At 70.1% G+C, this 44,229-nt stretch carries 46 protein-coding genes; 32 read left to right on the top strand and 14 right to left on the bottom strand.

Annotated features, from left to right (window positions below; translation table 11 throughout):
- Nucleotides 1-172: 172 nt before the first annotated feature.
- Nucleotides 173-3,391, bottom strand: a complete 3,219-nt coding sequence (locus tag KUM03_RS38155; protein ID WP_254398940.1) for a LuxR family transcriptional regulator — start codon at nucleotides 3,389-3,391, stop codon at nucleotides 173-175.
- Between the two features lie 167 nt (nucleotides 3,392-3,558).
- On the opposite strand from KUM03_RS38155, the gene KUM03_RS06665 reads away from it, so the two are divergent.
- From KUM03_RS06665 to KUM03_RS06655, 3 genes are all read left to right on the top strand, one after another.
- Nucleotides 3,559-4,278, top strand: coding sequence for an indole-3-glycerol-phosphate synthase (locus KUM03_RS06665; RefSeq protein ID WP_217246072.1), 720 nt, complete (start codon nucleotides 3,559-3,561; stop codon nucleotides 4,276-4,278).
- 39 nt (nucleotides 4,279-4,317) lie between these two features.
- Nucleotides 4,318-4,743 carry a nuclear transport factor 2 family protein gene (locus KUM03_RS06660; protein WP_308406268.1) on the top strand — a complete coding sequence of 142 codons (426 nt, stop codon included), beginning with the start codon at nucleotides 4,318-4,320 and terminating at the stop codon, nucleotides 4,741-4,743.
- Nucleotides 4,744-5,127: 384 nt separating this feature from the next.
- On the top strand, nucleotides 5,128-6,102 hold the full coding sequence (locus KUM03_RS06655) for a hypothetical protein (protein WP_217246070.1): 975 nt from the start codon (nucleotides 5,128-5,130) through the stop codon (nucleotides 6,100-6,102).
- Between the two features lie 45 nt (nucleotides 6,103-6,147).
- Here the strand turns inward: KUM03_RS06655 and KUM03_RS06650 are convergent, their stop codons facing one another.
- Complete coding sequence (locus KUM03_RS06650) at nucleotides 6,148-6,702, bottom strand: TetR/AcrR family transcriptional regulator (RefSeq protein ID WP_374225269.1); 555 nt, start codon at nucleotides 6,700-6,702, stop codon at nucleotides 6,148-6,150.
- Between the two features lie 253 nt (nucleotides 6,703-6,955).
- On the opposite strand from KUM03_RS06650, the gene abc-f reads away from it, so the two are divergent.
- Both abc-f and KUM03_RS06640 read left to right on the top strand, forming a co-directional pair.
- Nucleotides 6,956-8,584: a ribosomal protection-like ABC-F family protein gene (gene abc-f, locus KUM03_RS06645; protein ID WP_217246068.1), complete on the top strand. Its 1,629-nt coding sequence runs from the start codon at nucleotides 6,956-6,958 to the stop codon at nucleotides 8,582-8,584.
- 14 nt (nucleotides 8,585-8,598) lie between these two features.
- Nucleotides 8,599-8,883 carry a DUF5302 domain-containing protein gene (locus KUM03_RS06640; RefSeq protein ID WP_217246067.1) on the top strand — a complete coding sequence of 95 codons (285 nt, stop codon included), beginning with the start codon at nucleotides 8,599-8,601 and terminating at the stop codon, nucleotides 8,881-8,883.
- Nucleotides 8,884-8,946: 63 nt separating this feature from the next.
- Here the strand turns inward: KUM03_RS06640 and KUM03_RS06635 are convergent, their stop codons facing one another.
- Together KUM03_RS06635 and KUM03_RS06630 are read right to left on the bottom strand one after the other, a co-directional pair.
- The gene (locus tag KUM03_RS06635) at nucleotides 8,947-9,333 is read right to left on the bottom strand and encodes a fic family toxin-antitoxin system, toxin component (RefSeq protein ID WP_217246066.1); all 387 of its coding nucleotides are present in this window, start codon (nucleotides 9,331-9,333) and stop codon (nucleotides 8,947-8,949) included.
- Complete coding sequence (locus KUM03_RS06630; RefSeq protein ID WP_254398939.1) at nucleotides 9,330-9,629, bottom strand: DUF1778 domain-containing protein; 300 nt, start codon at nucleotides 9,627-9,629, stop codon at nucleotides 9,330-9,332. The genes KUM03_RS06635 and KUM03_RS06630 overlap by 4 nt, the downstream gene beginning before the upstream one ends.
- Nucleotides 9,630-9,754: 125 nt before the next feature.
- Here KUM03_RS06630 and KUM03_RS06625 point away from each other — a divergent pair, with 125 nt between their 5' ends.
- Nucleotides 9,755-10,525 carry an NAD(P)H-dependent oxidoreductase gene (locus KUM03_RS06625; protein WP_217246065.1) on the top strand — a complete coding sequence of 257 codons (771 nt, stop codon included), beginning with the start codon at nucleotides 9,755-9,757 and terminating at the stop codon, nucleotides 10,523-10,525.
- 83 nt (nucleotides 10,526-10,608) lie between these two features.
- On the opposite strand, the gene KUM03_RS06620 is transcribed toward KUM03_RS06625, so the two are convergent.
- Together KUM03_RS06620 and thpD are read right to left on the bottom strand one after the other, a co-directional pair.
- Nucleotides 10,609-11,919 carry an MFS transporter gene (locus KUM03_RS06620; protein WP_217246064.1) on the bottom strand — a complete coding sequence of 437 codons (1,311 nt, stop codon included), beginning with the start codon at nucleotides 11,917-11,919 and terminating at the stop codon, nucleotides 10,609-10,611.
- 189 nt (nucleotides 11,920-12,108) lie between these two features.
- Nucleotides 12,109-13,011: an ectoine hydroxylase gene (thpD, locus tag KUM03_RS06615; RefSeq protein ID WP_217246063.1), complete on the bottom strand. Its 903-nt coding sequence runs from the start codon at nucleotides 13,009-13,011 to the stop codon at nucleotides 12,109-12,111.
- 168 nt (nucleotides 13,012-13,179) lie between these two features.
- Between thpD and KUM03_RS06610 the strand changes: the two genes are divergently transcribed.
- Nucleotides 13,180-13,755: an ABATE domain-containing protein gene (locus KUM03_RS06610; protein ID WP_217246062.1), complete on the top strand. Its 576-nt coding sequence runs from the start codon at nucleotides 13,180-13,182 to the stop codon at nucleotides 13,753-13,755.
- Nucleotides 13,756-13,892: 137 nt separating this feature from the next.
- Here the strand turns inward: KUM03_RS06610 and KUM03_RS06605 are convergent, their stop codons facing one another.
- Nucleotides 13,893-14,828, bottom strand: coding sequence for a ScbA/BarX family gamma-butyrolactone biosynthesis protein (locus tag KUM03_RS06605; RefSeq protein WP_217246061.1), 936 nt, complete (start codon nucleotides 14,826-14,828; stop codon nucleotides 13,893-13,895).
- 291 nt (nucleotides 14,829-15,119) lie between these two features.
- Here KUM03_RS06605 and KUM03_RS06600 point away from each other — a divergent pair, with 291 nt between their 5' ends.
- The 3 genes from KUM03_RS06600 to KUM03_RS06590 all read left to right on the top strand — a co-directional run bounded on the left by KUM03_RS06600 (nucleotide 15,120) and on the right by KUM03_RS06590 (nucleotide 17,424).
- The gene (locus KUM03_RS06600; RefSeq protein WP_217246060.1) at nucleotides 15,120-15,722 is read left to right on the top strand and encodes a ScbR family autoregulator-binding transcription factor; all 603 of its coding nucleotides are present in this window, start codon (nucleotides 15,120-15,122) and stop codon (nucleotides 15,720-15,722) included.
- Nucleotides 15,723-15,965: 243 nt separating this feature from the next.
- Complete coding sequence (locus KUM03_RS06595) at nucleotides 15,966-16,667, top strand: HAD family phosphatase (RefSeq protein ID WP_217246059.1); 702 nt, start codon at nucleotides 15,966-15,968, stop codon at nucleotides 16,665-16,667.
- Nucleotide 16,668: 1 nt separating this feature from the next.
- Nucleotides 16,669-17,424, top strand: a complete 756-nt coding sequence (locus tag KUM03_RS06590) for an SDR family NAD(P)-dependent oxidoreductase (protein ID WP_217246058.1) — start codon at nucleotides 16,669-16,671, stop codon at nucleotides 17,422-17,424.
- 100 nt (nucleotides 17,425-17,524) lie between these two features.
- Here the strand turns inward: KUM03_RS06590 and KUM03_RS06585 are convergent, their stop codons facing one another.
- From KUM03_RS06585 to KUM03_RS06570, 4 genes are all read right to left on the bottom strand, one after another.
- Nucleotides 17,525-18,685 (bottom strand): LLM class flavin-dependent oxidoreductase, encoded by a 1,161-nt coding sequence (locus tag KUM03_RS06585; protein ID WP_217246057.1) that lies wholly within the window; start codon nucleotides 18,683-18,685, stop codon nucleotides 17,525-17,527.
- A gap of 114 nt (nucleotides 18,686-18,799) precedes the next feature.
- Nucleotides 18,800-19,408, bottom strand: a complete 609-nt coding sequence (locus KUM03_RS06580; RefSeq protein WP_217246056.1) for an ATP-binding protein — start codon at nucleotides 19,406-19,408, stop codon at nucleotides 18,800-18,802.
- A gap of 105 nt (nucleotides 19,409-19,513) precedes the next feature.
- Entirely contained in the window at nucleotides 19,514-20,218 is a 705-nt protein-coding gene (locus KUM03_RS06575) for an AAA family ATPase (protein ID WP_217246055.1), read from the bottom strand.
- Between the two features lie 208 nt (nucleotides 20,219-20,426).
- Entirely contained in the window at nucleotides 20,427-21,047 is a 621-nt protein-coding gene (locus tag KUM03_RS06570; RefSeq protein ID WP_254398938.1) for a TetR/AcrR family transcriptional regulator, read from the bottom strand.
- 484 nt (nucleotides 21,048-21,531) lie between these two features.
- Here KUM03_RS06570 and KUM03_RS06565 point away from each other — a divergent pair, with 484 nt between their 5' ends.
- The 11 genes from KUM03_RS06565 to KUM03_RS06515 all read left to right on the top strand — a co-directional run bounded on the left by KUM03_RS06565 (nucleotide 21,532) and on the right by KUM03_RS06515 (nucleotide 31,478).
- Nucleotides 21,532-22,371, top strand: a complete 840-nt coding sequence (locus KUM03_RS06565; protein WP_254398937.1) for a helix-turn-helix transcriptional regulator — start codon at nucleotides 21,532-21,534, stop codon at nucleotides 22,369-22,371.
- A gap of 175 nt (nucleotides 22,372-22,546) precedes the next feature.
- Nucleotides 22,547-24,013, top strand: a complete 1,467-nt coding sequence (locus KUM03_RS06560) for an MFS transporter (protein WP_217246054.1) — start codon at nucleotides 22,547-22,549, stop codon at nucleotides 24,011-24,013.
- A 115-nt stretch (nucleotides 24,014-24,128) separates the two neighbouring features.
- Complete coding sequence (locus KUM03_RS06555; RefSeq protein ID WP_217246053.1) at nucleotides 24,129-24,977, top strand: MBL fold metallo-hydrolase; 849 nt, start codon at nucleotides 24,129-24,131, stop codon at nucleotides 24,975-24,977.
- Nucleotides 24,978-25,276: 299 nt separating this feature from the next.
- Complete coding sequence (locus tag KUM03_RS06550; protein WP_217246052.1) at nucleotides 25,277-26,068, top strand: HAD family phosphatase; 792 nt, start codon at nucleotides 25,277-25,279, stop codon at nucleotides 26,066-26,068.
- The gene (locus tag KUM03_RS06545; RefSeq protein ID WP_217246051.1) at nucleotides 26,065-27,411 is read left to right on the top strand and encodes a class I adenylate-forming enzyme family protein; all 1,347 of its coding nucleotides are present in this window, start codon (nucleotides 26,065-26,067) and stop codon (nucleotides 27,409-27,411) included. The genes KUM03_RS06550 and KUM03_RS06545 overlap by 4 nt, the downstream gene beginning before the upstream one ends.
- A complete protein-coding gene (locus tag KUM03_RS06540) occupies nucleotides 27,408-28,154 on the top strand; it encodes an SDR family oxidoreductase (RefSeq protein ID WP_308406266.1) in 747 nt (248 codons plus the stop codon). Before KUM03_RS06545 ends, KUM03_RS06540 begins: the two co-directional genes overlap by 4 nt.
- Entirely contained in the window at nucleotides 28,148-28,435 is a 288-nt protein-coding gene (locus KUM03_RS06535) for a phosphopantetheine-binding protein (protein ID WP_217246050.1), read from the top strand. Before KUM03_RS06540 ends, KUM03_RS06535 begins: the two co-directional genes overlap by 7 nt.
- A 1-nt stretch (nucleotide 28,436) precedes the next feature.
- A complete protein-coding gene (locus KUM03_RS06530) occupies nucleotides 28,437-29,468 on the top strand; it encodes an AvrD family protein (RefSeq protein ID WP_217246049.1) in 1,032 nt (343 codons plus the stop codon).
- Nucleotides 29,469-29,564: 96 nt separating this feature from the next.
- A complete protein-coding gene (locus KUM03_RS06525; protein WP_217246048.1) occupies nucleotides 29,565-29,993 on the top strand; it encodes an acyl carrier protein in 429 nt (142 codons plus the stop codon).
- Complete coding sequence (locus KUM03_RS06520; RefSeq protein ID WP_217246047.1) at nucleotides 29,965-30,723, top strand: 4'-phosphopantetheinyl transferase superfamily protein; 759 nt, start codon at nucleotides 29,965-29,967, stop codon at nucleotides 30,721-30,723. The genes KUM03_RS06525 and KUM03_RS06520 overlap by 29 nt, the downstream gene beginning before the upstream one ends.
- Nucleotides 30,723-31,478, top strand: coding sequence for a thioesterase II family protein (locus KUM03_RS06515; RefSeq protein WP_217246046.1), 756 nt, complete (start codon nucleotides 30,723-30,725; stop codon nucleotides 31,476-31,478). Before KUM03_RS06520 ends, KUM03_RS06515 begins: the two co-directional genes overlap by 1 nt.
- A 77-nt stretch (nucleotides 31,479-31,555) precedes the next feature.
- On the opposite strand, the gene KUM03_RS06510 is transcribed toward KUM03_RS06515, so the two are convergent.
- Nucleotides 31,556-32,662: a Gfo/Idh/MocA family protein gene (locus KUM03_RS06510; protein ID WP_217246045.1), complete on the bottom strand. Its 1,107-nt coding sequence runs from the start codon at nucleotides 32,660-32,662 to the stop codon at nucleotides 31,556-31,558.
- Between the two features lie 61 nt (nucleotides 32,663-32,723).
- Nucleotides 32,724-33,239, bottom strand: a complete 516-nt coding sequence (locus KUM03_RS06505; RefSeq protein ID WP_217246044.1) for a flavin reductase family protein — start codon at nucleotides 33,237-33,239, stop codon at nucleotides 32,724-32,726.
- Between the two features lie 249 nt (nucleotides 33,240-33,488).
- Here KUM03_RS06505 and KUM03_RS06500 point away from each other — a divergent pair, with 249 nt between their 5' ends.
- Entirely contained in the window at nucleotides 33,489-34,454 is a 966-nt protein-coding gene (locus KUM03_RS06500) for a LuxR C-terminal-related transcriptional regulator (protein WP_308406265.1), read from the top strand.
- Here KUM03_RS06500 and KUM03_RS06495 read toward each other — a convergent pair.
- Nucleotides 34,441-34,767, bottom strand: a complete 327-nt coding sequence (locus tag KUM03_RS06495) for a hypothetical protein (protein WP_217246042.1) — start codon at nucleotides 34,765-34,767, stop codon at nucleotides 34,441-34,443. The two genes, KUM03_RS06500 and KUM03_RS06495, sit on opposite strands and share 14 nt — an antisense overlap.
- 344 nt (nucleotides 34,768-35,111) lie before the next feature.
- Between KUM03_RS06495 and KUM03_RS06490 the strand changes: the two genes are divergently transcribed.
- From KUM03_RS06490 to KUM03_RS06445, 10 genes are read left to right on the top strand one after another with little or no spacing between them, the layout of a single operon-like run.
- A complete protein-coding gene (locus KUM03_RS06490) occupies nucleotides 35,112-36,362 on the top strand; it encodes a diaminopimelate decarboxylase (RefSeq protein ID WP_254398936.1) in 1,251 nt (416 codons plus the stop codon).
- A complete protein-coding gene (locus tag KUM03_RS06485) occupies nucleotides 36,359-37,279 on the top strand; it encodes a holo-ACP synthase (RefSeq protein ID WP_217246040.1) in 921 nt (306 codons plus the stop codon). The genes KUM03_RS06490 and KUM03_RS06485 overlap by 4 nt, the downstream gene beginning before the upstream one ends.
- Nucleotides 37,276-38,826: a class I adenylate-forming enzyme family protein gene (locus KUM03_RS06480; RefSeq protein ID WP_217246039.1), complete on the top strand. Its 1,551-nt coding sequence runs from the start codon at nucleotides 37,276-37,278 to the stop codon at nucleotides 38,824-38,826. Before KUM03_RS06485 ends, KUM03_RS06480 begins: the two co-directional genes overlap by 4 nt.
- Before the next feature lie 53 nt (nucleotides 38,827-38,879).
- Nucleotides 38,880-39,143 (top strand): phosphopantetheine-binding protein, encoded by a 264-nt coding sequence (locus KUM03_RS06475; RefSeq protein ID WP_217246038.1) that lies wholly within the window; start codon nucleotides 38,880-38,882, stop codon nucleotides 39,141-39,143.
- The gene (gene ectB / locus KUM03_RS06470) at nucleotides 39,140-40,402 is read left to right on the top strand and encodes a diaminobutyrate--2-oxoglutarate transaminase (RefSeq protein WP_217246037.1); all 1,263 of its coding nucleotides are present in this window, start codon (nucleotides 39,140-39,142) and stop codon (nucleotides 40,400-40,402) included. Before KUM03_RS06475 ends, ectB begins: the two co-directional genes overlap by 4 nt.
- 38 nt (nucleotides 40,403-40,440) lie before the next feature.
- Nucleotides 40,441-40,986 carry a diaminobutyrate acetyltransferase gene (gene ectA, locus KUM03_RS06465; protein ID WP_217246036.1) on the top strand — a complete coding sequence of 182 codons (546 nt, stop codon included), beginning with the start codon at nucleotides 40,441-40,443 and terminating at the stop codon, nucleotides 40,984-40,986.
- A 16-nt stretch (nucleotides 40,987-41,002) separates the two neighbouring features.
- On the top strand, nucleotides 41,003-42,217 hold the full coding sequence (locus KUM03_RS06460; protein WP_254398935.1) for a cytochrome P450: 1,215 nt from the start codon (nucleotides 41,003-41,005) through the stop codon (nucleotides 42,215-42,217).
- Nucleotides 42,218-42,244: 27 nt separating this feature from the next.
- Nucleotides 42,245-42,442, top strand: coding sequence for a ferredoxin (locus KUM03_RS06455; RefSeq protein ID WP_217246035.1), 198 nt, complete (start codon nucleotides 42,245-42,247; stop codon nucleotides 42,440-42,442).
- Nucleotides 42,439-43,653 carry an NAD(P)/FAD-dependent oxidoreductase gene (locus KUM03_RS06450; RefSeq protein WP_217246034.1) on the top strand — a complete coding sequence of 405 codons (1,215 nt, stop codon included), beginning with the start codon at nucleotides 42,439-42,441 and terminating at the stop codon, nucleotides 43,651-43,653. Before KUM03_RS06455 ends, KUM03_RS06450 begins: the two co-directional genes overlap by 4 nt.
- Nucleotides 43,640-44,035, top strand: coding sequence for an ectoine synthase (locus tag KUM03_RS06445; protein WP_217246033.1), 396 nt, complete (start codon nucleotides 43,640-43,642; stop codon nucleotides 44,033-44,035). Before KUM03_RS06450 ends, KUM03_RS06445 begins: the two co-directional genes overlap by 14 nt.
- The last annotated feature ends 194 nt before the right edge of the window (nucleotides 44,036-44,229 follow it).

Here is a 44,229-nt window from a genome sequence, read left to right as displayed (position 1 = left end):
TCTCGCAGCTCTCGCAGCTCTCGCAGCTCTCGCAGCTCTCGCAGCTCTCGCAGCTCTCGCAGCTCTCGCAGCTCTCGCAGCTCTCGCAGCTCTCGCAGTGTCCGCAGTGTCCGCAGTGTCCGCAGTGTCCGCAGCGCCCGCAGCCCCCCGCAGCCCCCCGCCGTCCCCGCCGTCACACCGCGGCGTCCAACGGCCGCGCGCACATCGCGCACCGCCCCCGTTCCTCGGCGCCCGACACGCCCGCCGCCCGAGGACGCGCCGGCCGCCGGGTCTCCACCGACCGCCCGGCCTCCCACGGAGCCCCGCCCCCGCCCTCCGCCACCGGCCGCGTCACCAGCAGCTCGGCCAGATCCGTACGCTGGACGACCCCCAACTTGTGGTAGACGCGGTGCAGATGGTTCTCCACCGTCCGCACCGACACCACCAGCCGGTCGGCGATGTCCCGGTTGGACAGCCCGCCCGCCGCCAGCGCGGCCACCTCCCGCTCCCGCGTGGTCAGCGCCGCCGCGGCGTCGGACCGCCGTTCCCCGGGCACCGCCCACGGGGGCAGCGCACCCCCGTACCGAGCGCACAACTCCTGTGCCGCCGCGCTCGCCAGCCGCCCCTTGCGCCGCCGCCCCGCCGCCCGGTGCACCCGGCCCGCCTGCTCAGCGGCCTCGGCCGCGGCCGGCAACGCCGCCAGCGACCGGAACCCCGCGGCCACCGCCACCAGCGCCTCGGCGTCGCCCCGGGCCAGCGCCCGCACCTGCTCCGCCTGCAACCGCGCCGCCTCGGCCCGGCAGCGCGACGCCAGCCGCTGCGCCCGGGCCGCCATCGGCGCCGCGTCGGCCACCCGGGCCGCCAGATGCAGCGCGGCGACCGCGGTCGGCAGCCGCCCGCCCGCCTCCGCCCGGTCGGCGACCTCCAGCGCCTGCGCCGCCGCCCCCGAACGGTCCCCGGCGTGCGCGAGCACCACCGCACGCTCGAATCCGATCCCGTCGTCCAGCAGGGGACGCCGCACACCCGCCCGCTGCGCGGACCGTGCCTCGGCCAGTGTCCGCAGCGCCTCACCATGCCGCCCGGCCTCCGCCAGGGCCCCGGCCAACTGCGCCAGGACCCACGGCGGCGAGGTCAGCCAGTCGTGCCCCGCCCGTACCGCGCCGGCCTGCCACAACAGCGCCGCCGCGTCCTCCGGACGCCCTCGCCGGCGCAGCAGCCGCGCCTGGTACACCCAGGCCCGCAACTGCCCCAGCCGGCCGGCGTGCGCGGCCCCGCGGACCAGCCGGGCGACCGCCGTCCCCGCCGCCCGCAGGTCGCCCTGCGCCAGCGCGCAGTGCGCCGCCACGGAACGGAAGTCCAGCAGCGCCTCCTCCGGCCACTCCTCGGCGTCCCGGGCCCAGGAGGCCAGCAGGGCCGAGGCACCGCCCGGATCACCGAGTTCCGCATGGGCGAACGCCACCACGGGCAGCAGCCCGGGCACCCCGACCCCCACCGGGCCCGCCCCGCTGACCCCCACATCCCCCGACCCTCCGGACTCCACATCCCCCGACCCTCCGGACTCCACGCCCCCCGGCTTTCCGGGCTCCGTGCCGCCCGGCCCGTCGCCCGCCGGGCCTCCTCCGAACCTCGCGCCCCCCTGCCTTCCGGACCCCACGCCCTCCGGCCCGTCGGCCACCGGGCCCCCACCGGACCCCGCGCTCCCTAGCCCGCTCAACATCGGGCCGCTCCCGGCCTCCGGACCGCCCGCGGCCGAGGGGTCCCCGCCGACCGAGGGGTACCCGCCGGCCACTGAACTCTCCTCAACGCCCGAACTCCCCGTGGCCGGCGCGTTCCCGGCGACCGGCGAACCCCCCTCGACCACGGGGCTCCCGCCGACCCCCAGTACTCCGCCGACCCCCAGCCTCCCGCCTCCCGCCGCCCCCCGGTTCAGCACCGCCCCCCGGTTCAGCACCGTGTCCCCGGTCGTCACCGCCTCCGGGAGCCGGTCGGCCAGCACGGCGAGCACCGCCCGGGTGGCGTGCAGGGACTCGGCGTCCGCACCCCCGAGCCGGCCCTGTTCCCCCTCCAGCACCGCGGCGGCCGCCTCGACGCGCCCGAGTCCGAAGGCGATGTTCGCCACCCTCGCCCCGACGGCCGCGGCGGCCCCCTCGCCGGCCCCGCCCGGGCGCCGCTGTACGGAGGCGAACACCTCCTCCGCCTCCTCGTGGCGGCCCTGCCCGGCCAGCACCTGCCCCAGCAGCAGGGTCACCTCCCCGGCCCCGCCGCCGCCCTCCTCGCCCTCCTCGTCCAGCACCAGCCGGCACAACTGCTCGGCGCGGGCGAATTCCTGTCGCCGTACCGCTGTGCGCGCCGCCTCCAGCAGCAGACGCCGCTCCGGCACGAGCCCCGCCGCGACCCGCAGGGTGACCGTCCGCAGCACCTCGTCCGGGCCGGGCCGGCCACCGTCCTGGATCGCCTCGGCCGCCTGCAGCCGCAGCCGGCGCGCGGTCAGCGCCGGCATCCGCGACACCACCGTCCGGCCCGCCAGCGGCAGCGCCAGCCGCAGCCGTACCCGCCGGCCCGTCTGCTCCACGCGGACGACACCGCGCCGGCTCAGCGCCTCGGCGGCCGACGCCAGACCGCACCGCGCGACTGCGTCGGCCTGCAGCGGCTCGGCGACCGCCAGCATGCCGACCAGTTCCTCCTCCTGCGCGGACAGATCCCGCAGCCACAGCAGCAGTACGTCGGCCAGGCGCCGGGGCGGATCACCCACCAGCCCCGACCAGCTCCACACCTCCCGCTCACGCCGCAACGAGCCGTCGTCCAGGGCGTGTTCGACCAGCTCGCGCAGGAGCAGCGCGTTGCCCCGCGTCGCCGACCACAGCCGCTCCAGCGAGCCGGTGTCCAGCCGTCCGCCGAGCCGGGCCCGCAGCACGGCCGCCGTCGCGGCCCGGTCGAAGGGGACCACCTCGATCCGTTCCACCAGCTGCTCCACCCACAGCCGGTCGACGCCCACCGGATGCCGGGCGTCCTGCCGCACGGTCGCGGCCACCACCAACTGCCCCGCCGCGGCCGTCCGGTACACCCGTTGGGCGTCGGCCTCGTCGAGCAGATGGGCGTCGTCGCAGCCGAGCACCACCCCCTGCCCGTTCCCGGCCGCGTCCCGCAGCCACCCCAGGCACTCCGCGAGGGAGCCGAACGCCCGCACCGCAGCGGCCCCGGGCCCCTGCCGTCCGCCCACCCCGCCGACCGTCACCACCGTGCGCCCCGCCGCCGCGGCCTCCTCCAGCACCGCGGCTAGCAGCCGGGTCCGGCCCACGCCGGAGCCCCCGGTGAGCAGCACCCCGATCCCCGTCCCCAACGCCTCCCGAGCAGAACCGAGTTCACTCTTGCGTCCTGCCAGCAGCCACTGCTGCCCCGTGTCGATCGGCATGTGTCTCCCCGTCCGGTGAACCGGCGTCAACGCGGCACGGGTGGTGGCCGACGGTCACCCCCGCCCCGGACCCTGACTAGGCGACCCGGCTCTCGGCCCGCTCGAGATCGCCTCGACCCCCCCGGGGCTCCACCGGCACACCAACGCCGCGCCGTACAACGGCGGTCATGGACTCCGCATTCGTCGAGGCACTGCTCGGGGCGCGACGCCCGCTGGTGATGGAGATCAAGCCCCGCGACGCCCACGGCGCCGACCTCGTGGCGGGCCGCACCCCCGCCGACCTCGTAGCCGCCTACGAGAAGGCGGGCGCGCCCTGTCTGTCGGTGGTGACCGGCCGCTGGTTCGGCGGAACCCCCGCCCTGCTGGGCGAGGTCGCCCGCCACGCCTCGGTGCCGCTGCTGCAGAAGGACTTCATCACCCGCCGCGACCAACTGGTCAGCGCCCGCGAACTCGGCGCGTCCGCCGTGCTGCTGACCGCGGGCCTGCTGCCCGTGACGGCCCTGCGCACCCTGGTCGACGCCGCGCTGCGCGAGGGCCTGACCCCGTTCGTCGAGATCACCTCCGAGGCGGAGCTCGAACGCGTGCCCCGACCCGGCGACTGCGTGATCGCCGTCAACAACAAGGACATCAAGACCCGGGAACGCGACGCGGCCGACCTCTCCCGCAGCCACGCCCTGCTGCCCGCCCTGCGCGCCGCCGGCACCCCCTGCCCGGTCAGCGCCAGCGGCATCGAGACCCCCTCGGCCGCGGCCGAGCTGCTGGCGGCCGGTTACCGGGGCCTGCTGATCGGCACGGCCCTCCTGCGTTCCGGAAACCTCGATGCCTGGCCCACGGCCCGGCCCCGCCTTTTGGCGAACAGCGGAATCCCGTCTAAGCTGAACCTGTAGTCAAACTTGATGAGTAAGACCGCACCACCGGGAGCCCGCGTGACCCTGCCCCACACCGGCTACACGCCCACCGCCGAGGACCGCGCGAGCCTCGATGCCTGGTTCGAGGAGTACGACGCGCTGTGCACCAAGTGCGACGTCGAACGCATGGCGGACCAGGCCGTCTTCCCGCTCAACCTGATCAGTGACGACTCCGCGGGCAACGGCAGGTCGGCGCAGTGGGACCGTCGCCAGTTCGTCGACACGATGTCCCACGTCATGGGCGACGGCAGCCAGGAGGTCACCTTCCGCAACACCCGCACGCCGGTCTTCCTCTCCCGGTCCATGGCCGTGGTCTTCACCCACTCCGTCGTCACCGCGGGCGACCAGACCTACGAGACCGACTACGCCGACGTACTCGTCCGCAAGGACGGCGCCTGGGCCTTCCAGACGATGATCCAGGGCGGTTGGGGCGACAACCTCTGACCGCCGGGGCCCACCGGCCCCCCTCCTGCTCCGGCAGGGCCGCGATCCCCCCGTCCGCGGCCCTGCCGGACACGTCCGTCCCTAGGTGTGCTGATCGGACAGGTTGGTGACGCGGGGTCTGGCACGCCCATCTGCCGCGTTGTCGTCGGTTGCCAGGGCTCCGCCCTGGCGCCCTCCTCCGCCTTGCAGCTGCACGCTCCCCCACGCTCGGCTTCGCTCGCGCGGGAGGGGCCCCCATCGCCCCCGCTCACCGGCACTGACCAGCACCGTCTCTTCCCTGCGACCTGATCCAAACGACAGCCCCCAGCGCCCGGCCGCACTCACGCTCAAGAACCGCTCGAGGCGAGTGGCCTCCACCGCCCGTACGGCGTTTGACTGGGTGTCATGGCTGGACTCGCGCACTCGCCCTGGCGCTCGGCCCCGTTCAGGTCCCGGCTGCGCGAGGTCGAGGACCTGCTGAACGCCGGGCATCCGGACCGGGCCGCGGCCCACTGCGCGGGTCTTCGGCGCCGCGCCGTCCAGGCCGGCTGTCCCGCCTGGGCCGTCGCGTTCGGCGCACTGCGCGCCGAAGCGCTCCTGCGCCGCGGCGAACTGGCGGCGGCCGAGCACCACGCCACCGTCGCCCTGCGCACCGCCGAGCCCCTGGGCCCGGCCCACCGCCTGCGGCCCGCCGCGGTCCTGGCCGAAACCCTGACGGCCCAGGGCCGCCTCACCGAAGCCACCCACCACCTGCCGGCGACCGACCCGGCCGACCTCGCCCGCCTCCGCCACCGCACCGACGCCCTCGCCCTCCTGCACGCCCGCGGCCGGATCCATCTCGCCGCGGGGCGACACCGGGCGGCGCTCGCCGTGTTCCTGCTCATCGGCCGACGGCTCCGGGACCGGGGCCCCGGCCCGACCCCGGTCGCCTGGCGCACCGGCGCGGCCGAAGCGCTGCTGGCCCTCGGCAGGGCGGCGACCGCGGCCGCCCTGCTGGCCGAGCAGCTGAGTACCGCCTGCCGGGCGGGGCCGCGCGAGCGCGGCATCGCCCTGCGCCTGCGCGCCGCCACCGAGAGCCCCGCCCGCAGGCCGGCGACCCTGGCCCGCGCCGTCACGCTGCTGCGCGCCGCGGGCGACCGGCTGGAACTCGCCCGTGCCTACGCCGACCTCGGCCACGCCGTGGACCTGCGGGGCGACACGGAACTCGCCGCCGCCTTCGACGTACGCGCCCGCCACCTGACCGACACCTGCGGCGCCGCCCCCACCCGCCCGCACCCGAATCCGCCCCGCCGGCTCCCGGGACCGACCGACCGGCCCCCGGCCACCCCCGCGCTCCCCGGCGACACCGCGCCCCTCGCGGACCTCGCCCCCGCACGGTGACCGGTGCGCCCACCCCAGCCCCCCACCGCCAGGACGGCGACGGTCTCAGCCCCCGCCCCCGTCCGCCCCGGTCACGAACACCCCGTCGGCCGCCCCCAGCGCGACACCCCGCGCCACCTGCCGACCCAACCCCGGATCGACCCCGCCGCGCACCAGCACCAGTTGCTGGTACACGGGCGCCGTGGCCGCGACGAGCACCCGGCGCGCACACGTCCCCTCGGGACACTCGCCCCGCCGGACCGCCCGCTCGACGACGACGGCGCACCGCGCGTACCGCTCCTCCCAGAACCGCCGCAGCGCCGCGGCGGCCTCCTGGGAGCGGAACGACGCGGCGATCAGCGAGGCGGTGACCGGCTCGGCGGCGAGGGCGGCCTCCACCTCGGCGTTGACCGCCACCAGGTCCCCTTCGAGCGTCCCGGTGTCCGGCGGCCGCCAGTCGTCACCGCCGGCGGCGTCGAGCACATCGGCGAGCAGCCCGCCCACGTCCCGCCAGCGCCGGTACACCGTCGTGCGGTGCACTCCCGCCCGCTCCGCCACGGCGTCCATCGTCAGCTCGTCGTACCCCCGCTCCACCAGCAGCTCCCGCGCCGCCTCGAGCACCTGCGCCCGGATGCGCGCGGTACGGCCCCCCGGCCGCCGCACCGGGGCCGGGGCCCCCGCCCGCCTCCCGCCGACCGCCCGACCAGCCCCGGGTCCCGCGCCGGAATTTCCGCTTGCTCTCACCGCCGCCACCATGACAGCATCTTAATGCAACTGTTGTCGCAGTAAGGAGTGGACATGCTCTTCCGGGGCGCTCACCCGACCCCGCGGCCCGCCGGGGCCGCCCTTCACACGAACGTCTCGGAGCACCCCCATGCCCACGCAGATCAGCGCCCGCGCCGTCACGAAGTCGTACAACGGCCGTCTTGTCCTCGACTCCGTCACCTGCGCCCTCACCACGGGTGAGCGCACCGGCATCATCGGAGAGAACGGCTCGGGCAAGACCACCCTGCTGCGCCTGTTCGCCCGGGCGGAGCAGCCGGACGCCGGCGAGGTCACCGTCCAGACCGACGGCGGCGTCGGCTACCTCCCGCAGGACGGCCGGCTCCCCGCGCACCACACCGTCCAGCAGGCCGTCGACGACGCCCTGAGCGACCTGCGCGCCATGGAGCGCCGCATGCGCGAACTCGAGGCCGCCATGACCGACGGCGCCGGCGACGACCGGGTCCTCGCCGAGTACGGCGACCTGCTGACCGCCTTCGAACTGCGCGGCGGCTACGAGGCCGACGCCCGGGTCGAACGCGCCCTGCACGGCCTCGGCCTCGGACACCTGCCGCGCGACCGTACCGTCGGCGCCCTCTCCGGCGGCGAGCAGGTCCGCCTGCGCCTGGCCGCACTCCTCGCCGCGTCCCCCGAGGTCCTGCTGCTGGACGAGCCCACCAACCACCTCGACGCCGCCGCCCTGACCTGGCTCGAGGACCACCTGCGCATCCGGCGCGGCACGACCGTCGCGGTCTCCCACGACCGCACCTTCCTGGACCGCGTCGCCACCACCCTGCTGGAGGTCGACGCCGACCGCCGCACCGTCACCCGCTACGGCAACGGCTACACCGGCTACCTCGCCGAGAAGGCCGCGGCCCGGCAGCGCTGGGCACAGGAACACGCCCGCTGGGAGGCGGAGGTGGCCGCCCAGCGGGAAGCGGCCTCCACCACGGCCCGCCGCGTCGCCCCCGGCCGGGCCATGACCGACGGCAACAAGATGGCGTACGACCGTGCCGCCGGCCGCGTCCAGCAGTCCCTGGCCAGCCGGGTCCGCAACGCCGAGGAACGCCTGCGCCGCCTGCTCGCCGACCCCGTGCCCCGACCGCCCGAGCCGCTCCGTTTCACGGCCGCACTGCGGTCGGGCCGGCTCACCGGCACGGCCCTGGACGCCACCGGCGTCGCCGTCACCGGCCGCCTCGCCCCCACCGACCTCACCGTCCGGGCAGGGGACCGCCTCCTGATCACCGGGAGCAACGGCACCGGCAAGAGCACCCTGCTGAGCGTCCTGGCCGGGAGGCTCACCCCCGACGCCGGCGGCGTCACCCGCCGGGGCCGCATCGGCCACCTCCCCCAGGAGCCCGCCCCCGGCCGCCCCGGCGAGACCCTGCTCCACGCCTACGCCCGGGGCCTGCCGGGCCACCCCGAGGAGCACACCGAACGCCTGCTCGCGCTCGGCCTGTTCACCCCCGAACGCCTCACGGCCCGCGTCACCGAACTCTCCACCGGCCAGCGCCAGCGCCTGGCCCTGGCCCGCCTGCTGAGCCGTCCCAGCGACGTCCTGCTGCTGGACGAGCCCACCAACCACCTCTCCCCAGCGCTCATCGAAGACCTGGAACAAGCCCTGGCCGACTACCCCGGCACGCTTCTCCTGGTCTCCCACGACCGCCGCCTGCGCACCCGGTGGCAGGGCGACCACATCGCCCTCCCGCCGCGTGACACCGTCCCGTCCCTGACCAACTGACCAGGAGCCGACACATGACCGACACGCCCACGTCGCAGAACCAGCCGGAGACCCAGCCGGAGAACGAGATGCCGGAGAACGAGAAGCCGGAGAACGAGAAGCCGGAGAACGGCGCGCCCACGAACGAGAAGAAGACGGCCGGGACCGAGACGGACGCCAAGCGGAGGTTCCAGGAGGCCCTGGAACGCAAGGCAGCCGTCAGCCGCTCCCGCCAGGCCCACGAGGACGGCCGCCTCAAGCTCAAGGGCTTCAGCGGGCCCAAGGGCCAGAACCGCACCTTCCGCCGCAAGTCCGGCTGACCGCGGGCCACAGAGAGCGGGCCGCCGGCCGGCCAACAGGCCGTCGGCCCGCCCTCCGGTCGTTCAGGAGCCGTTCCAGGCGCGCAGCCGACGGCCGATCAGGCCGACGCCCAGTGCACCGGTGGCGGCGTCCCGCACCAGGGCGACCGCTTCCTTCGGCGGGTAGTCGAGCGGGCGCCCGTTCAGGGCCAGGTAGGCATCCGTGGTGTGCCAGGCGAAGGCCTCGTTGGAGTGCTCCAGACACGGCAGCCTCGCCAGAGTCTGGAGGAGTGCGGCCGCCTTCAGATACACCGACCCGTAGATGTCGCGTTCCATGGCCCGGGCGTTGACCCGGGCGACCGCCGCGTAGAGCGGTCCGTAGTCGTCCACCTGGGGATCACCGGGCAGCAACTCGGCCGCATGCAGGAGGAAGCCCACATTGAGCGGGTGGAGCGGATCGTTCTGGCTCACGCGGCGTGTCCCCGCTCCTGCCGCTCCTCGAGACCGCGCCGTGCCTCCAGCTCCGCGGACCGCTGCTCCGCGGTGCGACCGGCCGTGCCGGCCTCCTCGGCGAACGCGTCGCCGCTGCGGGACATCGAGGCCCTGAAGGCGTCGAGGAAGCGCTCCTCCACGGCGGTGGCCCGGGCGTAGGCGGCCGAGAGGATGTACTCCTGCAGGCTGACGCCTTCCTGCCGTGCGGCGGCCTCGATCGCGGCCCGCTGGGCCGGGTCGGGGAAGCGGAGGTTCATGGCCTTGGGATGCGACATGGTACCGATGGTACCGCCGATACCAGGCAGTGCTCCGTCCCTCTGTCCGCAGTGGCCAGATTCTTTCACTCTGTGGCCATCTGGTCACTGATGCTGTGCGGGGACGGACGTACATGCTTGGGCACATGAACATCCTCTGGGTCTTCGCTCACCCCGAGCAGCGCTCCCTCAACGGTTCCCTGATGTCCGACGCGCTCGGCGCCCTCGACGAGCTCGGGCACGCGTACCAGGTGTCCGACCTGTACGCGATGAAGTGGAAGGCGGTCGTCGACGCCGACGACTTCGGCGGGAGGCCGCCCGGCGGTGAACGGCTGTTCGTCGGCGACGAGCAGGAACGCGCTTACACGGAAGGTGAGTTGAGCGCCGACATCCGCGCCGAGATCGAGAAGCTGCTCTGGGCGGACGTGGTGGTCCTGCAGTTCCCCTTGTGGTGGTTCGGGCCTCCGGCGATTCTCAAGGGCTGGTTCGACCGGGTCCTGGTGCAGGGTCTCGGGTTCGGTGTGAAGGCGCCGGACGGGCACACCCGCCGGTACGGGGACGGCGGTCTGGCGGGCAAGCGGGCCCTGGTCGTCACGTCGGTGGGCGCCCGGCCCTCCGGGTTCGGGCCGCGCGGGATCCACGGGCACATGGACGAGGTGCTGTTCCCGCTGCTGCACGGCACGTTCTGGTACACGGGGATGGCGCCGCTCAGGCCGTTCGTTGCGTACGGCGCGGACCGGCACGACGCGGCGGACTACGCCCGTACGTCCGCCGCGCTGCGGGAGCGGCTGCGTGCGCTGCCCGATGAGGCACCGCTGCTCTACCGGTCCGAGGCAGGCGGTGAGTACGACGAGGAACTCGTCCTGAAGCCCGACCTCGCGCCGGGCCGCGAGGGCCTGGGTATCCACGAGCGGTGAAGACGCGGGACAAAGACGCGGGACCAACGCGGAGTCCCCGTCAGCAGGCTGACGGGGACTCACTGACGGCCGAGGCCGGCCGTTCACGCCGTGAGGACACCGCGGTTGAAGCGGCAGGTCCAGCCGACGACGGCGACGGCGATCGCCGTGATGACGGACGTCGTCGCGACCGAGCCGGTGGTGGCGAAGATGCCACCGAACCCGGCCACTCCCAGAGCCGCTCCCACCGCGAGGCTGGTCTCCTGGAGAGCCGCCGCGCGTGCGACGTCCTTGGGTGAGACGCTCCCCAGCAGGTAGGAGTCGCCGGCCGCCATCGCGACCCCCACTCCCAGGCCGATCAAGAGGCTGGCCAGCCACAGGCTGACGAAGGCAGCCGTTACGAGGCCGAGAGCGCACGCGGTCAGGCTGACCTGCAGAATCTGCACCGGGGGGAACCGGGACTGCAATTTGTGGAAGGCGTACCCTCCGAACGACACCCACAATGCCAGGACGGAAACCGGCAGGATGGCCAGCAGCGAATCGGCCTCCGCGCTGAAGAGGAAAACCGATCCCGTGTAGCACGCTGAACCGAAGACGAGGGCGAGTGAACAGACGCCCAGTCGGGAGAAGCTCAGCATGCGGACATCGATGAGCGGGTCCCGGGAGCGGAGTTGGCGCATGCAGAACACCGCCAGGATGACACATCCGAGAACAGTCGCCATCAGGCGTACGAGTGCACCGCCGTGACTCTGCAGACCGGCCACGAACAGTCCGAATCCAAGAAATGCCAGGACTGAGGAAGCGACATCGATCTTGGCCGACGCGGCCTGCCCCAGATTGATGCCGCGCAGGAGCAGCAAAGCCAGGAACGCGCACACCAGAGCGACCGCGGCCGGCAACCAGAACAGCAGGGTGTACGCACCGATGTCGACGAACGCCCGGCCGATCAGTGGCCCTGTGCCGGCCCCGAGGCTGTATGTGCAGATCCACAGGGTGTAGCCCAGTGTGCGCTCGGCGGTATTGGGCAGGGCGCCGATGACCGAAGCGACACTGGCGACAATCAAGGCGTAGCCGAAGCCCTGTACGAACCGAGCCGCTGTCCAGGTCTCTGGTGAATTCAGCAGGGCAGGACTGGCGCCCGCGACCGTGAACACGAGAAGTCCTGCGGTCAGTGTGACGCCAGGGCCCGTTCGCGCCCCCAGACGGGACCCCAGGACAACACTCGAGGCGAGTGCGATCGAATATCCGTCAATGAACCAGAGACGCCATGAGTCGGTCAGTACCGGCAGGTCGTAGGAGACGGAATTGAACAGCGTGGAGTCCACGCCGCCCAGAAACATCGGTATGAGGAGCAGAGGGAAGAGAACCTTTTTGGACACAGTAGGCCGTACTGGAAGAAGAATGGCCTTGGACATAGCAGCCTCGTCTCAGTAGGCATGTATCCGTGCTGGGTTCATGTGGAACCGCCTAAGACGGTTCTAGCACGCCGTCGGGGAGGTCGCAACCGGCTGAGGTGGTTCCAGGCCAGACGCTCGTGCAGGTGTCACCGAGCCGCGGGCGGGCCAGGGCCGGCCGGGCCCGGCCAGCCCGCGTCGGCCGGCCGGCTAGTTGGCCGAAGGGTGCGGAAACTCGCGGTTGCTCAGGTGCTGCGGTCGCGGCTTGGGCGCGGAGAACGGAGCCTCCAGCGTGTTCTCCACGCTGTTGTACACAATGAAGATGTTGGAGCGCGCGAAGGGCGAGAGGTTGCCGTTGGAGCCGTGCAGCAGGTTCGAGTCGAACATCACCGCAGATCCGGCCGGACCGGTGATCTGCTCGATTCCATGCTCGTCGGCCATGCGCGTCAGGTGCTGCCGGTCCGGTGATCCAACGGTGGGACTGGCCACGCGGAGCGACTCCTTGTGGTAGTCCAGCGGCGTCGCGCCGATCGTGGGAATGAACTGCTTGTGGGTGCCGGGCATGACCATGAGCGGACCGTTGAACGGGTGATTCTCGGTCAGCGCGATCGAGACGCTGAACGCACGCGGCCGGGACATGCCGTCTTCGGAATGCCAGGTCTCGAAATCAGAGTGCCAGTGGAACGGAGCACCGCCGAAACCAGGCTTGTAGTTCACTCGGCTCTGGTGGATGTACACCTCGGAGTCGAGGACCTGTCGGGCGATGTCGGTGAGCCTGGAGGACTGAAGCAGTTCCGCGAAGAGTTCGCTGACCTTCTCGACCTCGAAAACCGACCGCACCTGGTCGGAATCCGGCTCCAGAATCACGCGCTCACTGGCGCGCAGCACCGGATCCTCGCCCAGTCGCTGCAGTTCGGCGCGGTACTGCTCCACTTCGTGCTGCGACAGCAGGTTGTCGAGGACCAGGTAGCCACCGGACTCGTACTGATCCAACTGCCCCGTGCCGAGCGGGCCCGGAGCCCGTCCCCACACAGTGGGATCGGTCCGCGGCTGAGGGACGGACTCACCGATGACCCGGGTCGGATACAGGTCGGGGCGCACAGTGGTACTCATACAAAGGTGTCCTTTGCGGTGTGGTGGGGGTTTGTGATCTCGATTCTGTGAGATCCCCCGCGGTGAAGGAAGAAGCGACGGGTGGACTGAATCGGCCCTGACCCCTTCAGGCCCGTGGCCGGACCGAGATCCCTTGCGTCGCCAAGGGGAACCATCTATGGTGGTTCTATGTCCGTTGTGCATGTTCCGGAGTTCCGTCTCGGCAAGGTGCTGGCGACCAGCTTCACGGCGACCCTGACGGAGCGTTGCGGCGAGCCGGTGGAGCGCATTCCTGTGCCGTCCCGGCTCGTGGACTGGCTGGCGGTCAACGGGCTCGTGGTCGACTCCTGCACGGAGTCCCAGCTCGCCCACGCGCGAGAGCTGCGGGAAGCGATCCACGTGGCTGCCACCGCCGTGGCGAACCAGGAACCGCTTCCGGCCCCGGCCGTCAAGATCATCAATGATTGCAGTGCGCGAGGTCAGGCCTCGACGGTCCTGACGCCCGAGGGCGGCTGGGAGTGGCGGCTGGGCTCTTCCTCCGTGGAAGACGCGCTCAGCGTGATCGCCGCCGACGCGATCAGTGTCATCGCGGGGGAGCGGCGTGGAAAGATCGCCTTGTGTGCGTCACCGACGTGCCGGGCCGCGTTCTTCGACACCAGCCGGGGCGCCACTCGCAGATGGTGCGAGATGAACACGTGCGGGAACCGCGAGAAGAAGGAACGCTTCCTCGCCAACCAGCGCCAACGCTCCGGTTCGGCCGGCTGACGGGCTGACCACCAGGACACGCGACCCCACCGACGTTTCCCGCACCCGACGTCGGCCTTCGCCGCCTGCAAGCGGGCGGTGGAGGCCGACGTCACGCGGGGGGAGGGGGCGAGCCGTTCGCCGGCGGTGGGCGCGGCCTAGACGTCGGCGGTGGTCACGTCGGCGGTGAACACCGGCCGGTTGTCCTGGGTGAGCGTGACCCGAGTCGTCCGGTTCCGCTCCGCACCGCCGGGCGCTGTCGGCAGCGGTGTCGCGCTGACCAGGCACGGTACGTCGAACTCGGCGTAGCGAATGAACCTCGTGGTCATACCGGTCACGGTGGCCGTCTGCGGGCACCTCGCCAGTGCCGCCTGCCGGGCCGCCTCGAGCAGCAGCATGCCGGGGGCGTGGTCGACCGGGTGATCGAAGAGGACGGGGTGGCTGAGGTCGGCACGCAGTAACCAGTGGTACGGAGGGTGCCCCGGAGCCTGCGCCAGCACCACGTCGCTGTCGTGGCGCCGGCCGACCAGCGCCGGGGAGATCGGACGGCCCGGCGCCAGCGCGCTCGCGTGGGCCTTCGCCACGTCGCCGTTGGCGCCCCGAAGGCGCTGATAGACCACCGGAGACTGGTTGTTGAACTTGGTGCGGACGGTCGCCGCGGTCAGGCCGTGCCAGGACGCCCGTACACCCATCGTCATGCCGCCGACTCGCGCTCCGCGGCGCATGACGTCCGAGCACCTGATGTCCAGCCGTATCTCTGGATCAGCATCGGCATCGGCCTCGCCGAGCATCGAGGGCTCCACGGCGAAGTGCAGATTCTCCCAGGCCTGCCGGAAGCCGAAGGGAGTGTCGTAGGCGGAGTGGCAGAGCAGCGGTATCGACTGGCGCACGCACTCGATGAGCATGAGGGCGTCGCGCCGACCGTGCGTCTTCGTGTAGAAGCGGTGCTGCGCGGGCCAGCGTGCCGAGACGCTGAAGTGATCGGCATCGATGTGCCGCCAGTCGGTGAGCAGAACCTCGTTCGCATCCAGCTTGTGCACCTCGGCCGCGGACACCGGCCGATCATTGATCAACGTTGCCGACGTGGTGGGCATGCTGACTCCCCTCCCGGGGGTGCGGGAACGAACATCGGACTGAGGAGGCCCGTGGACTCGGTGGACCGCCCCGCTCGCCACAACATAGAGAGTGTTCGGTTTCTTAGGAAGTAGGAACGCGCTATTCCTCTGCTTGAATCGCGCTTGAGCCGTGGCTCAGACAACGAAGCCTTCAGGGAAGTGCGAGGTGAAGCGGGGCTTGCTGCGGCATGTCGGCGGACGTAACATAGGAAGCGTTACGTTTGGTGGAAAGTGAGATACGCCGTGGCAGAGCCGAAACAAGAACGCGCGATGCAGACCCGCAAGGCGCTCCTGCGGGCGGCGGCCGAGGCCTTCGACGAGTACGGGTACGCGGGCGCCAGCGTCAGCCTGATCCTCAAGCGGGCCGGACTGACCACGGGTGCGCTCTACTTCCACTTCGACTCGAAGGAAGACCTGGCGCACGCGGTCATGAACGCGCAGCCCGACCTGGTCGTCCCTCAGCTTCGGTCTCGCGGACTCCAGCGCTTGGTCGACATCACGCTCCTGTGGTCCCACATGCTTCAGGTCGATCCGCTCCTGAGGGCCGCGGTGCGCTTGACGGGTGAGCAGTCGTCCATGGGAACCCGGGACGCCACGCCGTATCAGTCCTGGGCCAAGGTGATGTCGGAATGCCTGCGTGACGCCCAGGAGGCCGGCGAACTGCAGGCCGGTGTCTCCCCGGACGAACTGGGCGAGTTCGTCACCGAGGCGTGCACCGGTATGCAGATGTTCTCCACCGTGGCCACGGGCCGCGACGACCTCAGCGAGCGCACCATGCGCATGTGGCGTCTGCTGCTCCCCGGCATCGCGGTCCCCGCGATCGTCGCCCGGACCGAGGTCAGCCACCAGCGTCTGAAGGTCCTGATCGGCTGACGCGCGGCAAGCAGCGCGAAGTGACCCTGCCCGGCCCTTCGCCGATCTGGTCCTGCCCGCTCCCCATGAGCTGGACATGCCCAGTTCTGACTCGATAGCATAAAGAACGTTCTGATTGTTAGTGAGCGCGGCCGCTGCCGATCGCCGACGCTCTCGGGGGGAGATCACACGCCGGCGTACCTCGGTGTGCGCACGCCCCGGGACGGAGACCGGCGTGCCCGATCCCCGACGGGAGAGTCACAGATGACGAACGTGCAGGGTTTTGCCCGACTGCGGTTGGTGGCGCTGAACATCGACGGTGTGCTGCTCAACGACACCTTCAGCCCCGTCATCCACAGGTACCTCACCACGCGTGGCGCCGCCTACACCGCCGACGTCGAGCGGACCGTCTTCTCCCAGCCGCAGAAGATCGCGGGGGAGCGCATGGCCGATGTCCTCGGTGACGGACGCAGCGGCCCGCAGGCACTGGCCGAGTACTTCGAGGAACGCGACGCCTACCTGAAGGAACACCCCGTCACGGTCCAGCCCGGAGCCGTCGAACTGCTCACGCGGCTGCGCGGACTGGGCCTGCGCACCGTCTGCTACGGAGGCCTGGCCAAGGACCACTTCGACAGGTTCCTCGGCGCTCACGCGGCCCTGTTCGACGACCCGGGCTATGTGTGCACGGACGCCGTCCGCCCCGGCCTGCGGGAGATCACGGACCTGTTCTCCCTGCGCCACGGCCAGGTCCTGTTCGTCGACGACGTCGCTCGAGTGGCCGAGGCCGCGCGGAACGACGGCCTGCCCTTCATCGGCTTCCCCACCCCGTTCGAGCACAGCTTCCAGGCCCACCTCATGAAGGAGGCCGGAGTCCGTCACCGGATCCACTCCCTGGACGACATCACCGAGGAACTGCTGCTGGCCGTCGACGACGAGACCGCCGCCGGCACCCTGTGGGAGGCCTGACATGCTCCACGGCAAGGTGGCGATGATCACCGGAGCGTCCAGCGGCATCGGTGCGGCCGCGGCCCAGCTGTTCGCCGCCGAGGGAGCCTCCGTCGTCCTCGTGGCCCGGCGCGAGGACCGACTGGAGGAGCTGGCACGACGGATCCGCAAGGACGGGGGGCGTGCCCTGCCCGTCGTCGCGGACGTGTGCCGCCCCGACGACGTGGAGCGGGCCGTGGACCGCGCCGTCGACGCCTTCGGCAGTCTCCACGCCGCCTTCAACAACGCCGGGTTCGCCACCGCGGGAACCCGGCTTCACGAGATCGACGCCGACACCTACCAGCGCACCATGGACGTGAACGTCCGGGGCGTGTGGAACTGCCTCGCGCGGCAGATACCGGTGATGCTGGCGTGCGGGGGCGGCGCCGTGGTCAACACCTCCAGCGTCGCCGGAGTCGCGGCGACCGGTGCCTCCGCGGCGTACGTCGCCGCCAAACACGCGGTCATCGGCATGACGAAGGCCGCCGCCGCGGACTACGGACGACAGGGAATCCGGTGCAACGCCCTGGTCGTCGGAGCCACCAGGAGCGAGATGATGCAACAGGTCATCGCCGCGCACCCGGAGCTCGAAGAGGACTTCATGGCCGAGTCGGTGCAACGGCGCATGGCGGACCCGGCCGAGGTCGCCCAGGCCGCCGCCTGGCTCTGCAGCGACCGGTCCTCGTTCGTCACGGGCGCGGCCGTACCGGTGGACGGAGGCGCCACGGCGACGTCCTGACGCGGCGTGCGCGACCGGAGGAACGCGCGGTGCCGGCCCCCGGCCACTCTCGTCCGGGAGCCGGCACCGCGGGCCGCCCCACGCGTGCGCCACGCGTGCGCTACGAGTGCACGGACCTGCTCTCCCGCTCGGCACGCTCGCGCCGGGCCTGCGTGTGCGGAAAGACGTGCCGGTTGTCCACACTCCACTGGATCGACTCGTCACCACGGGCCGTGGACCCGGAGAAGCGCGGCGCGACCTGCTCCGCGAGCAGCTCGTAGCTCCGCTTCGTCTTCTCGAAAGAGGCCCAGTTCATGGCGTAGACGAGGAAGGTGCCGAACCCGCCCGTCTCGTCCTGGAGCCGCTGGATGGCGTCGGCCGCGTCCTCGACGGACCCGACGATCGCCAGGCCCTGCTCGACGCCGGCCTCCAGCTCCTGGGAGGACTTGACGCCCTCCATGCTCGAGGCCACGTCGAATCCCGCGGCCTTGCCCCAGTAGTCCCACAGCCACTGCGAGAAACCCTCACGGGCGTCGCGGTACGCCTCCTCGCGGGTCTCGGCGATGTACAGCGGCGCCACGACGCGCCACTTGGCACGGTCCATCGTGTTGCCGTGCTCCTCGGCCGACTCCTCCGCGTAACGCCACTGCTGCGCCAGGTCCACGGCCGGTGCCCCGGGCGGGGGAGCGCCCCAGGAGACCAGGCTCAGACCGAACTGGCCCGCGACCTTGGGGCTGTTGGCCGACCCGACGCTGGAAATGGCCATCTCGATGCCCGGCTTGCTGTAGCGGGGGAGCTGCATCTTGGCGTCCTGCAGCACGAACCAGTCGCTCTTCGCGCTGACCCGCTCCTCGCCGTTGACGAGCTCGCGCACCGCCGGGATCGCCTCACTGGCCATGCGCTTGAGCTCGTTCTGGTCGACCCCGAACTGGTGGGCGTCGTTGGGCGTGGCGCCCGGGCCCACACCGAGGATGTAGCGACCGCGAGAGAGGTGGTCGAGCATGACGGCCCGGCTTGCGACGTTGTACGGGTGGTGGAAGGGCAGCGGGACGACACCGTTCGCCAGCTTGATCTGGCGGGTCCGCTCCGCGGCGGCGGCGATGAAGGTCTCCGGCGCACCGATCGTCGGCCAGGCCAGGGAGTGGTGCTCGCCGACCCAGCACTCGTCGTAGTTCAACTCGTCGAGGTGCTCCACCAGTTGCAGGTCGCGGCGGACGGTCAGGTGCGGGTCCTGGCCGGGCGCGTGCAGCGGTGAGAGGAACGCTCCGATTCCGGTGTGCAAGGTGTCTCCTCGGCTTGGCGGGGGCGAAAGGGGATGACGGCGGTCGGGTGCCGGAGCCGGGCAGCGGCTCGCGCCTGCTGCCCGGCCGGGCGAGGGCCGGACGGGCCCTGAGTGTCAGGCGGTGGAGTCGGACACGCCCGGAATGCTCAGGATCTGGTTCAGACGCTCCTCGAAGCTCCCGGTGACGACGTGCACCGGGATGTCGAGCGTCTTGAGGATGTCGAGCATGAGCTCGTCGGACAGCGTCCGGAAACTCTCGCTGATCGGGTCGTGGCCCTCGGGCAGCGGGAACTCGACGGGACAGTGGACGAACACGTCGTATCCGGTGCGGGCGTGCTCCTTCGCCAGCAGGCCCAGCTGGTCCACGACCTCTTCGAAGAGCCGCGTGCGGGGCTCGCGCACCGCGGCGTCCAGGGTGTCCGTCGGCTCCGGGTACCGGCCGACGGCCAGGCGGACCTTGCTGTACACCCACTCGTGCAGCACGGAGCCGTCCGACAGGAAGCCCTCGGGATGTGCGGCCTCCTCGACGGCCCGCTCGGTGAAGCGGCGCACGGCGAGCTGGATCAGCTCGGGCTCACTGGTCTCCTCCAGCGCCTTGGGCGTGCCGCCGGCCGGGTCGCGCATGGCGCTGCCGTGGGTGCGCTCGAGGCCGAGCTTCCTGGACAGTTCGGTGGTGAGGCTCGTCTTTCCGTTGCCGTACGCGCCGACGAAGGCGATGCGCATGCGTACCTCTCAAAGTCGCTGGTGAGTGCAGGCGCGGTGCCTGCCTGAATGGAATGCCAGTGGTGGTGGGGGGAGGAGGGGGGAAGCGGGCGGACGTCGGAACGGTCAGGCGGCGGCGTCAGCCATCCGCTCCAGCTCGTTGCGGGTGTCGAGCTGCGCGTACTCCTCCTCGGCGCGGGCGATGGCCTGCTCGATGGTCATCACCTGGGGGAAGTCGAAGATCTCGACGATCCGGGCCAGCCGCTGGGGAATCGTGCCGCCGACGATGTGCACCGGAATCTCCAGCTCCTCCAGGGTGTCCAGGAGCAGCTGCTCGGCGAGCTGGCGGAAGCGCTCGTTCACCGGGCGGTGACCGTCCTCGACGATCGGGAACTCGATGGGCAGGTGGACGAAGGCGTCGTAGTTCTTCTTGGTGTGCTGCTTCGCCGGTATCGCGATCTGCTTCATGACCTCGGCGTAGAACCGGACCTCGTCGGTCATCTCGACGTTGTCGAGGTCGACGGAGTCGTTCGGGTTGATGCCGACCTTGACCCGGACATTGGCGTACGACCACTCGTGCAGGGCGGAACCGTCGGAGATGTAGCCGCCCGGCAGGTGGCTCTCGGCGACCGCCCGCCCCTGGATGCGCCGGGTGATCAGCATGATCAGCTCGGCGCCGTTGCACTCCTCGAGCGTCTTCCCCGGGAGGGAGATGGGGAGCAGCTCGCGCATGGTCGGGGCCGCGGTGCGCGGGATCCCGGTCAGGTGGGCGATCGCCATGCTGGTGATCGTCTTGCCGACGGAGTAGGTGCCGGAGATGGACAGGTTCACTGAGGCTCCCGGTGGAGTCGTGAGGGGCGAGACGAGGAAAGTGGGGCCGGACGTGGCCAGGCGGACGGCTCTCGCTGCCCCACGTGAGAAGCATGGCAACGGCCCTCGGGGGTGCCCAGACTCCGCATTCAACAGTGTTGGCGGGCCAGTCGTCGCGCACACCATTGCCGACACCAACAGGACGCCCCGCCCCGCTGTCGCGCGTCGCCTACGTGCCGGGGGAGAACGTCGAGTGACGGCCGGCCAGGCCGGCGAGGACCAGATCCCATACGTCGGCCAGCGCGTCCACGGGCGCCGTGGAGCAGTCCGGCAGAACGGACTCCTCCAGACCGGAGACGAGATGGCGGGTCAGCGTCACGACGGTGTCCGAGGACACGCCCGGTGCGAACTCGTGGCCGTCGCGGGCCTGGTCGATCAGCCGGCGTACGCAGGGCAGCCAACTGTCCCGCCAGTCCTCCGGCCCCATGGTGCGCTCGCGGGACAGGCGCGCGGACGCACGGACCGTGGCCTCACTCGCCAGAAGCTCCCCCAGGGTCAGCGTGATCCGCACGATGCGCGGCAACGCGGGTTCGGAGCCCTCGGGCCGTGTCGGTGCCGCGACGCGGGACACGGCCTCCCTGGTACGGGCTGAGCCGTCGGCGAGGATCGCGTGCGCGAGGTCCCGCTTGGTCGGGAAGTGGAACGTCAGAGCGCCCATGGTCACGCCGGCCGCCTTGCAGATGCGCTGCAGTGACGAACCGTCGTAGCCGAACGCTGCGATCTCCGTGGCTGCGGCCTGGAGCAGGCGCCTTCGCGTGTGCTCGGCTCGTTGCTGGCTCGCCATCATCATCTGTCTCCCTAGGGCCGGGCACCGACCTCTTAAAAAACCAATCGCTCTCTATAATTATCGACGGTCGTGTAGAGGTGGCAAGCAGGCGCAAGCATGATCAAAAACTAACGATCATACTAACCGATTTGTTTTCAAGCCGGGATGCGGCTATTGGCGCACCGCCGAACGGTGCACAAAACGGGCAATAGAGCCACAAAATGCAACCCCAAGAGTGACGACGACGCCCTCGTCGACCGACAGAAGAGAACGATCTCTCTGTTTGGGGTGGAGGAAAAAAAGATCATTCGCTATGTTGTTGGTGGGCCCCGCGCCGAGTGATGGACGGGGATTGGTTGATTCGCGGAGGAGGATGGCCACGATGACTGTCACGGGATCGCCGGCAGCCCGTGTCGCGTTGCTGATGCGTGACACCGGGCGCACGGGGGGCGAGAGGGCATCCCGTCGGAAGGGAGCCTCGGAGGTCGCACCGCCGAGGCCCTCCACCTTGAAGTTCGCCGAGCTGGGCAGCTTCCTCGCCGCACGCCGGGCCGAGGTGACGCCGGAGCAGGTCGGACTGCCGGGTGGCGGATCGCGGAGGCTGACCGGGCTGCGCCGCGAGGAGGTGGCGATGCTCGCGGGGATCGGTGCCTCCTGGTACGCCTGGATCGAGCAGGGGAGGGCGAAGAACGTCTCCCCGGAGATCCTGGAGGCCATCGCCCACGTACTGCGCCTGAACGAGGTGGAGTGCCTGCATGTGATGCGCCTGGCGGGCTACGCCGTACCCCGCAGGCCGCGGAACCCGGTGGACGACGACCGGCGACTCGCGATGCGAGTCGTCGACAGTTTCCTGCCCAAGCCGGCCTATTTCATGGACCGTTACTGGGACGTCCTGGCGGCCAACCGCACCGCGACGCGGCTGCTGGGCCTCGAAGGAGCGAACCACAACTACCTGGAGACGCTGTTCCTCGACCCGCGGGCCCGCGACCGGTTCGCCGACTGGGAGCAGGTGGCCGACGAGGCGGTGGCGCGGTTCCGCACGCAGAGCGGTGAGTTCCTCGGCGACCCGAGGCTGACCGCGCTCGCCCAGCATCTGCGCGAAGGCAGTCCCGTCTTCGCGGATCTGTGGGAGCGGCACCGATTCAGTGACGGAACACAGGTCATGCAGGAGCTGACCCACCCGGGCCTCGGACAGGTCCGCCTGTCTCAGATCTGTCTCGACTTCGCGGCGCGTCCGGGACTCCAGCTCGTCCTGCTGGATCCGCAGTCCGCAGCGGTTGTGGACCGCCTCGCCCGCTGGGCGCACGACATCCCGTCGGCCGAAGTCGCGGCCCGAGTGCCCGCTTGACCCGGGTGCGGCGGCCCAGCTCCGCGCAAGCTCCGACCGGCCTCGCGGCCGAGCCCGTTACTTCCGAACCGAACGATTCGCACCAGACCCATCCGAAGCGGCGGTCCGGTCGATGTCCGAAGACGCCGCCGCACTGACGCCCACACCACGGAACATCCAGAGAGGTGCACGACCCATGACATCATCGGGTACCGCCCGCCGCCCGGCCTTGATCCTGGCCGCGCTGGCACTGGCCCAGCTGATCATCGCGCTGGACTACAGCATCGTGTTCGTCGCGCTGCCGGACATCGGCGAGGGGGTGGGCTTCTCCGGACAGCAACTGCAGTGGGTCATCGGGGCCTACGCCGTCGCCTTCGGTGGCTTCCTGCTGCTCGGTGGTCGCCTTGCCGACCTGCTCGGACGCCGCCGCATGTTCCTGACGGGACTGGCCCTTTACGCGATCGCCTCCGTCGCCGGCGGCCTGGCCACCACTCCGGGCGTGCTCGTCGGCGCCCGCGCCGTGCAGGGCATCGGCGGAGCGCTGCTGGCCCCCGCCACCCTGTCGCTGCTGACGACCACCTTCGAGGAAGGCCGCGAGCGCAACCGGGCGTTGGGCATCTGGGGGGCGACCGGCAGCAGCGGCATGGTCGTCGGCTCCCTGCTGGGCGGCGTGCTGACCCAGGCGTTCGGCTGGGAGGCGACCTTCTACGTGAACGTGCCCCTGGCCGTCGGCGTGGGCCTGCTCGGCCTGCGCGTGCTGCCCGTCGACCCCGCCGTCGAGCGTCGTCAGGGCTTCGACCTGCCGGGCGGCATCTCCGTGACCGCGGGCGCGCTGCTGCTGGTCTTCGGACTCGTCCAGGGCCCCGAGGCCGGCTGGACCGACCCGGTCACACTGATCAGCTTCGTGGCCGCCGCTGCCCTGATCGTCGCCTTCGTCGTGATCGAGTCGCGCACCGCCGACCCGCTGGTGCCGCTGAAGGTCTTCTCCTACAAGAGCCTGCGGCTCGGCTCGATGATCACGTTCATGTTCATGGCCACCTTCGGAGCGAGCGCCTACTTCCTCACCCTGGCGCTGCAGACGGTGCGGGACTGGAACGCGCTGTCCACCGGTCTGGCGTTCATCCTGCCCTGCGCCTGCGTGCTGGTCGGCTCGGTGATCGGAGGCAAGCTGTCCACGGCGATCGGTGTCCGCGGCACGCTCGTCCTCGGCCTGGTGGTCGGCGCGATCGGCACCGCCCTGTTCGCCGCCTTCCTGGGCGACGGTTCGACGTACGCGCAGATGACTCCCGGCATCATCGTCTTCAGCCTGGCCCAGGGTGTCATCTGGACCGCCATGTTCTCGGCGGCCACCGCCGGGGTCGAGGAGGAACTGCAGGGGCTGGCATCCGGTCTCGCCACGAGCGGGCAGCAGGTCGGCGCGGCCGTCGGCCTGGCCGTCCTGGTCGCCGTCTCCAACGCGGCGGCCGGCTCCGACCTCACCCCGGCCGGGCTCTCCGACGGACTGCAGGCCGCGACGTACACCTCGGCCGTGCTCATCCTGCTCACGGTCGGACTCGCGCTCGCACTGAACAAGCAGCCCAGGGCGGCGCAGGCGGAGCCGCCCGCGCAGAGCGTCGCCGACGCTCTCCCCGCGGAGCCCGCGGTGCAGACCGAGAAGGTCTGACGCTTCGACCTCCGCCCGAACCGACCGAGGCCTGGTATCGATCCCTTCGATACCGGGCCTCGCTCGTACGGCACGCACCGCACACACTCCGCTGCCCGCACCGAAAGGCACCCCCATGGCACACCACACCGCACCGGCCACCGCCGAGAGCTACGCCCGGACACTGCGGCTGGGCGAACACACCGTCACCGTTCTCACGGACGGCGGCGTCCAACTGCACCCGCTGCGCTGGTTCCCCGACTCCGTACGGGACGACTGGAACAGCCCGCACGCGTCCCCGCTGGACGCCACGGGACACACCCCCGCCACCATCACCGCCCTCCTCGTCGAGCACCGTGACCGGGCCCTCCTCATCGACACCGGATACGGCGCGCACAGCGTGGCGGCCGACGACACCATCGACACCATCGGAAGCCTCCACGGCGGCCGGCTCCCCGCCGAACTCGTCCGCCACGGACGGGACCACACGGACATCGACACGGTGGCCTTCACCCACCTGCACGACGACCACGTCGGGTGGGCCTTCGGGGCCGGGCAGCACGGCACACGCCTCTTCCCCCGGGCCACGCACGTGGCCTCCGCCGGAGAGTGGGCGGGAGCGGGCCGGAGAGCGGGCGGGGCCCCCACCCGGGCCGTGAGCACCGGGGACGAGATCTTCCCCGGGGTCCGCGCGTGGACCACCCCCGGGCACACCGAGGGGCACACGGCGTACGTGATCTCGGCCGGAGGCCGGCGGCTGATCGCCTTCGGCGACGTGTTCCACGTTCCCGACCAGTTCGCCCGGCCCGACTGGACCTGCGCGATGGACGCCGACCCGGAGCGCGCGAGGCGGACCCGCCGCGCCTTGACGGCCGAGCTGACCCGGCCCGGCACCCTCGCCTTCGCCACCCACTTCGCCGCCGGACCACTGGGCAGCGTCAGGTCCCACCGCGGCGTCCCGCGATGGGAGGCCCTGGAGGCCTGAAGCCCGGCGCGGAGGGTGTTGGTGGGAATGGCAGTTTGCCTGGCGGTGGGGTCGTGGAAGCCGGTGACATTGAAGTCTGGGGAGCGGAGGAATCCGCTGCAATGATTCGTCTCGTGAGCCAGAACTCACTTTCGAAGTTCGAAAGAGAAGAAGGCGACTTTGTCCGTCCCGGCCTGTAGCCGGACGCCGGCCCCCACGCTCACCAGAGACCTTCCACCCGCACTCCCACCGAACGGGACCGACGCGGTATTCCGTCGCGCTGCCCTGTTCCCGCCCAGGCCATCGGAGGTACCGGACAGATGAGACGTGCGCAGGTCGCCTTCTTCGACGTGGATCACACTCTGACCACCGCCGGAAGCATGTCCCGGCTTCTGGCCTATTACCACGCGGCCCTGGGTCACCCGCGCAGGGAATTCGACGACCGCATGTGTGAACTCAAGGCCATGGCGGCCGTCGGCTGCCCGCGCGAGGAGGTCAACCGGGCCTACTACGCCGGCCTGGAAGGCCTCGACGCGGAGGTCATGGGTGCCATGGCCGGCGCCTGGTTCGATGCCGAGCTCTCGACCGGCGGCTTCTACCACGAGCCCGCCGTCGCGGAGCTGCGCAGGCACCAGGAGCACGGCGCACACGTCGTCCTCGTCTCCGGTTCCTTCCCCGCGCCCCTGCGGCGCATCGCCGACGACCTCGGTGCGGACGAACTCCTGTGCACTCTTCCCCGCGTCGAACGGGGCCGGTACACCGGTGGGCTGGACGGCCCGCCCATGATCGGGACCGCCAAGGCGGACGCCGCGCTGAAGGTTCTGCTGCAACGCGGCGTCCCCGCCGACGCGACGGCCGCCTACGGGGACCACGTGTCGGACCTCCCGCTCCTCAGGGCCGCCGGCTCGGCCTTCGTCGTCGGCGGTGACCGCCGGCTGCGCGCCCTGGCCGCCGCCGAGGGCTGGACCCTGCTGCCGGGCACCCCGCCCGCACCGGACCTGAGGCTGCCCGCCTGGTCCGCGGCTGCCCCGCCTTCCTCCTCGTCGAACCGCCGCCGTACCGCACAGCCCTTTGTCACCTCAGCCCGCTATGACATGTCGGAGAGCGCATGACTGCCTGGTTCTTTCAACGACTGGAACAATTCGCGGACGCCGACGCCATCGTCTTCGACGGCCGAACGCACAGCTACCGGCACGTACTCGAGCTCACGGCCGAATGGGGCGAACTCCTCGACGCACACGGCGTCCGGGCCGGGGACGTCGTCGCCCTGGAGGGCCCGAGCAGTGTCGAGGCCTGCGCCGGACTGCTCGCCCTGATCGCGCGAGGGGCCGTCGTCGTCCCCTTGGCTCCGCTGCCCGCCGCCAAGCGCACGGAGTTCCTCGACGTCGCCGAGGCCGAGACGGTCATCACCCTTGGGGCATCCGCCGCCGGCCACCAGGTCGAGCGCACCGGCCGCCGGGCCGAACACGCCCTCTACAAGCGTCTGCGCGCCGCCGCCACCCCCGGCCTCGTGCTGTTCAGTTCGGGAACCACCGGGCGCAGCAAGGCCACCGTCCTCGACATGTCCAAAATGCTGGCCAAGTACCGCGAGGTCCGCAGGGCCCAGCGCACCCTCGGCTTCCTCAACCTCGACCACATCGGCGGCATCAACACCCTGCTGCACACGCTCAGTCAGGGAGGCGCGCTGGTCACCATCGCCGAGCGCACCCCGGCCACGGTCTGCGCCGCCGTCGCCGCGCACCGCATCCAGGTACTGCCCACCACGCCGACCTTCCTGAACATGCTGCTGATCTCGGGAGCCTACGCGGACCACGACCTCGGCTCCCTGCGACTGATCACCTACGGCACCGAACCCATGCCGCTCGGTGTGCTGCACAAGCTCCACGAGACGCTGCCGGCCGTACGCCTGAAGCAGACCTACGGCCTGTCCGAACTCGGCATCCTGGCCACCAAGTCGCGCAGTGACGACAGCCTCTGGGTCAAGCTCGGCGGCACCGGCTTCGACTACGACATCCGGGACGGCATCCTGTGGATCCGCTCCGACATGGCCATGCTCGGCTACCTCAACGCGCCCGCGCCCTTCGACCGCCTGGGCTACTTCAACACCCAGGACGCCGTCGAGGTCGACGGCGACTACGTACGCATCCTGGGCCGCAAGTCGGAGATCATCAACGTCGCCGGGGAGAAGGTCTACCCGAGCGAGGTGGAGAACGTCCTGCTGGAGATGGACCTCATCGCCGACGCCACGGTCTCCGGCCGCAGCAGCCACATCACCGGCCAGGTCGTCCAGGCGCTCGTCAAACTGACCCGCCCGGCCGACCCCAGGGACGTGGCCCGCCAGGTGCGCCGCTTCTGCGGCGAGCGCCTCGAGGCGTACAAGGTGCCGCTCCTGGTCGAGGTGTCGCAGGAGGACCACCACTCCGAACGCTTCAAGAAGATCAGGACCGCGGCGTGAGCGGCGGCACCCCGGCGGACGGCCGGGTGGCCCTGGTCAGCGGGGGCAGCCGAGGGCTCGGCCGGGTCCTGGTCGAGCGGCTGCTCGCCGACGGATGGTCGGTGTCGACGTTCAGCAGGACGCCGAACGACTTCGTCACCGAGACGACGGACAAGTACCAGGACGCCTTCCACTGGGCCTCCGTGGACCTCGCCGACTCCGCGGCACTGCGCGCGTTCGCCCGCGACAGCGGCCGCCGGTTCGGCCGGCTCGACCTCCTCGTCAACAACGCCGGCGTGCTGCACCAGGAACTGTTCCTGACGACGGCGCCCGGCCGCATGGACGACTTGATACGCACCAATCTTCTCGCCCCCCTGCACCTGGCCCAGGCCTGTGCCCGGCTCATGGTGCGCGGCGGAGGCGGAAGCATCGTCAACGTCTCGTCGATCAACGCCATACGGGGATATCGGGGCGTCGCCGTCTACGCCGCGGCGAAAGCGGGGCTGGAAGGTCTCGGCCGCAGCATGGCGCGCGAACTCGGCCCCCAGGGCGTGCGGGTCAACACCCTCACCCCCGGCTTCTTCGACAGCGACATGACCGCGGACGTCACCGTACGCAACCGCGAAAAGATCCAGCAGCGCACACCGCTGGGACGGCTGGGAACCGTGGACGAGGTCGCCGACGCGATCCTCTTCCTCGCCACACCCCAGTCCCGCTTCATCACCGGACAGACCCTGGTCATCGACGGAGGCATCACATGCTGAAGGACACGCACGGCACGGACGACGCCGTGCAGCACACCATCCTGCGCGAGATCGACAGCGTCCTGCTCAATGACGAGGGCGGCAGCGGGTACAGCCTGGACGACCCGCTGCTCACGGCCGGTCTCAACTCGCTGCTGCTGGCCCAGCTGCTGCTGCAGCTGGAGACCGAACTCGGCGTCGACCCGTTCGCCGGGGACCGGTCCATCACCGACGTCCGCACGGTCCGGGAACTGATCGCCGTCTACGAGGAGTCGATACAGACCACCGGGGCGGGTGTGTGACATGGGCGCCGGCACCGGTCAGCAGATACTGCTGCAGTCCATCGACGACTACCTCGGCCCGGGCGAGACCCGGTTCTTCTCCCGCGGCTACCAGCGCGCCGAATACCGCGTCGGCGACCTGGTCGTCACTCCGGTCGACGCCCCGGACGCCGGAGTGCGCGGCACCGTCGACGTCGGCTATCCCGCCGACTGGTCCCGCAAGAAGGACGGCACCGACCTGCGGCCGCACCTCAGCACCGTCGACGCCCTGGTCCTGGGCGTCCAGCTGGCGGAGACCCATCTGGCCCACGGATACGGTCTGGACGCCGCCGCCCGTCGCCGTATGCGCCTGCACAAGGTCGTGCTGCGCGCGGGCGGTGCCCCTCAGGAGGAGCTGCTGGACATCCCCCTGGCAGCCCGCCTCGTGGAGAGCGCCCAGGTGCCCGGACCGGGCGGCCGCTTCCGGTCGGTCCACGACTGCACCGTCGGCAATCTCAAGGTCCGCTGCGAGATCGAGCACGACATCGGCTCCCGCGCCGTACAGGAGGCACGCCACCTCGGGCTGGAGGACGCGCTCGGTCCCGAGAACAACCGCTTCTGGGGCGGTGGCTTCAAGCGCCGGCGCCACCACATCCGGGAGGTCGCCGTCGACCTGGCGGACTTCTCCGCCCTGGCCGACGTCACCTTCGACGCGGAGACCGAGCCCGCGGCGGACGGCATCGAGGGCGACCGGCACACCGCGGTCTCCCTCATCGACGCCTTCGTGGTCAATCTGCAGCTGGCCCAGGTCCTCCTCTACGAACTGGACTCGATCAGCCGGTCCGAGAGCAACACCCTGTGGATGATGCAGACCGTGCTGGAGGCCGCTCCCGAGGAGCCGCAAGGTGCCGGCCCCGGCCCGTACACCGCGCGGGCCGGGCTCAGCAGCCGCCGGCTTCTGCCCCTGCGCGGCGGCCTGTGGCGCAGCGTCGAGATCACCGGGCAGCTCGCGGGTGTGAACCTGCGCGCCGGCTTCGCCCACGAACTGCCGCCCGGCGCCGTCGTCGCGGACTGAGCGCTGGCTCCACCAACTCGGCCGGTGGCGTGCCCGCAATCCCCCGGCACGGCGCGCCACCGGCCGTCCCCCTGACCGTGACCGACAGAGGAACACATGACCGTGGATCAGGCCGTACTCGACTGGTTCTCCCTCAGCCCGTCGGCGAAGCCCCGGCCCGAGGAACCAGAACCCGAACTGCCCCCCGCAGCACCGCCCCCACTCACGGCCGTGCTGCGCCACGCGAGCCCCACCGAGCGGGAGCGTCTCCTGGAGGACCACGTCTGCCAGGAGATCGGACGCGTACTGAACTGCCCGCCGGAAGCGGTCGACCGGAACCAGACCATGACCGACCTGGGCGTGCGGTCCATGACCGGCCTGGAGCTCCAGCGCCGCATCGCCGGAGTGCTGACGGTCGAGCCCGAACTGACCTTCGTCCTGAGCGCCCCCGACACCGGCACGCTGGCCCGCTACCTCGACCGACTTCTCACCCCATCCAAGGCAGGGACTGAACAGCGTGACATTGCCGATCCCGCCACAACGTAGCGCGGACCTGTGGATCCTGCGCCAGCCGCCGCTCGGCACCTGCACGGGAGAACTGGACCTCACCGAACTCGACGCGGCCGAGCAGAGCCGCGCCGGGACATGCCGGCGCGAGGCGGGCCGGCTGCTCTACAGCAGCGCGCACGTCGGCCTGCGCCGCCTGCTCAGCGCCTATCTCGGCACCGACCCGCGCAGCCTGCGGCTGGGCCGGGACACCTGCCCGTGCTGCGACGAGCCGCACGGCAGGCCGGTCCTCGACTCTCCCGACGCGCCCCTGCACTTCTCCCTCTCGCACAGCAACGGCATGGCTCTCATCGGGATCGCGCCGGTGCCGATCGGCGTCGACGTGGAGAAGGTCCCCACGGCCGAGACGGTCCGTGTCTGTACTCCCGCGCTGCACCCGCGCGAACAGGGCGAGGTGGCGGCCGAACGGCAGGACGCCGTCGCGTTCGGACAGTTGTGGACCCGCAAGGAGGCCTACCTCAAGGGCCTGGGCACCGGCCTCGGCCGCCCCCTGTCCGTCGACTACCTCGGCGCGGACCCGACGCTGCGCCCCGCGGCCTGGAAGGTCATCGACGTGCCCTGCGGACCTCAGCACGTCGCGGCCGCCGCCCTGTACGGCACGGCGCGGGCACGGGTGCGGGTGCACTGGCTGGCCATGGAGTGCCTCTACAAGCACAACCCCGAGGCCCTCGACCACGAGCGTTCCCTGCTGACCGAGTTGGCCGCCTGATGCCGGTCCTCGATCTCAACCCCATGCTGCGCGGCGAGCCCGCCCACACCCTGGTGCTGTTCCACCACGCGGGCGGCTCGTCGCGCGGCTTCGCCCCGCTGCTGCCTCACCTGCCCAGGAACTGGAGCGTGCGCGGCGTCGACCTGCCCGGACGCCTCCTCGACCGCGACACCGAGCGGTGCCGCAGCACCGACGAAGCCGTCGACTACCTCTGCGCGACCCTGGGACCCGCCCTGTCGGGTCCGTTCTCCGTCTTCGGCCACAGTCTCGGAGCACTGCTCGCCTTCGAGGTCGCGCGTGCGCTGGAGTCCCGGGGCAGGGGCCCGTGCTGGCTCGGCGTCTCAGGAAGCCGCGCCCCGCAGCGGATCGGCGGCCGGCCGCCCGGCACCCCGGGACCGCCAGGACCCGCCCGCGACCTTCTGCGCCAGGTGCACGGTCTGGGCGGACTGCCCGGCGGCTACGGCGACCGCCGGGCGCTCGCCCGACTGGTGGCCCGCACGCTCCGAGCCGACCTGCGCCTCGTCGAGGACTACGCCTATGCCCCCGGTGCTCCGCTGCGCACGCCGCTGTCCGTGTTCGGCGGCGAGGACGACCCCCTGGTACCCCTGGCGGCTCTGGGGGAGTGGTCCGCCCTGGCCGGCGGTCCGGTGCCCTGCCACACCTGGCCCGGCGGACACTTCTACCTGTACGAGCACGCGGCGGAGGTGTGCGATCGGCTCGTCACGTCGTGCAGGTCCCAGGCGGCGCCGGAGTGACCCCCGGGGCGCCGTCGCACGACACGGGTCCGCCCCGCGGGCGCAGGCCTGCGGGGCGGACCACGTGCGGGGTTCGGCTACTGGCGGGTGCCGGTCTCGGCGGACCGGGCGATACGGTCCAGCAGACGGTGGTGCTCCACCGCGTGCCGGAAGTCGGGCACGACGCTGCCGCCGGTGTGCAGATCCTCCCGCAGCTGCGCGTAGGCGTGCGCCACGACACCGGCGGGACCGTCGACGTCGTCGACCTGCCGGTACCGGTCGGGGACCGGGAGCGGCGACGGCCGCTGATCCTTGCCGCGTGCGCCGCTGATGTCGAACTGACCGAACTGGAGGTGCCCGGTGCCCCCCGTGATCACCAGGTCGCCGTCGGTCCCGTTGATCTCCCAGTGCAGGTTGGTCGCCCGGCTGGAGCCGCCGCGATAGTGCAGCGAGGCGACGGCGCCGCCGGCCAGCCTGCCGGACACGGTGATCTGGTCCTCGGCCGTCATGGGGATGCTCTCCCCGGTGTCGGACACCTGGACCGTCGGGCGCCGCGTGGCCGTCGTCGCGCTCAGTTCCGTGAAGGAGGACAGGCACATCGTCAGGGCGTCGAGGGTGTGACCGAACGGGATGGTCATCAGGGTCGCCCCGTTGCGGCGGTCGACGGTGTAGGCGCCGCCGGAGCCCACGGCCGCGCCCCAGCCGCCACCCGAGCCGACCAGGGTGGTCGACAGGACCTCACCCACGTACCCCTCCGCGACCAGGTCACGGAGATAGCGCACGGCGGGCGCCGAGCGCGACTGCAGCCCCACCGCCGTGCGCACCCCGTGCCGCTCCGCCAGCGAAGCGAGCTCCTCGGCCTCCTCGAGTCCCGTGGCGAGCGGCCACTCGCTCAGGACCGCCTTGCCGGCCTGGAGGGCGGGCAGGATCAACTCGCGGTGCCGCGGCACCCGTACAGCGATCACGACCAGGTCGATGTTCTCGTCGCGGGCCAGCTCGTCGACGTCGCCGTAGGCGGCCGCGACGCCGTACCGCTCCGCGGCCCGCTTCGCGGAGTGAGCGGAGGACGCCGCGAGGCCCCGGAGTTCGAAGCCCTCCACGGCCCGGAGCGCGGGGACATGGCCGCGCGAACCCCACCCGCCGTCGGCGCTGAGGCCGACGATGCCCACGCCGATGGTCTTGCGGGAGCCGGTGCTTGCTGTCATGAAGATGTTCCTCTGGTCGGTTCGGTGAGTGGGGTCGCGACGGGCCGGGCCCACCGCGACGTCAGTCGGCCAGGTGGCCGTACGACCCGCGGTAGAACACCAGGGGTGCGCCCGCCCCGTGGCTGCCGATCCGGTGCACGCGCGCCACGATCACGTCATGGTCGCCGGCCGGGTACTCGGCCTCGGTGGAGCACTCCAGCCAGGCGGGTGTCCCGTCCAGGACGGGCGCGCCGGCGGGCGTCGAGCTCCAGCTCAGCCCGCGGAACTTGTCGCCTCCCCGGGAGGCGAGCCGTGTGCTGATCTCCCGCTGGTCCGCACCGAGTATGTTGACGCAATAGCGTTCCGCGGTACGGATCTTCGGCCAGCTGCTGCTCGTCCGGGCCATGCAGAAAAGAACCAGGGCGGGGTCAAGGGAAACCGAGGTGAAGGAATTGACGACCACACCGGTGGGCGTGGCGTCGATTCCGTGCAGGGCCGTGACGGCGACCACTCCGGTGGTGAACCTTCCCAGGACGGCGCGGAATTCTCCGGGATCGATCGGGCGCTGAGTCTGAGGGGGCGCGACTGGCGAGGTCATGCTGCCATGGTCGGCAGGTTCGCGAGATCGTACAAGTGCCCTCCGGTGGTATTGGTGACGGCAACACCGACAACCGGTGCGCTTTTCTTTCACCGGCCGTAAGGTCGCACGGCGAGGCTCTGACGCGCGCGAACCCCCTGGGTCCGCCCTCGCGACGGCGCGCTCCCGTGGACACCGGCCTGCCGCGCTCCGTCTTCTCGTCATCACACACCGTCTAGAAGGGGGAATCGCATGTTCGGAGTTCTGGGAATGGACGACACAGCGGAGGTGGTCTACCGCGAGATGCTGGTGCACCCGCACGATGGTGTGGCCGATCTGATGCGCCGGCTCCGGCTGACCGAGCAGGCGGTACGGAATGCGCTCGACACGCTCAGCGAACTGGCCCTGGTGCGGCATTCCCTCGAAGACCCCCAGAATTTTCGCGCAGTCGACCCGCATCTGGCCGCGGAAATCCTGCTGGCGAGGCAACGAGCCGAGCTCGCCGCGCAACAGCAGCGTGTGCACGAGGCTCAGGCTGCCGCCGTACAGCTCAAGTCGGAGTTCACCCAGGACGGTGCCCGGGACGAGGTGCACCGCCTGAAGGGGGTCGACTCCGTCCGCGAGTACCTGGCGGCTCTGTACGACGGGGTCGAGGACGAGCTGTTGACGTTCGCCCCGGGCGGAGCCCAGACGCCGGCCAATGTGCGCAGCTCGCGGCCGCTCGCCGAGGACCTGCTCGAACGCGGGGTGCAGATGCGCACCGTCTACCTGGACAGTGCCCGCAACGATCCCGCCACGGTGGCGCACGCGGATTGGCTGGCCGCGCGCGGCGGGCGGATACGCACCGTCCCCTCACTGCCGAACCGCATGATCATCTGCGACCGGAGGATCGTCATCGTCGCCACTGACGCCGATGACACCGCCGCCGGAGCGGTGGTCCTGCAGATGGCGGGGGTGGTCTCATCGCTCTACGCCCTGTTCGAGAGCGTCTGGCAGTCCGCCCGGCCGATGGGCGCGACCGCCTCGCCCGCCGGCGGACAGCGGCTGAGCCCGCAGCAGATGGAAGTCCTGCGGTTGTTGTCCCTGGGGCACACCGACGAAACCGTCGCCGCGCGGCTGGGTGTGTCGGCTCGTACGGCACGCCGCATCGCCACGAAACTCATGGCCCATCTTGGTGCGCGAAGCCGCTTCCAGACCGGCGTGCACGCGGCCGCGAGGGGACTCATCCGGCCTTGACGGTCAGGACAGTCGCTGGTCGACAGCAGCCGAAGGAGTTTGCCGATACCTCGAACAGGACAATTGCCTCATGTACCTCGTTCATCTCGTTCTCGCGCCCCCAGGCGATGCTCACCTGCCCGCTGAGATCAGGCAGATGCTCGAAGCCGCCGCACCGGATGTTCTCGAACACGTCAGCGTGCATTCCCAGGCGCGGCCGCACGCTGTCGTAGGCCTCTTCCTTCGTCTCGCCTCCCTGGACGAGGCGGAGACGACCGCGAAGCAGATCTGGGAACGCGCTGCCGCCGCCTTCCCTCAGCTCGCCGAATGGCATCTGCGACGCGCTGAAGTACCTCTCGTCCCCTATGAGTGGGATTGAGTTCGAAGGACCTGACCGGCCGGGCCGACAACTCAATGGCGGATATCGAATCCGGATACGGGCCTGAACGGGTCAGGACCGATACAGGCCACCCGTTTCTTCTTCCTTCGCCGCACGGAGTCTCGCAGAATCGAGACAGCTGGAGAACAGACCAGCAAGAGAGAGGCGAGCGATGAAGGACCAGATATCCAATCCAGACGGCTCACTCGCACAGAAGCGAACCATATGCCGCTGGCTCGACGACGGCGGATGGCAGTGATTGCATGGATACCTCAGAGACTCGAATTCAGGAAATTACGATGTCGGCGCTCGCCGAGGAGTTCGGTACCCCGCTCTTCGTCTACGACGCGGACATCCTGGAAGACACGTACGGCAGGCTGCGCGACGTACTCCCCGCCGGCGTCGATGTCTTCTACTCGCTCAAAGCCAACCCGAACATCAGCGTCTGCGCCGTGCTGAACTCGTTGGGCACCGGCGCCGAGGTCTCCTCCTACGCCGAACTGGTCACCGCGCTACGAGCCGGCGTCGCGCCCCAGGACATCATCTTCCTCGGCCCCGGCAAGGACGAACGAGAACTCACCGCGTGCGTCGAAGCCGGAATCCATGCGATCGTCTGCGAATCACTGGACGAACTCGACCTCCTGGACTCGCTGCTGGCATCGGCCGGCCGTGACGAATTCCCGGTTCTCCTGCGAGTGAACCCTGCCTTCGGCAGCAAGGGATCAGGACTGGCCATGGGAGGAAAGCCCCGGCAGTTCGGCATCGACGAAGCCGAACTGCGCGCCTCCAAGCACCGGCTCGCGGACCTGCGCCACATCCGGGTGAAGGGCGTGCACGCCTACATGGGGACACGCTTCCTGAACCACGAGGACGTCGTCCACAACACCCGGCAGATCCTCGCCACCGCACAGGACCTGGCCGGACGGCTCGGCTTCCCCCTGGAAACCGTGGACTTCGGCGGCGGGCTCGGCGTCGCCTACTTCGACAACGAGAAGGACCTCGACCTCGCCGCGCTGGGGAGGGGCCTGGCGGAAGTCCTCGGCTCCTTCTCCGCGCGCAACCCGAACTGCCGGACGATCATGGAGCTGGGCCGGTTCCTGACGGCCCAGGCCGGCACGTACGTCGTTCGGGCCCGCTACGTGAAGGACTCCATGGGGGAGAGCTTCGTGGTCGCCGACGGCGGCACCAACCACCACATGGCCGCCGTCGGCGTCGGGAGCTTCGTCAAGCGCAACTTCCCGATCCGCCACCTGGAGAACCGGACCGCCACAGAACCGCGGCCCTACACCGTGACCGGGCCGCTGTGCACACCCAATGACGTGGTCGCCAAGAAGGTCCGACTGCCGGAAGTACGGCCGGGAGACCTGCTGGCGGTGGAGCGGTCCGGCGCCTACGGACCCACGGCCTCACCCGGGCTCTTCCTCAGCCACGGCTTTCCGGCCGAAGTGATGGTGCGGGGCGGGCGGGCCCATCTGGTCCGAGAACGCGACAGCACGGAGGACCTGCTGGCCAAGCAGCACCTCGTCGACTTCGGCACAGCATCCGGATGAACACCTCGGCAAGCCGGGCGCCCCGGATCGGGCTGGACGTCCTCGACCGCTCGGAACTGCGCCGCCTGCTCGAGCGGCCCTGGTTCCTGCGCTTCGCCTTCGCCCCCGAGGAGCTGGCCCATGCCGAGACGCTCGGCGCCCCTCGGCGCCTGGAGTTCCTGGCGGGCCGGTTCGCCGCCAAGGAAGCCGTCCTCAAGGTACTGGGAATCGGCTTCCTCCAGGGAGTGGCGCCGCGAGAGATCTGCGTGGAGCACACCTCGCACGGGGCTCCCGTCGTCCACCTCCGGGGAGCGGCCGCCCACTTGATCCAACCCTCCCTCTCCGTCTCCATCACCCACAAACAGAACGTCGTGGCCGCAGTCGCCATCGTCCTCCCCCCGGCCGACGGCTCAGCAGCCGAAAACAGACGAACGGAAACCAAGGAGCCTGACACTGTGCCGCCGCCCATCGACACGACCACCGCCGCCCAGCACAGCACCCGTGACGAGCAAGCCCCGGAGATCACCGCCTTCCTCCGCGTACGCATCGGCCAGGAGGATGCCCACTACGGGGGCGACCTCGTGGACGGCGCCCGCATCCTGCGACTGTTCGGCGATCTCGTCACCGAGATCACCATCCGCACGGACGGCGACGAGGGACTGCTGTCCCAGTACAGCGACCTCCGCTTCACCGCACCCGTGAAGCCCGGCGACTACATCGAGGCACGCGGACGGCTGGTACGACGGACCAGGCTGCGCCGGGTGGTCGAGCTCCAGGCACACAAGGTCCTCGGCGCCCGCCCCGGAGCCAACGAGAGCGCCGGCCTGGTCCTCGACACCCCCCAGCTCGTGTGCTCCGCCACCGCCACCACCGTCGTCCCCTACCGCAGAACGGACACGGCGACTGCCCGCGACTCCACTGCCGAGGAGACCCGATGACCCGCACAGCGCAGCTGCTGCACGAACTTCTCGACCAGGCCGCCGAGCGCAGCCCGCAGTCCGTCGCGCTCAGCACCCAGGGCGGCAGCCTGACCTACGGCGAACTCGCCGAAGCCAGCGTGCGCATGGCCGGCCGCCTCCACACCGAGGGCGTAGGGCGCGGCGACCGCATGGTCGTGACCGCCTCGGACGGCCTCGGCATCACCCTTCTCGTGTACGCCGCGTCCCGCCTCGGCCTCGTCTTCAGCATCCTGCACGAGCAGGTGCGCGGCGCCCCGCTCGAGCACGTCGTCAAGGACTGCGAGCCCGAACTCCTGGTGTCCGACGACCCGGAGGTGGCCCGAACCGCGGCACGGCACGATGTGGCCTTCCTCAGGATGGAGGAGCTGGTACGCCCCGCTCTCGACCCGCGCACCGCCGCCGCCCCGCTGCCCGAGGACCCCGGCACGCTCACCGTCGACCCGGTCAGCCTGATCTACACCTCCGGCACCACCGCCCTGCCCAAGGCCGTGGTCAGCACCCACCAGCAGGTCCTGTTCTCGGCGACGGCCATCCAGGCCTGCCTGAACTACCGCGCCGACGACGTCGTGTACTGCCCGCTGCCGCTCTCCTTCGACTACGGCCTCTACCAGGTGTACCTGTCCGCCCTCAGCGGCGCCCGGCTCCACCTGGGCACGGTCGCCGAGGCCGGACCGCCGCTGCTGCGCAGCCTGGAAGCGGCCGGCGCCACGGTCCTGCCGGGTGTGCCCTCCGTCGCGGACCGGCTCGCCTGGCTCCTGCGCCGCAGCACGGGCAAGCTCGGCAGGCTGCGCCTGCTCACCAACACCGGCGCGGCCCTGTCGGACAGCACCATGTCCGCGCTGCGCGGCGCGCTGCCCCAGCTGCGCATCCAGGTCATGTACGGCCTGACCGAGTGCAAGCGCACCGCGATCATGCCGCCCGACGGAGACCTGACCCACCCCGGCTCCTGCGGCACACCGCTGCCCGGCACCGAGGTCTTCGTCATCGGCGACGACGGCGAACGCCTGCCGGCGGGCGAGATCGGCCAGTTCGTGGTACGCGGACCGAACGTCATGGCCGGCTACTGGCGACGCCCCGAGCTGACCGCCGAGCGCTTCCCCCGAACGGAGGGCCTCTTCCCCGAACTGCGCACCGGCGACTACGGCTGGCGGGACAAGGAGGGCTACCTCTACTTCTCCGGCCGCCGGGACGACCTCTACAAGGAACGCGGATTCCGTCTCAGCGCCACGGAGGTCGAGGCCGCCGCCACTCGCGTCGACGGAGTGACCTCCGCCGCCGTACTGCCGCCCGAGGGCAAGCGGACCGCGGTCCTCGCGGTGGTCGCCGACATCACCGCGGACGAGGTGCGCGAGGGCATGCGCGACCACATCGAGCCCTTCAAGATCCCGCGGCGCTGTGTCCGCCTCGACGCCCTGCCCACCAACGGCAACGGCAAGGTCGACCGCAAGAAGCTGGCCGCCCTGATCGAGCGGGCCCCGACCCCCTCGGTCATCACCGAGGCCCTGCAGACCCGCCTCGCCCACTGAGCCCTCCTCGCCCCCGACCACGGCACCTCCCCACCGGACGTAAGGACATCACCATGGACCGCCAGAACGTGCTCACCGCCCTCGAGGACGCCCTCACCGGCGTCCTGGAGCGCCCCGTCACCGGCCTCACCGGCGACGTGAGGCTCTTCGACGACCTGCACCTCGACTCCACCACCATGCTCGAGATGCTGATGGCCCTGGAGGACTCCATCGGCCTGGTCGTCGACCCGGAAGACCTGGACGCGGACGACTTCGTATCGGTGGACACCTTCACCGACTTCGTCCTCGCCACACGGCTCGAGCAGGTCGCGGCATGACCATCACCCAGCCCGACCTGAGCGTCTTCACGACCCTGGAGTCGGAGGTACGCAGCTACTGCCGCGGCTGGCCCACCGTGTTCCACCGGGCGCAGGGCAGCCGGATGTACGACGAGGACGGGCACGAGTACCTGGACTTCTTCGCCGGCGCCGGGTCCCTGAACTACGGCCACAACAACGCGGTACTGAAGCGCGCCCTGCTCGACTACCTGGAGCGCGACGGCGTCACTCACGGCCTGGACATGTCGACCACGGCCAAGCGCACGTTCCTCGAGTCCTTCCAGAACACGGTTCTGCGCCCGCGGGACCTGCCGTACAAGGTCATGTTCCCGGGCCCGACGGGCACCAACGCCGTCGAAGCCGCCCTCAAGCTGGCGCGCAAGGTCAAGGGACGCGAGACGATCGTGTCCTTCACCAACGCCTTCCACGGCATGTCGCTGGGCTCCCTGGCGGTGACCGGCAACGCCTTCAAACGGGCCGGCGCCGGCGTGCCGCTCACTCACGCCACGCCCATGCCCTTCGACCACTACATGGACGGGAAGACACCCGACTTCCTGTGGTTCGAGCGGCTGCTGAGGGACCACGGATCCGGACTGGACCAGCCCGCCGCAGTGATCGTGGAGACGATCCAGGGCGAGGGCGGCATCAACGTGGCCCGCCCGGAGTGGCTGCGCGCCCTCGCTCGAATCTGTCAGGAGCATGACATGCTGCTGATCGTCGACGACATCCAGATGGGCTGCGGCCGCACCGGCGCCTTCTTCTCCTTCGAAGAGGCCGGCATCACTCCGGACATCGTGACCGTCTCCAAGTCCATCAGCGGATACGGACTGCCCATGTCCCTGTGCCTGTTCCGACAGGAACTGGACGTCTGGGAGCCCGGCGAACACAACGGCACCTTCCGCGGCAACAACCCCGCTTTCGTCACCGCGGCCGCCGCCCTCAACGCCTACTGGGCAGACGACAAGCTCGAACAGCAGACCCTGGCACACGCCCAGACCATCGAAGCCGCGCTGCGCGACACCGCCGCGCACCACAGCGGTTCCGCCTACCGCGGCCGCGGAATGGTCTGGGGCCTGGAGCTCGCCGACCCCCACCACGCCGGCCGCGTCGCACGCCGGGCCTTCGAACTCGGACTCCTGATCGAGACATCCGGAGCGTACGGCCAGGTCGTCAAACTGCTGCCCCCGCTGACCGTCACCACCGACGAACTCGACCAGGGACTGCGCATCACACAACGCGCCGTCTACGAAACAGCATGACCGCGCCCGATGTCCCCGATGGAGAAGGCGGCCCGACCATGACGATCACCATCACCTCCGCACTCGGTGCCGGCCCGGACCAGGGCACCGTCGCGGCCAAGCAGGCGGTCTTCCGCGCACCCGTGCCCGAGGACGGCCCGGCCGTGTGGAACCTGGTCGAGAACACTCCCGGCCTGGACTCCAACAGCATCTACTACTACACGCTGTGGTTCCGGGACTTCGCCGACGGATCGCTGATCGCGACCGTGGACGACGAAGTCGTCGGCTTCCTCACCGGCTATCGCCGGCCCGACGAGCCCGAGACCTACTTCGTCTGGCAGACCGCCGTCAACCCGCGCCACGGCATTCCCTTCCTCGGCATCAAGCTCTTCCAGGCCGCGGCCGACCAGCAGGTGGCCAGCGGGGCCCGGTACGTCGAAGCCACGGTCTCCGCCGAGAACAAGGCGATCATCATGGTGCTGAAGCAGTTCGCCAAGAAGCACTCGGCGCACATCGAGACTCGCGTGCTCTTCCCCAGCCACCTCTTCGCCGACAGCCACCACGACGAGGTGCTCTACCGAATCGGCCCGTTGACCGCCGAGTGATTGGAAGGCGTCTGCCATGACTCAGCTGACTCAGCAACCCACGACCCTGCACCTCGACGTGAGTGGCGAACAGTTCCGCATGGACTCGGAAGAAGTGCGAACGGCGCGGGCCACGCATTGGTACGCGCGAACTGACTGGGGGATCGCAGTCCTCTCCTACGAGGACAGCAGCTTCCTCCTGAAGCACCCCCTCCTGACACAAGGGTCGGCCAAGTGGCCGGCGCAGCACGGAGTGGTCGACGGACACTTCGACCGTTGGTGGCAGAAGACTCTGCTGGTGCTGGAGGGCGGCGAGCACAACCGGATTCGGCGCCTGGTCAATCCTGCCTTCTCTCCGCGTCGCATAGAGCCCCTGCACGCCCGGTTCCAATCCCTGGCCGACAGCCTTGTCGACGAATGGATCGAGGATGGGCGGACTGAATTCGCCAGTCGTTTCGCGGCGCCGTATGCGACCAGGATCCTGTGCATGATCCTGGGCATCGACGAGCACGACTGGAAGAAGATCCACGAGCTCGCATCCACGATCGGGCTCGGTCTCGGGATCACCATCCAAGAAAACATCGCACAGATCGACGAAGCCATCGTCGAACTCACCCAGTACGCAGAGCTGCTGGTGCGGAGCAGGAGGGAATCGCCTAAGAACGACATCCTGAGCGCTCTGGTGGAAGCGAGGGACGAGGATGCCGGCAAGCTCTCGGACCAGGAACTGATCAACCTCATCATCCTGCTCATATTCGCGGGGATCGACACCACTCGAAATCAGTTGGCGCTGGCTGTCGAATCGTTCGCGAAGCAGCCGGACCAGTGGGAGAAGCTGGCCGAGGACCTCCAGCGCTACTCCGCCAGGGCAGTCGAAGAAGCACTTCGCGTCAATCCGATCGGTCGATGGATCTCGCGCGAGGCGGCGGAGACGTTCCAGCACAAGGAGCGCACGATCGAGAAGGGGACGACCGTCCACCTGTTCACCATGACCTCGGCCACTGATCCTGCCGAGTTCGACAACCCGGACCGTATCGATCTCGACGCCGAGCGCTCCCCTCACTTCGCGTTCGGCGGCGGCCTGCATCACTGCCTGGGACATTTCGTCGCTCGGGCGGACATAGGCGTCGCGCTCTCCACGATGGCGACGCGGATGACTGACCTGCGTGTGGGGGAAGGTGCCGAGTGGCTGCCTGATTCCGGAAACACAGGTGCGAACAAGCTGCCGATCACGTTCACCCCGCGCCCTTGAAGCACGTCACGCCTGGAGGAGGAATCCGTGAAGATCTCCGTGGACCGGATCAAGTGCCAGCACCATGGACTGTGCGCAATCTCGGCACCGGCTCACTTCGAGCTCGACGCCGACGGAAAGCTTCAGTACCAGGAGTCGTTCGACGAGGAAAGCGTCGACGAGATCGAGGACGCCATCGACTCCTGCCCCCTGCAAGCGATCTTCCTGAACAGTGATGCCGCATGACGAGCGGGGAGCCGGTCATCGGCATAGTCGGCTCCGGCATCGCCGGCTTGCGCGCGGCCGGCGCGCTGCTCAAACGCAAGGTTGACGCCAGGATCGTCATTTTCGGTGACGAGGCCCACCGCACCTACAACCGGCCGGGCCTCACTAAGAAGCGGTATCCGTCCATCGCCGAAGACCTGAGAGTCAAGGGTGCCGAGAACGACGCTCTGACCTGGCGCCTCGACACCAGAGTGGAAACCGCGGACCTGCGCGACAAGGTCCTGCATCTGAGTACCGGCGACACCTTCGCATACGACAGTCTGGTGATCGCCTCGGGCGTACGGCCGCGCACCTCGGCTACCCACAGAACCCTCCGTAGTCTGGACGATGCGCGGTATGTCCACCATGAACTCCAAGCAGGCAAGAAGGTCACGATCGTAGGTGCCGGATTCGTTGCCTGCGAGCTGGCTTCCCTGGCCAAGGAGTACGGCTGCGAAGCCGTCATGCTGGAAACGCTGCGGAACGGGCCGTTCGAAGGCATTCTCGGTGAACGCATCGCCACCGCACTCGCACAGTGGATCACTCGCAACGGCGTCACGTTTCTGACAGGCGATTCCGCAAGGGAAGCTCTCTGCGATGGCGTCACCGAGGTCCCGGAAGACGGCGCAGGCGCAGATCGTTCCCTTCTGATCGAAGCGATCGGAAGTATTCCGAACGTGGAATGGCTGAAGGGAAACGATCTGGACCTGTCCGACGGAGTGCGCGTCGACGCATACATGCGCGTGCCGGAGTACGCGGATGTGTTCGCGGCCGGAGATGTTGCTCGTTACCCGGACCCGTGGGCGACGGAACAACTCACGCGCATGGAATTCTGGAAAAACGCGATCGACACCGGCGATCTCGCGGGCAAGTCCGTGGCGTCATCCCTGGGATACGACACAAAAGCATCCGGAATCGGATACTTCCCCAGCGTGGCGACCGAAGTCTTCGGGCTGCGCATCCAAATCGCCGGCAACCCGAAGATCTCCGACTCCATGGAGATCGTCCATGGAGACCTGAACCACCTGGACCGCGGAGTACTCGTCAAGTTCCTGCGGAAGGACGAATTGGTCGGAGTTTCTTACATGGACAGAGGTGCCCGTCTCAACAGCGCCTATATAGACCTCTTGAGGTCACTGAAAGAACAAAGGTCAATCAGGAACGATCAGGAGGAAAGTAATGCAGGTTCGTAGGATCTCAGAGATCGAAGGCACAGACCGGGACGTCACGGCCGCAAGCGGCGCATGGCGAAGCAAGCGAATCCTGCTCGCATCGGATGGATTCGGATACTCCGTGTCGGAGACAGTGGTCTACGCCGGCACGGAAACCGACATCTGCTACGCAAACCATGTGGAAGCGGTGTACTGCATTTCCGGCAAGATGATCCTGGTCGACCGGGACGAGAACGAAGAGCACATCATCGAGCCCGGCACCCTGCACCTTCTGGATGACGCCGACAACCACACGATCAAGCCGATCGTGGACAGTACCTTCCTGTGCATCTTCACACCGGCGCTGACCGGACGCGAGGACCACGACGAGAACGGCGTCTATCCGCTGCTGACGAACGAATAGAGAAGCGAACAAGATCGGCCACGGGTCCCCGTCAGTTCCTGACGGGGACCCGTGGCCAAGATCACAAGGAAACCCCACTCGGCGTTCAGCGCCGACTCCTAAGTGTTGTCCCGTAAATGATCTCCGGCATGCCGGTCGACCAGTGCTGTTGCTTCTCAGCCGGTCAGTGTGAGGTTGTGCAGGCGGGCGATGCC

This window comes from Streptomyces sp. AC602_WCS936, assembly GCF_019049125.1.
Lineage (GTDB): Bacteria > Actinomycetota > Actinomycetes > Streptomycetales > Streptomycetaceae > Streptomyces.
The sequence above is the reverse complement of the archived record's forward strand: the minus strand, read 5'-3'. Positions and strand labels throughout refer to the sequence as shown.

Coding starts and splice junctions, on each gene's coding strand:
- KUM03_RS38155 (WP_254398940.1), bottom strand. CDS start 3,391: ATGCCGATCGACACGGGGCAGCAGTGGCTGCTGGCAGGACGCAAGAGT.
- KUM03_RS06665 (WP_217246072.1), top strand. CDS start 3,559: ATGGACTCCGCATTCGTCGAGGCACTGCTCGGGGCGCGACGCCCGCTG.
- KUM03_RS06655 (WP_217246070.1), top strand. CDS start 5,128: ATGGCTGGACTCGCGCACTCGCCCTGGCGCTCGGCCCCGTTCAGGTCC.
- abc-f (WP_217246068.1), top strand. CDS start 6,956: ATGCCCACGCAGATCAGCGCCCGCGCCGTCACGAAGTCGTACAACGGC.
- KUM03_RS06640 (WP_217246067.1), top strand. CDS start 8,599: ATGACCGACACGCCCACGTCGCAGAACCAGCCGGAGACCCAGCCGGAG.
- KUM03_RS06630 (WP_254398939.1), bottom strand. CDS start 9,629: ATGTCGCATCCCAAGGCCATGAACCTCCGCTTCCCCGACCCGGCCCAG.
- KUM03_RS06625 (WP_217246065.1), top strand. CDS start 9,755: ATGAACATCCTCTGGGTCTTCGCTCACCCCGAGCAGCGCTCCCTCAAC.
- KUM03_RS06620 (WP_217246064.1), bottom strand. CDS start 11,919: ATGTCCAAGGCCATTCTTCTTCCAGTACGGCCTACTGTGTCCAAAAAG.
- thpD (WP_217246063.1), bottom strand. CDS start 13,011: ATGAGTACCACTGTGCGCCCCGACCTGTATCCGACCCGGGTCATCGGT.
- KUM03_RS06610 (WP_217246062.1), top strand. CDS start 13,180: ATGTCCGTTGTGCATGTTCCGGAGTTCCGTCTCGGCAAGGTGCTGGCG.
- KUM03_RS06605 (WP_217246061.1), bottom strand. CDS start 14,828: ATGCCCACCACGTCGGCAACGTTGATCAATGATCGGCCGGTGTCCGCG.
- KUM03_RS06600 (WP_217246060.1), top strand. CDS start 15,120: ATGCAGACCCGCAAGGCGCTCCTGCGGGCGGCGGCCGAGGCCTTCGAC.
- KUM03_RS06595 (WP_217246059.1), top strand. CDS start 15,966: ATGACGAACGTGCAGGGTTTTGCCCGACTGCGGTTGGTGGCGCTGAAC.
- KUM03_RS06590 (WP_217246058.1), top strand. CDS start 16,669: ATGCTCCACGGCAAGGTGGCGATGATCACCGGAGCGTCCAGCGGCATC.
- KUM03_RS06580 (WP_217246056.1), bottom strand. CDS start 19,408: ATGCGCATCGCCTTCGTCGGCGCGTACGGCAACGGAAAGACGAGCCTC.
- KUM03_RS06570 (WP_254398938.1), bottom strand. CDS start 21,047: ATGATGATGGCGAGCCAGCAACGAGCCGAGCACACGCGAAGGCGCCTG.
- KUM03_RS06560 (WP_217246054.1), top strand. CDS start 22,547: ATGACATCATCGGGTACCGCCCGCCGCCCGGCCTTGATCCTGGCCGCG.
- KUM03_RS06555 (WP_217246053.1), top strand. CDS start 24,129: ATGGCACACCACACCGCACCGGCCACCGCCGAGAGCTACGCCCGGACA.
- KUM03_RS06550 (WP_217246052.1), top strand. CDS start 25,277: ATGAGACGTGCGCAGGTCGCCTTCTTCGACGTGGATCACACTCTGACC.
- KUM03_RS06545 (WP_217246051.1), top strand. CDS start 26,065: ATGACTGCCTGGTTCTTTCAACGACTGGAACAATTCGCGGACGCCGAC.
- KUM03_RS06535 (WP_217246050.1), top strand. CDS start 28,148: ATGCTGAAGGACACGCACGGCACGGACGACGCCGTGCAGCACACCATC.
- KUM03_RS06530 (WP_217246049.1), top strand. CDS start 28,437: ATGGGCGCCGGCACCGGTCAGCAGATACTGCTGCAGTCCATCGACGAC.
- KUM03_RS06525 (WP_217246048.1), top strand. CDS start 29,565: ATGACCGTGGATCAGGCCGTACTCGACTGGTTCTCCCTCAGCCCGTCG.
- KUM03_RS06515 (WP_217246046.1), top strand. CDS start 30,723: ATGCCGGTCCTCGATCTCAACCCCATGCTGCGCGGCGAGCCCGCCCAC.
- KUM03_RS06510 (WP_217246045.1), bottom strand. CDS start 32,662: ATGACAGCAAGCACCGGCTCCCGCAAGACCATCGGCGTGGGCATCGTC.
- KUM03_RS06505 (WP_217246044.1), bottom strand. CDS start 33,239: ATGACCTCGCCAGTCGCGCCCCCTCAGACTCAGCGCCCGATCGATCCC.
- KUM03_RS06500 (WP_308406265.1), top strand. CDS start 33,489: ATGGACGACACAGCGGAGGTGGTCTACCGCGAGATGCTGGTGCACCCG.
- KUM03_RS06495 (WP_217246042.1), bottom strand. CDS start 34,767: ATGCCATTCGGCGAGCTGAGGGAAGGCGGCGGCAGCGCGTTCCCAGAT.
- KUM03_RS06490 (WP_254398936.1), top strand. CDS start 35,112: ATGTCGGCGCTCGCCGAGGAGTTCGGTACCCCGCTCTTCGTCTACGAC.
- KUM03_RS06485 (WP_217246040.1), top strand. CDS start 36,359: ATGAACACCTCGGCAAGCCGGGCGCCCCGGATCGGGCTGGACGTCCTC.
- KUM03_RS06480 (WP_217246039.1), top strand. CDS start 37,276: ATGACCCGCACAGCGCAGCTGCTGCACGAACTTCTCGACCAGGCCGCC.
- KUM03_RS06475 (WP_217246038.1), top strand. CDS start 38,880: ATGGACCGCCAGAACGTGCTCACCGCCCTCGAGGACGCCCTCACCGGC.
- ectB (WP_217246037.1), top strand. CDS start 39,140: ATGACCATCACCCAGCCCGACCTGAGCGTCTTCACGACCCTGGAGTCG.
- ectA (WP_217246036.1), top strand. CDS start 40,441: ATGACGATCACCATCACCTCCGCACTCGGTGCCGGCCCGGACCAGGGC.
- KUM03_RS06460 (WP_254398935.1), top strand. CDS start 41,003: ATGACTCAGCTGACTCAGCAACCCACGACCCTGCACCTCGACGTGAGT.
- KUM03_RS06450 (WP_217246034.1), top strand. CDS start 42,439: ATGACGAGCGGGGAGCCGGTCATCGGCATAGTCGGCTCCGGCATCGCC.
- KUM03_RS06445 (WP_217246033.1), top strand. CDS start 43,640: ATGCAGGTTCGTAGGATCTCAGAGATCGAAGGCACAGACCGGGACGTC.